Annotated in this window: 19 protein-coding genes and 3 pseudogenes; 8 read left to right on the top strand and 14 right to left on the bottom strand. The window is 62.7% G+C overall.

All coding sequences use genetic code 11. From position 1 onward, the window contains the following. The 4 genes from T3A99_RS13765 to T3A99_RS13750 form a co-directional block, all read left to right on the top strand. Positions 1 to 2,181: condensation domain-containing protein (locus tag T3A99_RS13765; RefSeq protein WP_322834469.1), on the top strand; the 2,181-nt coding region annotated here is incomplete at its 5' end. Between the two features lie 93 nt (positions 2,182 to 2,274). Further along, positions 2,275 to 12,480 carry a non-ribosomal peptide synthetase gene (locus T3A99_RS13760; RefSeq protein WP_322834468.1) on the top strand — a complete coding sequence of 3,402 codons (10,206 nt, stop codon included), beginning with the start codon at positions 2,275 to 2,277 and terminating at the stop codon, positions 12,478 to 12,480. Then, a complete protein-coding gene (locus T3A99_RS13755; RefSeq protein WP_139049747.1) occupies positions 12,477 to 16,313 on the top strand; it encodes a non-ribosomal peptide synthetase in 3,837 nt (1,278 codons plus the stop codon). Before T3A99_RS13760 ends, T3A99_RS13755 begins: the two co-directional genes overlap by 4 nt. A gap of 1 nt (position 16,314) precedes the next feature. Further along, on the top strand, positions 16,315 to 17,964 hold the full coding sequence (locus T3A99_RS13750) for a cyclic peptide export ABC transporter (RefSeq protein ID WP_173406832.1): 1,650 nt from the start codon (positions 16,315 to 16,317) through the stop codon (positions 17,962 to 17,964). Between the two features lie 178 nt (positions 17,965 to 18,142). On the opposite strand, the gene fhuF is transcribed toward T3A99_RS13750, so the two are convergent. Further along, entirely contained in the window at positions 18,143 to 18,826 is a 684-nt protein-coding gene (gene fhuF, locus T3A99_RS13745; RefSeq protein WP_107322731.1) for a siderophore-iron reductase FhuF, read from the bottom strand. Between the two features lie 199 nt (positions 18,827 to 19,025). On the opposite strand from fhuF, the gene T3A99_RS13740 reads away from it, so the two are divergent. Then, a complete protein-coding gene (locus T3A99_RS13740; RefSeq protein WP_107322730.1) occupies positions 19,026 to 20,729 on the top strand; it encodes an ABC transporter ATP-binding protein/permease in 1,704 nt (567 codons plus the stop codon). Positions 20,730 to 20,740: 11 nt separating this feature from the next. On the opposite strand, the gene fabF is transcribed toward T3A99_RS13740, so the two are convergent. The 3 genes from fabF to T3A99_RS13725 are packed head-to-tail and all read right to left on the bottom strand — an operon-like array spanning position 20,741 to position 26,273. Next, entirely contained in the window at positions 20,741 to 22,030 is a 1,290-nt protein-coding gene (fabF, locus tag T3A99_RS13735; RefSeq protein WP_322834467.1) for a beta-ketoacyl-ACP synthase II, read from the bottom strand. Between the two features lie 56 nt (positions 22,031 to 22,086). Further along, complete coding sequence (locus T3A99_RS13730) at positions 22,087 to 25,167, bottom strand: efflux RND transporter permease subunit (protein WP_322834466.1); 3,081 nt, start codon at positions 25,165 to 25,167, stop codon at positions 22,087 to 22,089. Next, a complete protein-coding gene (locus T3A99_RS13725) occupies positions 25,164 to 26,273 on the bottom strand; it encodes an efflux RND transporter periplasmic adaptor subunit (RefSeq protein WP_047230131.1) in 1,110 nt (369 codons plus the stop codon). Before T3A99_RS13725 ends, T3A99_RS13730 begins: the two co-directional genes overlap by 4 nt. Positions 26,274 to 26,494: 221 nt before the next feature. Here T3A99_RS13725 and T3A99_RS13720 point away from each other — a divergent pair, with 221 nt between their 5' ends. Both T3A99_RS13720 and T3A99_RS13715 read left to right on the top strand, forming a co-directional pair. After that, a complete protein-coding gene (locus T3A99_RS13720) occupies positions 26,495 to 27,955 on the top strand; it encodes an efflux transporter outer membrane subunit (protein ID WP_274090202.1) in 1,461 nt (486 codons plus the stop codon). Between the two features lie 69 nt (positions 27,956 to 28,024). Beyond that, positions 28,025 to 28,810 carry an SDR family NAD(P)-dependent oxidoreductase gene (locus tag T3A99_RS13715; protein WP_274090203.1) on the top strand — a complete coding sequence of 262 codons (786 nt, stop codon included), beginning with the start codon at positions 28,025 to 28,027 and terminating at the stop codon, positions 28,808 to 28,810. A gap of 102 nt (positions 28,811 to 28,912) precedes the next feature. Here T3A99_RS13715 and T3A99_RS13710 read toward each other — a convergent pair whose 3' ends face one another. From T3A99_RS13710 to T3A99_RS13675, 10 genes and pseudogenes are all read right to left on the bottom strand, one after another. Then, positions 28,913 to 30,184: an OmpP1/FadL family transporter gene (locus T3A99_RS13710; RefSeq protein WP_322834465.1), complete on the bottom strand. Its 1,272-nt coding sequence runs from the start codon at positions 30,182 to 30,184 to the stop codon at positions 28,913 to 28,915. 50 nt (positions 30,185 to 30,234) lie between these two features. Continuing rightward, entirely contained in the window at positions 30,235 to 31,119 is an 885-nt protein-coding gene (locus tag T3A99_RS13705; protein WP_322834464.1) for a thioesterase family protein, read from the bottom strand. Positions 31,120 to 31,274: 155 nt separating this feature from the next. Beyond that, positions 31,275 to 31,889, bottom strand: a complete 615-nt coding sequence (locus T3A99_RS13700) for a TetR/AcrR family transcriptional regulator (protein WP_047230136.1) — start codon at positions 31,887 to 31,889, stop codon at positions 31,275 to 31,277. A 184-nt stretch (positions 31,890 to 32,073) separates the two neighbouring features. Continuing rightward, positions 32,074 to 32,412 (bottom strand): annotated as a pseudogene (locus T3A99_RS27890) (ATP-binding protein); the annotation flags it as partial. Positions 32,413 to 32,931: 519 nt separating this feature from the next. Continuing rightward, a pseudogene (locus tag T3A99_RS27885) lies at positions 32,932 to 33,267 on the bottom strand (response regulator transcription factor); the annotation flags it as partial. Between the two features lie 213 nt (positions 33,268 to 33,480). Continuing rightward, a pseudogene (locus tag T3A99_RS27880) lies at positions 33,481 to 34,530 on the bottom strand (sensor histidine kinase); the annotation flags it as partial. A 1,288-nt stretch (positions 34,531 to 35,818) separates the two neighbouring features. After that, positions 35,819 to 36,919, bottom strand: a complete 1,101-nt coding sequence (locus T3A99_RS13690) for an ABC transporter substrate-binding protein (RefSeq protein WP_223194380.1) — start codon at positions 36,917 to 36,919, stop codon at positions 35,819 to 35,821. Positions 36,920 to 37,331: 412 nt separating this feature from the next. Continuing rightward, entirely contained in the window at positions 37,332 to 37,709 is a 378-nt protein-coding gene (locus T3A99_RS13685) for a MerR family transcriptional regulator (RefSeq protein ID WP_274090206.1), read from the bottom strand. Between the two features lie 46 nt (positions 37,710 to 37,755). After that, positions 37,756 to 38,229: a carboxymuconolactone decarboxylase family protein gene (locus T3A99_RS13680; RefSeq protein ID WP_076384108.1), complete on the bottom strand. Its 474-nt coding sequence runs from the start codon at positions 38,227 to 38,229 to the stop codon at positions 37,756 to 37,758. A 150-nt stretch (positions 38,230 to 38,379) separates the two neighbouring features. After that, positions 38,380 to 39,546: an MFS transporter gene (locus T3A99_RS13675; protein ID WP_274090207.1), complete on the bottom strand. Its 1,167-nt coding sequence runs from the start codon at positions 39,544 to 39,546 to the stop codon at positions 38,380 to 38,382. Between the two features lie 94 nt (positions 39,547 to 39,640). Between T3A99_RS13675 and T3A99_RS13670 the strand changes: the two genes are divergently transcribed. Beyond that, complete coding sequence (locus tag T3A99_RS13670) at positions 39,641 to 40,534, top strand: LysR family transcriptional regulator (protein ID WP_047230141.1); 894 nt, start codon at positions 39,641 to 39,643, stop codon at positions 40,532 to 40,534. The last annotated feature ends 43 nt before the right edge of the window (positions 40,535 to 40,577 follow it).

Raw genomic sequence — 40,577 nt, 5'->3', positions numbered from 1 at the left:
CCGACCGAAGCGGCCATCGACGTCTCGGTCTGGCGTTGCTCGGCCAACGACGTGATCGTGCCGATCGGCAAGCCCATTGCCAACCTGCGTTTGTACATCCTCGACGAGGCCATGCAACCGTTGCCGATTGGCAGCATCGGCGAGCTGTACATCGGTGGCGTTGGCGTGGCCCGGGGTTATCTGAAACGCCCGGACCTGACCGAGGAACGCTTCCTCACCAGTCCATTCGTGGCCGGTGATCGCCTGTACCGCACCGGTGACCGTTGCCGCTTCCTGGCTGATGGCAACATCGAGTACCTGGGGCGTCTCGACCATCAGGTGAAATTGCGCGGCCAGCGCATCGAGCTGGGGGAAATCGACTCAGCGCTGCTTAACCTGCCGGCCATCACCGGCGCCTGCACCCTGGTCATCGACAACCGCCTGGTGGCGTTCTACAGCAGTAGCACCGCGCAGTCGGACCTCGACACCCAGCTTGCGGCCGAACTGCCGGCGTACATGGTGCCGGCGGTGTGGGTGCAAATCCCGGCCCTGCCCCTGAGCACCAACGGCAAGATCGACCGCAAGGCCCTGGCTGCCCTGCCCCTGCCAAGCACCCAGAAAGACTACGCGGCACCGCGCAACGAGCTGGAACGCCTGCTCTGCCAGTTGTTCGGCGAACTGCTCGGCGACACCTTGACCGGCGGCCGTGAAGTCGGCACCTCGGACAGTTTCTTTGCCCTGGGTGGTGACTCGATCCTCGGCCTGAAACTGATCTCGCGCCTGCGTGAACAGGGCTATTCGCTCACGCCACGGGACCTGTTCCGTTCGCCGACCCCGGCGGCGCTGGCCCACGTGACCACGACTCTGTTGACCCAGGCCGAGCAAGGCGACGTGACCGGGCCAATGCCGCTGATGCCGTTGCACCAGTGGTTCTTCGACCAGCAGCAGGTCCAGGCCGCCCACTGGAACCAATCGGTTCTGGCCGACAGCGACCGTCGCCTGGAACCGGCCATCGTGCAAGCCACGCTGGACCGGCTGGTGGCCCACCACGACGCCCTGCGCTTGCGTTTCAGCAACATCGACGGGCAATGGCAGGCGCACATCGCGCCGGTGGCCCCGGCCAAACTGACCCGCTGCGAGCGCCCGGAACAACTGCTGCACGTCGCGCAGAGCCTGGACCTGCAACACGGCCCGTTGTTTGCCGCAGCCCTGTTGGAGGGCACGCCGCAGCGCCTGTACCTGGTGGCCCATCACCTGGTGGTCGATGCGGTGTCCTGGACGCCGCTGCTGGAAGACTTCCAACAGCTGTACCCCGCCCTGGAACGTGGCGAAAGCGCGGCGTTGCCGGCAAAAACCACCTCGTATCGTCAATGGGCCGAACACCTGCAAGCCCATGCCGCGAAGGCTGCTACCGAGCATCGCTACTGGAGTGCCCAGGTCGGCACGAACCGGCCGCCAATGGCCACGGTCGCCGAGCGCCAGACACTGGCGGCCCGCTGGGATGCCAGCCGCACGCAGCAATGGCTGACCGAGTCCCACGCGGCGTACCGCACGCAACCGGAAGAACTGCTGATCGCCGCCCTCGCCGCGACCCTGGCCGAGGTCGAACAGCGCAGCGATATCGTGGTGGACCTTGAGCGCCACGGACGTGACGCACCGTTTGCCGGGCTGGACGTCGGCCGCACCGTCGGCTGGTTCACCACGCTGTACCCACTGCGGGTGAACGCCCGCGGTGCCGCGGGCGAGCAGGTGCGCAACGCCAAGCAAGCCTTGCGTGACGTACCCGGCCAAGGCCTTGGCTACGGCTTGCTGCGTCAGCGCGGCGAGTTGCCGGCCAGCCACGGTGATGTGCTGTTCAACTACCTGGGGCATGAGCAAACGCCAGAGGGCTGGTTACGCGCCAGCAGCCTGACCCCGCCGCCGGAGGTGGCCCCGGTGAACCGAGTGACCCATGCCCGTGAAGTAGTGGCCTGGCTGGAGGACGGCGTGTTGCGTGTCGAATGGCACAGCGTCACGCCGAACGCCGACAGCCGTTTGCCCGCTCGTCTGCTGGAACACTTGCAGGCGCTGGTCGAGCACTGCCTCGACCCGCAGGCCGGTTCGCTGATGCCAGCGGATTTCCCGCTGGCCAAGGCGCTGAACCAGAAGTCCCTGGACAAGCTGCTGGGCAAACTCAAGACCAAACCCAATTCCCAAAGCTAGCGAGCGACGCCGCGCCCGCGCAGGTCTCGGACCGGCGCGGCGCCCTGATCGACTCACTTGAGTTTTCAAGACTTTGAAATGGACCAAACAAGCATGAACAACATCGAAGACATCTACTCCCTTTCGCCGACCCAGCACGGCCTGTTGTTCCACAGCGTCTACGAACCGGATTCGCGGGTGTATTACCAGCAGTTGAGCCTGGACATGAACGGCCCGCTGCAATTGAGCGCTTTTCGTGGTGCCTGGCAGGCGCTGATGCAGCGTCACGCGGTGCTGCGCAGTGCTTTTCTCTGGGAGGAACTGGACGATGCCTATCAGGTGGTGCAACAGGACGTTGAGTTGCCCTTGACTGAACTGGACTGGCAGGACCGCGCCGAGCCGCAGGCCGCGCTGGAACAGTTGGCACTGGAACAACGGGCACAACCCCTGGAGCTGAATGACTCGCCGCTGATGCGCGTGTGCCTGGTGCGCCTGGCCCCCGAGCGCTGGCATCTGATCTGGACCTTCCATCACATCCTCATGGACGGCTGGAGCGTCGGCATCGCCGTGCAGGAGTGGCTGGCGCTGTACTACGAACAAGCCCATGGCCGCCCCGCCCACTTGGCGCCGACCCGCCCTTATCGAGACTACATCGCCTGGCTGGCGGAACAGGACATGGCCGCCACCGAAAGCTTCTGGCGCGAACAGTTGCAGGACGTCAGCGAGCCGACCCCACTGCCCAGCTTCGCCGTACGCCAGCCAGCGCCTGCGGGGGCACCGTTCGCCGAACGGGAAAGCCTGCTGGCCGCCAGCGAAACCGAGCAACTGGCGCACTTCGCCCGTCAGCATGACCTGACCATCAACACGCTGATCCAGGGCGCCTGGGCACTGCTGCTGGGCCAACACGCCGGGCGTGACGACGTGGTCTATGGCGTCACAGTCGCCGGGCGTCCGGAGAACCTGGCGGCGGTAGACAGCACCGTCGGGCTGTTCATCAATACCTTGCCGCTGCGCGTGCAATGGGCCGACGAGCCGACCCTGGTGGACTGGCTGCAACACTTGCAGCAAGCCAACAGCGATCTGCGCCACCACGCCTACCTGCCACTGGGCAAACTCAAGTCGATGACGCGCATCGCCGCTGAACAAGCGCTGTTCGACTCGATCCTGGTGTTCGAGAACTTCCCGGTCACCGACGCACTTAACCAGGACACCGGTGGCTTGAGTTTCAGTGCCCCGAGCAGCGACCAGCAGGTCGATGGCATTACCCACACCCAAGGCCGCAACCACTTCCCGTTGTCGCTGATCGTGGTGCCGGACAAACAACTGCACTACCTGATCAGCTACGACCGCAGTCGCTTCAGCGATGCCGAAGTCGCGGTGTTGTCGGCCCAATTGCGCGCGATCCTGTTGGCGATGACGGCGCACGCGCAGTGCCGGGTCAGCGAGCTTGAATGGCTGAGCCCTGAAGAACGCCAGCAATTGCTCGTGCAGGGCCGTGGTGTACAACTGCCGGTAGCCGCTACGTGCCTGCACCAGCGCTTCGAACAACAGGTGGCCGCCCACCCGCAACAGCTGGCGGTGCGCGACCGCCAGAGCGCCCTGACTTACCGTGAACTGGATCAGCAGGCCAACCGCCTCAGCCAGTATTTGCGTGCCCAGGGCATCGGCCACGACAGCGTGGTGGCACTGGCCCTGGAACGCAGCGCCGAGTTCGTGATCGCCCTGCTGGCCACCCTCAAGGCCGGCGCCGCCTATCTGCCGCTGGACCTCAAGCAGCCTGCCGGGCGCCTGGCCGACGTGCTGGTGGACAGCCGCGCCGCACTGCTGATCGGTGCCGCCGCTTCACCCCTGCTCAAAGACCTGGCCGAGCACACGCCGACGCTGTGGTTGGCGGAACAGACCGACGCCATCGCCTCCCAGCCAGACACGCCACCGGTCGTGGTCCACAGCCCGACCGATGCTGCCTACGTGATCTACACCTCGGGCTCCACCGGCACCCCCAAGGGCGTGGTGGTCGAGCACCAGTCCATCGTCGATTACCTGACGGCGGTGCACGCAGTGCTCAACCCGCCACCGGCGGCTCGCTACGGCTTGCTGTCCAGCATCGCCGCCGACCTGGGCCACACCCAACTGTTCGGCGCCCTGTGCAGCGGCGCCAGCTTGTTGCTGGTGGATGAAGACAGCGGTTTCAGCCCCCTGGCACTGGCCGAACTCTTCGACCAACACCCGGTGGATGTGCTGAAGATCACCCCAAGTCATCTGGCCGGCCTGTTGCAGGCGTTGCCCGATGCCCGCCTGCTGCCCCGCGCCCTGCTGGTCTTCGGCGGCGACGCCCTCAGCCCGGCGCTGCTGGAACAGGTCAACCGCCTGGCGCCAGGGCTCAGGGTTTTCAACCACTATGGGCCGAGCGAAGCGACAGTCGGGGCGATTGCCACCGAGTTGCCGGCGGGCCTGCGCAGCATCGCCCTCGGCCGGCCACTGCCGAACCGTCAACTGCAAGTGGTCGATGCCAACGGCCGCCTGGTGCCCACCGGGGTATCCGGCGAACTGCTGATCAACGGCGCCCTGGCCCGGGGTTACCTGCACCGCCCGGACCTGACCGCCGAACGCTTCCATCTCGACGCCGATCAGCAACGCTGGTATCGCACTGGCGACCGCGTGCGCTGGCAAGTGGACGGCCAACTGGCGTTCCTCGGTCGGGTCGACAGTCAGGTCAAGATCCGCGGCAACCGCCTGGAGCTGGGCGAAGTCGAAGCGCAGCTCAAGCGCCTGTCGCCGCTGATCGAACAGGCGCTGGTCCGTGCCGTGGAACTGGACGGCAGTTTGCGCCTGGTGGCCTACCTGGTCGCCAGCCAGTCGCTGTCCGCCACGAAACTGCGTAACGACCTGGGTGCGCGGGTGCCGGACTACATGGTGCCGGCGCACTTCATCACCCTCGACGAACTGCCTCTGACCCGCAACGGCAAGGTCGATGTCCAGCGCTTGCCGCTCCCGCAAAAACCCACGGACGACAGCGCCACCCATGTCGCGCCGCGCAATGAAGTCGAAGCGCATCTGGCCGCCATCTGGCAGGAAGTCCTGAAGCTGGAACGTGTCGGCGTGCACGACAACTTCTTCGCCCTGGGCGGCGATTCGATCATCAACTTGCAGATCATCGCCCGCGCCAACCAGCAAGGGCTGAAACTCACGCCCCGCCAGCTCTTCGAGAACCGCACCATCGCCGATATCGCCCGGGTGCTGGGCGCCGATGCCAGCCATGGCGTGGCACACGAGATTGCCGATGGCTATGACCTGCCGCTGGCCGCCGGGCAACTGGCGCGCCTGCAACAAGGGCCGTTGCACGCCACCTGGCGTTGCGTGGCGCTGAGCCAGACGCTCGATAGCGAGCTGCTGACCCAGGCCATCTGCGCCTTGCAGCAACACCACCAGGCCTTGCGCCTGGCGCTCAAGGCCCTGCCGGAGGGCCAGTGGCAGCAACGGGTACTGGTCGCGGCCAAGGCCCCGGTCATCGCCACCGAGAAACTGGAGACCTGCACGCCGGGGCAACTGCAAGCCCTGGCCCAGGCCGGTGTCGACGCGCTGGCACTGGACGCCGGCCAAACCCTGCATGCCCGCCTGCTGGAGGTGGACGGCAAACACGCCCTGCTGCTGGCCGCTCATCCGCTGTGTCTGGACGAGGCATCCTGGTCGCTGCTGCTGACTGACCTCAACCTGGCCCTGGCGCAACTGCGCTATCAGCGGCCGGTGCGCCTGTCCTACACCGGTGGCGATTTCACTCAGTGGACGCGGCACCAGCAGGCCCATGCACAGGGCGATGCCCTGGACGACGCCTGGGAACACTGGCTGCAATACGCCGGCACGGAAACGCTGCAACTGCCGAACAGCCAGCAGCCGGCCAGCGTGGTCGAGCAGACCCTGCCGGCCGCCACCTCAGGTGAGCTCAAGCGTTTGGGCGAAGTGCTGCAACTGGACTGGAACAGCCTGTTGGCCGCTGCCGTGGTCGAACAGTGCCGTGAACTGTGCGGCAATGGCCTGGTTGCGCTGAGCGTGCACGATGCCCGTCCAAGCGCCGAGCGCCTGCCGGTAAATGCGCCGATTGCCGTGGCCGACCTCGACCCGGCACGCATCATGGGACCATTGGCCCTGGCTGTGCCGTACTTCCTCCAGCCCGAAGGCGACAGCCTGCTGCAACGCTTGCATGCCCTGACCGCGCAAATGCGCGCCTACCCGCAGCACGGCGTCGACTATGGCGCCCTGCGTTTCCTGTCGGACAACACCTACCTGCAAGAACCGCTGCGTGATCTGCCGGCGGCATCGGTGGCCATTCGCTGGCTCGGCAACCTCGACAGCCATCGCGAAGAGCGTGGCATCCTGGCCCAGGTCGAAGCCGCAAGCCCCGCGACAGCTTCGACTTGCCCGCTGACCCTGGACGCCTGGTGGCAGGATGACTGCCTGCACCTGCGCAGCCACGGCGCCCTCGCCGCCGACTGGGCACCGCGCCTTGCACAACGCTTGAGCGAACTCGCCGGATTGGCCAGCGCAGCCGACCTGCGCCCCGCCAGCCAGGCATTTGCGTTGTGCCACAAGCAAGCGGCGACCCTGGCATCCGAACCGCTGGACTGGTCGAACATCGAAGACGTCTACCCGCTGTCGTCCATGCAACAGGGCATGCTGTTGCACACCCTGTTGCAACCCCACAGCGGCATCTACCTGATGCAGCAACGCTACAGCTGGGACGGGGTACTGCAGCGCCCGGCGATGGAAGCGGCCTGGCAGTTGTTCCTTGAGCGCCATCCCATGATGCGCACTGCCTTCTGGTGGCAGGACGATCATGAGCCGCTGCAATGCGTATACCGCCAAACTCATCGGGCGTTCGACTGGCAGGACCTGCGCCACCTCGATGAAGAACAGCAGCGCCTGGCGATGGACCAGGCCCTCGAAGCACAGCGCCTGCAAGGTTTCGACATGGCCTGTGCGCCGCTGACCCACCTGCGGGTGTTCCAACTCGATGAGCGGCGCTTCGCCGTGGTGCGCAGCTTCCACCACATCCTGACCGACGCCTGGTGCTTCGGCCTGCTGATGGAAGACCTGCTGGCGATCTATCAGGCCATCGTGCGCCAGGAGCCGGTGGCCCGTCCACGCCTGCGCTCCTTCCGCGGCTACATGAGCTGGCTGGAACGCCATGACATGGCCGCCGCCCATGCGTTCTGGCAGGCCGAAATGGCCGGTTTCAGCGAACCGACGCCACTGCATGTGGACACCCCCGTGGCACGCCCGGAGCAGGCACCGGAACAGGTCGGCGACTTCGACCAGACCCTGAGCATCGCCCAGACCCAGCGGCTGCAGCAGCTGTGCCAGCAATACCAACTGACCCCCAACACCTGGATCCAGGGCGCCTGGGCGCTGTTGCTGTCGCGCTACAGCGGCAACCGCGATGTGCTGTTCGGCGTGACCGTCGCCGGCCGCCCGACTGACCTTGTCGGCGTAGAAGAAATGGTCGGGCTGTTCATCAACAGCCTGCCACTGCGCATCGATGTCGACCCCGAGGTGCCAGTGGCCGACTGGTTGCAGGCGCTGCTGTCCCACAACGCGCAATTGCGCGAACACGAAAGCGCTTCGCTGGTGGACATCCAGCGTTGCAGCCAAGTGCCGCGCGGCCAGCAGTTGTTCGACAGCCTGGTGGTGTTCGAGAACGCGCCGCTGGATATCAGCAGCGTGAAACTGGATGCCTTCAGCATCGACATCTATGAAGACCGGGTGCACACCAACTTCCCGATGACGGTGGTGCTGTACCCCGGCGACCGCCTGGGCATTCGCCTGTCCTACGACAGCATGCGTTTCAGCACTGACACCGTGCAGCGCATGCTCGGCCATCTGGTGCAGCTGCTTTCGGGCATGCTGGAGACGCCGCAAGCGCCACTGGGCAGCCTGCACATGCTGCCCGAGGCGGAACGCCGGCAGTTGCAGATCGACTGCAACCGCAGCGACGTCGACTTCCCGCTGGAGCGCGGCTATGCGGCGCTGTTCGCCGAACAAGTGCGCAACCGTCCACAACACCTCGCTGCCGTATGCCAGGGGCAATCGCTGACCTACGCCGAACTGGACCGCCGCGCCAACAGCATCGCCCATGCGCTGCAAGCGGCCGGTGCCGGCCCGGAAACCCTGGTGGCGCTGTTCGCTGAGCGAGGCCTGGCCTTGCTGACGATGATGATCGCCACGCTCAAGGTCGGCGCGGCGTTCCAGGCCCTGGACATCCAACAGCCCCATGCACGTCTGGCGGAGCTGCTGGACCTGGGCGAAGCACCGCTGTTGCTGGTCTGCGAGCACGCAAGCTCGACGCTGGACAACGTCCTGCCGCAGATGCGCCAGCAACCCACCTGCCTGATCGCCCAGGCGCTCTGGCAAGGCCGCGAACAGCCGCCGGTCACCTATGCGCACAACCCGGATCAATTGGCCTACGTGATCTTCACCTCGGGTTCCACCGGCACGCCAAAAGGCGTGATGGTTGAACAACGCGGGATGCTCAACAACATGTTCGGCAAGGTCCCGAGCCTGGGCTTGGGTGAGCACGACCGGATTGCCCAGACGGCTTCAGCGGCGTTCGATATCAGCGTGTGGCAGTTCCTCGCCGCGCCACTGTTCGGCGCCACCGTGCACATTCTTCCCGATGCCCAGGCCCATGACCCTGTGGCTCTGCTCGATGCGGTTCAAGAGCAGCAACTGACACTGCTGGAAACCGTGCCGGCGCTGATTCGCGGCATGCTCCAGGAAAGCCAGACGCACCACACCTTGGCGAGCCTGCGCTGGCTCCTGCCCACCGGTGAGGCATTGCCGCCGGCCCTGGCGCGGGACTGGTTCGCCCGCTTCCCGGCGATCCCGTTGATGAACGCCTACGGTCCCGCCGAATGCTCGGACGACGTTGCCTTCTACCCCATCACCGAAGCGCCCGCCGACGACTGCCTGCACATGCCCATCGGCAAGCCGACTGCCAATAACCAGGTGTTCGTTCTCGACTCGGCGCTGCGCCTGGTCCCTGTCGGTGTACCCGGCGAATTGTGCATCGGTGGTGTCGGCGTCGGTCGCGGTTACCTGCGCGACCCGCAACGCACCCGCGAAGCCTTTGTTCCGCACCCGTTCCAAGCCGATGCGCGGCTGTATCGCAGCGGTGATATCGGCCGGATGCGCGCCGATGGCGTGATCGAATACCTCGGGCGGCGCGACCAGCAAGTGAAGATTCGTGGCCACCGCATCGAACTGGGCGAGATCGAAAACCGCCTGATGCAACACCCAGCGGTGGACAGCGCGGCGGTGCTGGCACTGCCCGACGCGCGCGGGGCGTTACAACTGGTGGCCTGGTATGTGCTCGACGACACGGCCAACCTGGGCGGCGAGTCCGCGCAACAGGTCTTGAGCGCTTACCTGGGCCAGCAGCTGGCAAGCTACATGGTTCCAGCCCGTTGGCTGGCCCTTGCGCAATTGCCGCTGAACGCCAATGGCAAGGTCGACCGTCGCGCCCTCGCCGCCCTGGGTGTGCCCCAGGACGAAACGGCGCAGGCGCAGTGCTTGGCACCGCGCACGCCGACCGAGCAGGTCCTGGCCGAGCTGTGGCAGGAAATTCTCGGCCTGGACACCGTCGGTGTGCACGACGACTTCTTCGCCATCGGCGGTCACTCGCTGCTGGCCACCCAGGTGTTGTCGAGGATTCGCCGACGGTTGAACGTGAACCTGCCGTTGCGCACGCTGTTCGAGCGTGGCACCCTGGAACAATTGGCCGAAGCGGTCGATCAGCAACGCGACGCCCAGACCGAGGCCGACGGCAACAGCGAGATTGCCCTGGCGCCACGCAACCAGCCATTGCCGCTGTCCTACAGCCAACAACGGTTGTGGTTCCTGGATCGCTTCGAAGGCCCCAGCGCCGCCTACAACATGACCACCGCCATCAGGCTGCGTGGTGCGCTGGACGTCGCAGCGCTGCAAGCGGCGTTGCAGGCCGTGTTCGAACGCCATGAGTCCTTGCGCACGGCGTTCCATCTCCACGGCGACCAGCCTTGCCAGGTCATCAGCCCGGCACCGCGGGTTGACCTGACGCCGACCGAGCTGAGTCACCTCGACCACGAGGAACAAGCGCAAACCCTGCAACGCTTGATTGATGAACAGGCGGCACGCCCGTTCGATCTGCAACAGGCGCCGATGTTGCGCGCCAGTCTGCTGCGCCTGGGCGCCGACGATCATGTGCTGCAATTGGTGCTGCATCATATCGCCACCGATGCGTGGTCCATGGGCATCCTCATGCAGGAGCTGATCGTCGGGTACCAGGCTCGTACCAGCGGTTCGACACCGGTGCTGCCGGTGTTGCCGATCCAGTTCGCCGACTATGCCTACTGGCAACGCAGCGAAACCCAACAGCGCCTGCTGGCACGGGCCATCGACTACTGGCGCCGCCAACTCGACGGCGCGCCAACGCTGATCCCGCTACCGCTTGACCAGCCACGCCCGGCGCGTCCCGACTATCAGGGGGCGGCCCTGGAACAACGCTTCACACCGGCCCAGGCCCAGGTGCTCAAGGCCTATGCTCAACAGCAGCGGGCGACGCTGTTCATGGTCCTGCTCAATGCCTTCAACAGCCTGTTGCAACGGGCCACCGGGACCAACGACTTTATCGTCGGCACCGACCTGGCCAACCGCGAACATCCGGCCCTGGAGCATCTCATCGGGTTCTTCGTCAACGTGCTGCCGATCCGTGCCCGCCTGAGCGAGGGCGAAAGCTTTGACGCCCGTCTGCAACGCTTGCGCGAGGATTGCCTGTCGGCGTTCCAGCACCAGCAGGTGCCGTTCGACAAACTGGTCGAGGAACTGCAACCGCCGCGTACACCAGGGGTCAATCCCCTGGTCCAGGTGCTGTTCGTCATGCAAAACACCCCCAGCGGCAATGCCAGCCTGCCTGAGCTTGAGGTGGAACACCTGGTATCACGCCAGGAAAGCAGCAAGTTCGACCTCGCCGTGTTTGTCGAAGAGGACGAAGATCAAGGCCTGAACGTGCGCTGGGTGTATCGCACCAGCGTGTTGCAGGAGCCGACCATCCAGCGCCTCGAACAAGGCTTCGAGAGCCTGTTGGAGCAGATCGTCTCGGCCCCGGGACAAGCGCTGGACAATTGGTCGTGGCGCCTTGAGGGTGGCAACGCCAGCGCAGCGTCCCTGGCGGATTCGTCGCTCGACGAAGCCACGGCCCGCAGCGCCCGCAAGCAGTCCAAATTGAGCAAGCTCAAGCAGACCCGTGCAACCGCTGTGAGCCAGGTGGCCCATGAGCAGGTCCGTACCCGCACCCTCAGCGCCGGGCAAGCCTTGCCGTTGGTGATCGAGCCGTTGCTCGGCGACCTGGATCCGGTGCACTGGGCGCTGCAAGCGCGGGAATGGATCAATGCACAGCTGCTGACCCACGGCGGCCTGCTGTTCCGGGGTTTCAACCTGCCGGATGCCAGCGCTTTCGAACAGTTCGCCCAGGCCATCGAACCCGACCTCTACGGGACCTACGGTGACCTGCCGAAAAACAAGTCCGGCAAGAACATCTACCACTCCACGCCGTACCCGGAACAGCACATGATTCTCTTCCACAACGAGAGCTCCCATCTGCCGCAGTGGCCACGCAAGCAGTGGTTCTATTGCGAAACGCCGGCGCCGCGTGGCGGTTGCACGCCCATCGTCGATTGCCGGCAGGTGCTGGCGCGCTTGCCCGAGGACATCGTCGCTCGCTTCAAGGCCCTGGGGCTGCTGTACGTGCGGCACTTCACCGACAAGCTGGATGTGCGCTGGCAGGACTTCTTCAAGACCGAACAGCGCGAGGAAGTCGAGCGCCAATGCCTGGCGTCGGGCATGCGCTGGGAATGGCTGGGGGCCGACAACCTGCGGATCGCCCAGCACTGCCCGGCCATCGTCGAGCATCCCGAGACCTTGGAACTGTCGTTCTTCAACCAGGTGCAACTGCACCACACCGCCTGCCTGGAGCCGGAAGTGCGCAGCAACCTGATCAGCCTGTTCGGCCCCGGACATTTGCCACGCAACGTGTACTACGGCGATGGCAGCGTGATTGAAGACGCAGTGATGCAAGTGATCGGCGAGGCTTATGAAGACTGCGCGGTACGTTTCAGTTGGCAAAAGGGTGACATGGTGATGCTGGACAATATGTTGGTGGCCCACGCTCGGGATCCCTTCGAGGGTGAGCGCAAGATCTGTGTCGCCATGGGCCAGATGATGCGTCGCGAACAATTGACCGGTTGCGTGCCCGAAGCACAGCCGCCGCTGGCTGCGGAGGTGCAGGCATGAGCGCCTTTGAAACTCGCGAAGAAGCCTTCGCCCTCTCGCCCCAACAACGCAGCCAGTGGTTGGCGGGGTTGCCGGCGGCGCGCCTGGAACTGGAAATAAAAGGCCCATTGGCCCTGGAGCGTCTGCACCAACGACTCGCCGCCCTGAGCGTGTGCCACGAGGCCCTGCGCCTGCGGGTACGGCCAGAGCCAGGCTTGCTGATGCCCTTGCAAGTGGTTGAATCCACGGTCACGGCCACGGACGCCATCAGCGTCGAGGTGCAAGCGCTCGACGGCGATCGGCAGCGGGTCACGCTGCAACTGCCGGCGCTGAGCGCGGATCGCGGGACCTTGCTGCGCCTGGCGCAGGCATTGGGCTCGATAGAGGCGCCATCGGTGGATGACGAGGCCATGACCTATACCCAGTACAGCGCCTGGCTCTACGAGTTGCAGGCCGATGAAGACGCCGAGCCTGGCCGGCGTTTCTGGGCCAGCCAGGCCTTGGACGAAGCGGTCGCCAGCGAGTTGCTCTACCGTGAGGTTCGCAGCGACCGCTCCGACGCCCCGGTGACCACTCGCTTGAGCGCCAACCCACAGTTGAGCATGGCCCTGGACAGCTTTTGCCAACGTCACGACGCATCGCCCGAACAAGTGCTGATGACGGCCTGGGGCGTGCTGTTGCAGCGCCTGAGTAGCGGCGACAGCCCGGCACTGACCTTGAACTGGGTCCACGATTGCCGCGACGACTATGAAGAACTCGCCGATTGCTGGGGATTGTTCGCCAAGCCCCTGCCCCTGCGCTGGCAAGCGGCGGCGGACAGCCAGTTTGCCCAGGCGCTGGCGAACCTGCAGGTGCTCTGCGAGCAAGCCACCGAATGGCAGGAATACTGCGGCGTCAGCGCTGCACTGCCGGCCGACACTTTGCAGTACGGCTTCCAGTGGGGTGGGCAGTTGCCCGATCGACTCGACACCTTGGGCAGCATGGCGTCGACGCTCACGGTGCTGGACGCACAGGCCATCCCCGCGGGCATGGAGCTGCTGTTGGTGGCCGAAACGACCGCTGGCGGCTATCGCCTGAACCTCTGCCACCTGCCGGGCCGCTACAGCGAACAGGCCGCCCTGGTCCTGCTGGAGCAATTCCAATCGCTGCTGCTCGATGCCCTCGCCAATCCAAGCAAGCCCCTGGCCGAACTGTCAGTGCAGGCGCCGAGTTTTACCGCAACGCTGACCGCCCTGCAGGCGCCATCCGACGCTACGGCACTGCCGTTTACCAGCGTGCCGGCGAGTTTCGATGAATGTGCCGCGCAGTTTCCCGAATATTTGGCCCTGCGCGACCCCAATGGGCAGTTGAGCTATGCCCAACTGCAGGCCCGCAGTAACCAACTGGCGCATTTCCTGCGCGCCCAGGGCGTGGGTCGCGAAGATCGCGTGGCGCTGTACCTGGATCGCTCGGCACAGATGGTCCTGGCCATGCTCGCCGTGCTCAAGAGCGGCGCGGCGTTCGTTCCCCTGGATGTGCATCAGCCGGCACAACGCTCGCTGGCGATCCTGCAACAAGCCCAGCCGACCTTCATACTCAGCGGCTCGGCCGGCAGCGCCCCTGCGTTGCCGGGCATCGGCAGCCTCGACCTGCGCGAGGAAGCGGCCTGGCAGCAAGCGCCAACGACTGCAACCAACGTCGAGATCCAAGGACAGGACGCGGCCTACGTGCTGTTCACTTCCGGCAGCACCGGTACACCCAAAGGCGTCATCGTCGAGCACCGACAGCTGGCCAGTTATGTCGCCAGCGTATCCCGGCGCTTGCAACTGGCCGCAGGCGAACGCAGTGCAGTGGTCACCTCACTGGCGGCCGACCTGGGCTACACGTTGCTGTTCCCGGCCCTGCTCAGCGGCGGCGAATTGCACCTGCTGGACAAGGAAACGGCCATGGACGCCCAGGCTTGGGCAGCCTGGCAGGCGCAGTACCCAATCGATCACCTGAAGATCGTGCCGTCGTTGCTCGACGCCTGGTTGATTCATGCCCAAAGCGCTGCCGTGTTGCCGCGCAAACAATTGATACTCGGTGGCGAAAGCTGCTCGCGGCGCCTGCTGCAAAGCATTCGCAGCCTTGCTCCGGCGCTAACGGTCTTCAACCATTACGGCCCGACCGAAACCACCGTTGGGGTGGTGATGCACAAAGCCGATCCGAGCGTGGATTATCGTCGCCTGCCCCTCAGCGACCGCCTCGACGGCATGCGCCTGTACCTGCTCGACGAGCAGCAAGCGTTGGCCGCCCCAGGGCAAAGCGCCGAGCTGTATATCGCCGGCCCGCAACTGGCCCGCGGGTACCTGGACACGCAACAAAGCGCCGGACGTTTTATCGAGCTGGCACATCGGCCGGGCGAACGCCTCTATCGCACCGGCGACATGGCCCGCTATCGCCATGACGGCAGCCTGGAGATCACCGGGCGGGCCGACCGCCAGGTGAAAATTCGTGGGTTCCGCGTGGAACTCGACGAGATCCAGGCGCAGCTGACCAACCTTCCCGGTGTGGCCCAGGCCGCGGTGGAATGCATCCCTCGCGGCGAGCTCGGCCAGCAACTGTTCGCCTTCATGACCCTGGCGCCCGGGCATTCGACCACAGTCGCCAGGCTGCATGGCCAGGCCCAGGATTGCTTGCCGGACTACATGCTGCCCACCCTGCGGATCGTCGAAGCCTTGCCCCTGATGGGCAACGGCAAGCTCGACCGCAAGACCTTGCAGCAATGGGCTGACAAAGTCCTCGACACGGTCGGCAGTGCCTTGCCACGCACGCCGCTGGAAGCCTTGCTCGCCGAGGTCTGGGCACAGGTGCTGGGCCTGGAGCGAGTGGGCATCGACGATGATTTCTTCGAGCTGGGCGGCCATTCCCTGGCGGCGGTGACGCTTGCCAGTCGCCTGCAGACCGCGCTGTCGGCACCGGTGACGGTCAATGCGGTGTTCAACGCCCCGAGCGTCTCGGCATTTGCAGCATTGGTGCAGGCCGAACTCAAACTCTCGCCACTGGTGCGGTTGTCGGCGCCAAACGCTGTCGAAGCCGCCAACCTGTTCTGCTTCCACCCCTCCACCGGCCACGTGCAGGATTACCGCACGCTGCTGGCGCCGCTGTCGGCCTGGCAGCTGTGGGGCTTGCAGGCGGCGTACCTGAGCGATGACAGCACAACGCTGGGCGGCGATATCGAGAGCCTCGCCGCGCTCTATGTCGAGCACCTGCGCCAACAGCAACCCCAGGGGCCGTACCACCTGCTGGGCTTCTCCCTCGGTGGTCTGCTGGCGATTGCCGCGGCCGCGCGCCTGGAAAGCCAGGGCCAAGCAGTGGCGTTTCTCGGTATCATCGACTCGCAGTACCAGCATCAAGCGCCAGAAGACAGTGTCGAGGCGCTGCTGGAGTCAGCCTCCCAAGCGCTGACACCGGACAGCCAGAGCGTGATGCGCCGGTTGCCGCCACCGATCATGGCCGCATTGCTGGAGCAACTGGACGCCCTGCCCCCAGCGGCACGCCTGCCGGAGCTGGTGCAGTGGGCACGCCAGCAAGGCCTGCAACTCGATGGCGACAGTTGGGAGCATTTGCAAACGCGGCTGCGCTACCAGCAGCACACGCAGCATCTGCTGGCGACCTTCAAGCCTGCCCGGCTAAGCTGCCCGGTGCATGTCTGGTGGGCCAGCGACACCCTGGCCCAGGCCGACTTCGCCGACCCGCATTGGGAAGACCTGAGCAGCGGGCCGTTGACCCGCGAGGTCATCACGGCGCAACACCTGACCATCCTTGAGCAACGCGCCTTGCACGAACAATTGGCGGCGCGTCTCACGGCCATTGCTACACACGGAGCGGTTTGAAATGGATCTGTTGTTACTCATGGCTAAACGCTCCTGGCGCGCACTGCTGGTGGCGACCCTGACGGGGTTGATCTGCGGCCTCGCGGCTGCCGGCCTGATCGCCAACATCAACCACAGCCTGGAGGTGTTCGACAAGCTGCGCCCGGTGGATGGCCTGCTCTTCGCTGGCCTGGTGGTGTTGGTCGCGGTGTCGCGGATCATCTCCGACATCAGCCTGTTGCGCCTGGGCCAGGCTGCGGTCAACGACATGCGCCTGCACCTGAGCGCCAAGCTGATCGACACGCCCTACGCGCAATTGCAGCGCCTGGGCAAGCATCGCCTGCTGGCGATGCTCACCGACGATACGCAGACCATCAGCCAGGCGGTGGAGTTGGTGCCGATCCTGCTGGTCAACGTCGGGATCATCGCCGCGTGCCTCGGCTACCTGGGTTGGCTCAGCATGCCATTGCTCGGCCTGACGCTGCTGCTGATCGTCCTGGGCAGCCTGAGCTTTCACTGGCCGCAACGTCGGGCGCTGACCTCGATCTCCCGTGCTCGCGAGCTCAAGGACCAGTTGTTCAATCAGTACCGCCTGCTCACCGATGGCAGCAAGGAACTGCAACTCAACCATCCGCGCCGGCAGCACTTCTTCACCCGCCTGCTGATACCGGTGAGCCAGCAATACCGCCGCGATTTTGTACGGGGCATGAGCATCTACGCCCTGGTCCTGAACTGGGGCAATGCGGTGTTCTACATGCTGATCGGTGTGGTGCTGTTCGCCGCGCCGCATTTCATCGACCTGAGCGCGAGCCTGGTCACCGGCTATATCCTGGCGATCCTCTACATGATCACGCCGTTGTCGGAGTTGATGCACGCCTTGCCGACCCTCGGTCGGGCCAGCGTGGCCCTGAACAAGATCCGCGCCCTGGAAGGCGAGATGCAAACCGCCGACGAAACCGTCGAGACGATCTCGCCGACCCAGGTTCGCAGCCTGGTGTGCCGCCAGGTCACCCACACTTACTACCGCGAGCGCGAGGACGGTCACTTCACCCTGGGCCCCATCGACCTCACCCTCAATGCCGGCGAAGTGGTGTTCATCACCGGCGGCAACGGCAGCGGCAAGACCACCCTGGCGCTGTTGCTGACCGGGCTGTACCGGCCGGAAAGCGGCGACGTCATGCTCGACGAACAAGTGTCCTCGAGCAATGACAATCACCATTACCGACAGCACTTCTCAGCGATCTTCACCGACTTCTGCCTGTTCGAAAACCTGTTCGATGGCGACGATCCGCACCTGGTGAAACAGGCACAGGACTACCTGGTGCACCTGCAGCTGGACCACAAGGTGCAAATCGAGAACGGCAAGCTGACGACGCTGGCGTTGTCCACCGGGCAACGCAAGCGCCTGGCGCTGCTCAGTGCGTACCTGGATGATCGCCCCTGCTACCTGTTCGACGAATGGGCGGCCGACCAGGACCCGGTGTTCAAGCACTTCTTCTACACCCGGATCCTGCCGGACCTGCGCGAACGCGGCAAACTACTGATCGTCATCTCCCACGACGATGCCTACTTCGGCCTGGCCGACCGGCTGATCCGCATCGAACATGGCAAGCTCAGTGAAGTCGCTCCCCAGGCTGACGCCGTGCCCCTGGCGCAAATGCTGTCCACTTGAGAATGCGCCCACAACTCCAGGGCAACCCCCAACCCAAATGTGTGTGAGCTTGCTCGCGATGAAGTCGACTATTCAGCATTGATGCAAGCTGACCCGCCGCTATCGCGAGCAGGCTCGCTCCCACAAGGACTTGCTGTGCCAGAAACCAGTGGGGTAAGGATTGAACGCGCGCCCAACCCTACTCATAGATGTAATGCAAATAGCTCACCTGCTCCGCCAGCGGCAGACGGTGCAGCTTGGGGCAGGATTCGCAGAGCACCGGCGGTTGGCCTTCGACCGGCTCGTGCAGTTGGTAATGCAGGCAACAATGCCGGCGCAATGGCAAGCACGGGCAAATCTGCGGTGCCGGTGATTCGACCATGCGTTGCAGGCCTCGCAGCTTCAAGCGTCCGTTGTTCACCGTGACCTGTTCCAGCCACTGGTGCGCCTCGGCAAAACCGTCTTTGGACAGGTCAGGGTCCATCCTGGCAAAGGCACCGTCCCAGATAGCAACGAAGTTGCCCCACAATATTTTCGGGGCCAGGCCACCGGCGGTGGCCAATGTGCTAAACAGCGGCGCCAGGTGCTCGTGGATCAACCGCGACCAGTACACCGCACGGCCATCCGCGTCCAAGGCTGACAGTCCGGCGGCCAGGCCCAGCGCCGCAGGTTGGCCGTCGTCGTGCAACAGCAATGCGTCCTCGCCCCAGAACTCGATCGCGCAGCGACGCGTCAGCACACAGGCCAGGGTGGCCGGCAGGACGATACTCATGTAGTTCATCGACCACTGCGAAACCACGGCGGCGCGGTTCACCCCTGGGTAACGCAAGGCAAACCGGGTCAGCAAGGGTTGCAGTACGCCAGGGTCGGCAAGCTGGCTCAACGCGATGGCAGGCTGATCACCAGGTTCCTGCCGAATGACCCGCTGTATCGGCGGCCAGGCCTGGTTAAGCCATTCTGGAAATTCGATAACGGGGCTCCCGTGGCTTTCCCTAATTAATGCAAACGATTAGCATTGGCTGATCCTATCCTCCCTCCCCTGCAAACTCAACGTCGTTAGCGACCAGGCTCACCAAGACCACATGCACACACTCCGCAATTTCTGGCGTCTCGCGCGGCCTTTCTGGGCATCCGAGGAAAAGTACCCGGCCCTGTTGCTGCTGTTGGCCACCGTGCTGATGACCCTGTGCCTGGTCGGGGTCAACATCCTCACCAACTTCTGGAACCTGCATTTCTATAATGCCTTGCAGGCCCTGGACTACCACGGTTTCCTGATCGGCAGCCTGCAGTTCATCCTGCTGCAGATCGGCACGGCCGCCTTCACCGTGGGCGCGTTCCACTTCCAGCAGAAGCTGACCATCCGCTGGCGGCGCTGGGCGACCCGCAACATGCTTGATCAATGGCTGGACAGCCAGCGCTACCAGAAGCTGAAGCTGACAGAAACCGAGGTCGACAACCCCGATCAGCGGATCGCCGAAGACATCGACCTGTTCATCGTCAAGTCGCTCAAATTGAGCCTGGGCCTGTTGACTTCGGTGGTGTCGCTGTTTTCCTTCCTGCATATCCTCTGGCAGGCCTCAAGCCTGGTCAGCGTGCCGTTCAACGACCAGTCCATCATCATTCCGGGACTGCTGGTGTGGATCGCCCTGGTGTATGCGCTCCTGGGCACCGGCCTGGCCTTCTGGCTGGGACGCGCGCTGCCCAGCCTGAATTTCATGCAGCAGCGACGTGAAGCGGATTTTCGTTTCTCGCTCATCCGCCTGCGGGAGAACGCTGACTCGGTAGCGCAATACCGCGGCGAAGTCGTAGAGAACGAACGCTTCAACCACCGCCTGGAGGCGGCGCTGGAGAACTTCTGGGCGCTGGTGAAAAAACAGAAGCTGATCATGGGCTACTCGACCTTCTACTTGCGCAGCGCAACGGTCATCCCGATGTTCATCATGGCGCCACAGTTCTTTGCCGGCGCCTTTCCCCTCGGCCGCCTGACACAGATAAGCGCGGCCTTCGGCGAAGTGCACGCCGCCATCGCCTACCTAGTGAGCGTGTTCCCGGAGCTGTCGGAATGGAAGTCGGTGATTGACCGCTTGATCGGCTTCCAGGAGCGCCTGGATAACGTTGAGGTCAAGTCCCAGGTCAGGCTCGAACAACAGGCCCACGGTCTCGATATCAAGGACCTGGACATCTGGCTGCCGAACGGCCGGCCGTTGTTCAAAGACTTCAATCTGTCGCTCAAGCCCGGTGACAGCCTGATGATCCGCGCGCCGTCCGGCTACGGCAAATCAACGCTGATCCGCACGATTACCGGGCTTTGGCATCACGCTCGCGGCTCAAGCTGTTACGACCGTGAGCGTGCCCTGACGCTTGCGCAGAAACCCTACCTGCCGTTGGGCAGTCTGCGTGAAGCGCTGTGGTACCCCAACCCACCCCGTCGCGAAGAAGATGCCGCGCTGCGCCAGGCCATGGAGCAAGTTGGCCTGCAGCACCTGAGCGATCTGTTGGAGCAAGAGCGGGACTGGGCGCAGACCCTCAGCGTCGGCGAACAGCAACGCTGTGCGTTCGTCAGGGCCCTGCTGGCCCGCCCGACGGTGCTGTTCCTCGACGAGAGCAGTTCGGCACTGGATTCAACCAACGAGGCGCGCTGCTATCAACTGCTCAAAGAGACGCTGCCAGAAACGATCCTGATCAGCGTCGGCCACAATGCTTCGCTTGAGCGCTTCCATTGGCAGGTCCTGGAGCTGCAAAGCGAAGCACGATGGGTGCATCGGAAGGTGAAGCAACCGGTGTGAGTTCGCCGTCTCTATTTAGCATCCCAACGACGAAACAGGACGCTGGCGTTAACGCCGCCGAACCCGAATCCATTTGAGAGCGCATGGGTGATCGACATCTTCCGGGCATTCAGGGCGACCAGATCGAGCCCTTCTGCGGCTTCATCGGGATGAAGCAGGTTCAGCGTCGGCGGTACGACCTGATCACGCAGCGCGAGCACGGTGAAGATCGCTTCAATGCCCCCCGCCGCCCCCAGAAGGTGCCCGGTGGCGGACTTGGTCGAGGTGATAGCCACGCCAGAGTCAGCCCCGAACACCGAGCGAATCGCTGCCAACTCCCCGTTATCGCCCACCTGTGTGGAGGTCGCGTGGGCATTGATATGCTGCACGTCCGCAGGGCTGACCCCCGCCTGGCGCAGAGCCTGCTGCATGGCGCGCCGTGCGCCGCTGCCGTCTTCCGGGCCTGCGGTCAGGTGATAGGCATCGGCGCTGGTGCCATAGCCGACCAGTTCGGCCAGGGGCTTGGCACCACGGGCCAGGGCATGCTCCAGCGACTCGATCACCAGCAGCCCGGCCCCTTCGGCCATGACGAAACCGTCACGGTCGCGATCAAAGGGACGCGAGGCCTCCTGAGGGTGCTCGGCAAAGCCCGTGGACAGTGCGCGGGCGGCGGCAAAACAGCCCAGGGTCACACGGTCTATCGCCGCTTCGGTACCGCCACATATAGCGATATCCGCCTCACCGCTTCTGATGAGCCTGGCCGCATCTCCAATGGCTTGCACCCCGGCGGCACAAGCCGTTACAGGCGCACCGAGAGGCCCCTTGAGTGCATGCCGGATAGAAACGTGCCCGGCCGCCATGTTGGCGAGAAAGGCCGGCGCGGTGAATGGCGACAAGCGGCGCGGCCCACGCCCATCGGTGGTGCGTACAGCGTCGGCAATTGCGCCAAAGCCACCGACGCCCGATGAAATGATCGTCGCGGTGCGTTCCTGGTCTGAGGCTTGCGTCGGATGCCAGCCTGCCTGCGCCAGGGCTTCATCGGCGGCGACCAGGGCAAACTCGATGAAACGGTCCATCTTCTTGCGATCCTTGACCGAGATGAAGCGCTCGGGGTCATACCCCGCAACGGCATCCTCTTGCAGAGACGGCACCTGGCCGCCCACCGCAACGCCGGTACCCTCGGTGATATCGCCAGACAGGTTACGGATACCGGAGCGTCCTGCCAGCAACCTCTGCCAGACTTCTTCCACTGCACAACCCAGGGGGCTGACAATGCCCATGCCTGTGACGACGATTCGCTTTTGACCTTCGGCAGTCATCATAAAAACCTCTTCATTTCTCAGTCGACATCCACTGACAACAGCATGCGTCTGCTGACTTACGCCAGCCTCGCTGTTTCAGTTTGGACCTGTTTGTCAGGATGGATCTTGAACCAGATGGAATACATCGCCGGCAGAAACACCAGCGTCATGATGGTGCCGACGAAGGTCCCTCCGATCAGCGTGTAGGCCAGCGTCCCCCAGAACACGGAGTGTGTCAGGGGGATGAATGCCAGGATGGCCGCCAGCGCCGTCAGCAGCACCGGCCGGGCCCGTTGCACGGTGGCCTCGATCACCGCGTGGAACGGGTCCAGCCCTTCTTGCGCGTTGTGGTGGATTTGCCCAATCAAAATCAGCGTATTGCGCATCAAAATACCCGAGAGCGCGATCAGGCCGACCAGGGCGTTGATTCCAAACGGCTGCTGGAAGATCAGCAAGGTCGGCACCACGCCAATCAATCCCAGCGGCGCGGTGAAGAACACCATGACCATCGCCGAGATTGAGCGTACCTGGAGGATGATGATCAGCAGCGTCAGGGCAACCATGATCGGCAGCAGCGGCACGATCGCCTGGCCGGCCTTGCCCGACTCCTCGATGGCCCCCGCCTGCTCGATCCGGTACCCGTCAGGAAGGGTGTCCATGATCGGCTGCAGTTGTTTGAGGATTGCGCTCGATACGTCCGGTGGCTGCAAGCCTTCGGCAATGTCGCCGCGCACGGTAATGGTCGGCGTGCGATCACGCCGCCGCAGGATTGGGTCCTCCATGCGCACATCCACCTCGCCGACCTGGGACAGCGGAATACGCTGTCCCGCCGTGCCCACCAGGGTAAAACCTTCGATCTTGGCGGGATCGAGTCGAATATCACCTGCGGCGCGACCAACCACTTGCACCGAACGGATGTCCTCGCGAACCGCCGTAATCGGCACCCCCGTGAGCAGGAACTGCAACTGCTGGGCGACGGCATTCGAGGTCAGGCCCACCGCCTGCAAACGATCTTGATCAAGACTGAAATGCAGCGTCGGCGTCAGTGGCCCCCAGTCGGTATTGACGGTCCGCATCATCGGGCTCGCTTGCATGACGTCCTGTACCCGACCGGCGATCTCGCGCAACGTTGACGGATCGGGGCCCATGACCCGGTAAGCCACGGGGAATGGCGAATACGGACCAAACACCAGTTGAGTCACCCGCACCCGCGCCTGCGGGGCAAGCCCTTCGGCGACCGCTTCGCGAAGACGGAACTTGAGGGTTTCACGGGCCTCCTGGCTGCTCGTCAGCACCACAATCTTGGCGAAGGACGGGTCAGGAAGCTCCGGCGCCATCGCCAGGTAGAAGCGTGGCGCACCTTGACCGATATAGGCGGTGACGATTTTCGCCTCATCCTGCTTTTGCAACCAGGCCTCGACCTTGGCCGTGGCGGCGCTGGTCTGCTCGATGGAGGTTCCATAGGGCATCTGCACCTCGACCATCACCTCGGGACGGTCTGAGGTCGGGAAGAATTGCTTCTTGACCAGGCCCATGCCGAGAATCGCCACGACAAATGTCGCGACCACGGTGCCGGCCACCCACCATTTGCGCGCGATGACGCGGGTCAGGAGCTGGCGAAAGCGATTGTAATGACGCGTGTTGTAGATAGCCGCGTGACCGCCCTCGACCGGCTTGATATCCGGCAATAGCTTCACCCCAAGATAAGGGGTAAAAGCCACCGCGACGACCCAGGAGGCGATCAGGGCGATGCCGACGATCCAGAACATGTTGCTGGTGTATTCGCCGGCGGTCGATTGCGCAAAGCCGTTGGGCATGAAGCCAATCGCCGTCACCAGGGTACCGGACAGCATCGGCGCGGCGGTGTGGCTCCAGGCATACGCGGACGCTTTGATCCGGTCGTAGCCCTCCTCCATCTTTACCACCATCATTTCGATCGCGATGATCGCGTCGTCCACCAACAGCCCAAGCGCCAGGATCAGCGAACCCAGGGTAATCCGGTCGAAGTTCTTTCCGGTGGCCGCCATCACCACAAACACTATCGCCAGCGTCAACGGTACGGCGGCTGCGACCACAACGCCTACACGCCAGCCCATGCTGAGAAAGCAAACGAGCATGACAACCAGCAGCGCGACAAAAAACTTGACCATGAACTCACCGACGGCCGAGTCGATGTTCACGGCTTGATCGGTGACCTTGGTCAGCGTCATGCCCAGTGGCATGCCTTCATTGATCTTGGTCGTCTCGGCGTCCAGTGCCTTGCCCAGGTCCAGGCCGTTCCAGCCCTCGCGCATTATGATCCCCAGCAGCAGCGCCTCTTCGCCGTTATTGCGAACCAGGAAAGTGGCCGGATCTTCATATCCGCGCTCGACTGTCGCGACATCCGAGAGCTTCAGCGTGCGCCCCTGGATCGCAAGCGGTGTGTCGCGAATTTTCGCCAATTTATCGAAGGCACCGTCCACCCGCAGGACGACTTGCGGCCCTTTGGTTTCGATCGAGCCAGCAGGCGTGAGCAGATTCTGGCTGTTCAGCGCGGCGAAGATATCCTGGGGCGAGACGCCCAAGGTCGCCAGTCGATCATGGGAGAACGACACAAAGATTCGCTCGGGCTGCTCACCGATGATGTTGACCTTCTTCACGCCCGCCACATGCAACAGGCGCTGGCGCAACGCTTCGGCATCTCGCACCAGCAGGCGCTGCGGTTCGCCTTTGGCCTTCAGGGCGAACAGCGCGAAGGTAACGTCCGAATACTCGTCATTGACCATCGGCCCAATGACGCCCGCCGGCAGCCGAGTGGCCTCATCGTCGAGTTTCTTGCGCGCCTGATAGAACTCCTCCTGCACTTGCGAGGGTGGCGTGCGATCGACCAGCGAGACCATGGTGAAAGCCAGACCTGGACGGGTGTAGGTTTCCGTGCGGTCGTACCATTTCAGTTCTTGCAGGCGCTTTTCCAGCGGCTCGGCGACTTGGTCCTGCATCTCCTGGGCAGTCGCGCCCGGCCATGCAGTGATGACGGTCAACTGCTTGACCGTAAACGGCGGGTCCTCGGCACGCCCCAACTGGAAGAACGCCAAGGTACCCGCGACGGCAATCAGAAAGATCAGGAACACGGTAATGGAGCGCTCGCGAACGGCGAGTGCCGATAAATTGAGACTCATTGACGGCCCCCGGCAACCTTCACGTCACCCTGTGGGCTCAGTCGCACTTCCTCGCCATCGCGCAGTAGATGCGCGCCCAGCGCGACAATGCGCTCGCCAACCTTGAGCTCACCTGCAACTCGGGCAGCGTCGTCACTCAAGCCCAGGACCTGAACAGGCCGCCAGCTGACTTTCGCCGGTTCGCCGGCAATGACCCACACACCGGTTCCATTGCCTGGGTCATAGAGGGCAGCGATCGGAACTTGCAGGACCGGCCCTTGCGCGGCGTCTTCGGCGATCCGAAGGGTGACGGTCGAACCCAGCGGCGCATTGGCCAGCCCGCCCGCCAATACATACCGCGCCTCAAAGGTGCGTGTCACAGGGTCAGCCGAATCCGACAGCAGCCTCAGCTTGGCAGTGACAGCAGCCGAGGTGTTGCCGTAAAGCGTCGCCTGAGCGGTGGACCCTGCGGCCGGACGCAAGGTTTCTGGCAATTGCACGATGGCTTCGCGCTGACCGGCCCGTGCCAGTCGAACCACCGGCTGCCCAGGGCTGACCACCTGCCCGGGTTCGGCGAGCGTCTCCATGACAACGCCATCGGCGTCTGCCAGCAGTACGGCATAGCCCGACGCATTCCGGGCCACGTCAGCCTGAGCTTGCGCGGCGCTGAGTTGTGCCTTCGCGGTATCGGCTGCGGCTTTGATCTGATCGTAGCCAGATGCGGAAATGGCGCCTGCGGCCACCAGCTCACGATAACGAGCCTCGTCATCTGCGGTCTGTTTGGCTCGGGCTTTGGCGGCAGTGACCGCTTCTTGCTGCGCTCGTGCTTGCAAGCCTAAGTCGATGGGATCCAGACGCATGAGCGGCTGACCACGCTTGACGGTCTGCCCGGTATCGACCAGACGCTCAAGCACTTTGCCCGACACTCGGAAACCCAAGTCACTCTGGACGCGAGCCGCCACGACTCCGGTGAATGAACGCCAGAGGCCGGACGAATCCTGAACTTCAGAGACCCTCACCAAAGGAGCGAGCGTGCGCGGATCTTGGACGGTGGAAGAGTCGCCACACGCCGTCAGGACGAGAGGCAACAAGCAAGCGGCAAGGGTGACAGGTCGAAGCCGGCGCATAGATTCCCTACTTAAAGAATAGAAACAGGTGTCACATTCTCTGGCGCGTGACCAATACTGTCAATGGTCACAACTATTGCGGCCAGAGACTAAATTACAATTATCTCAACACTTATTGCGACCATAGCCCCCAGCGAGAGCCCCCACCATGAGGAGCTCATTGACAGAAAGTGACCAATATATAATATGGTCACAAATCAATCTCCACTTCAGGAATCTCCATGTCGCCACTCCACCCCGCTGCTCTGATACTGAGTGCCAGCTTGATGGCAGGCTGCGCCGTTGGTCCGGACTATCACCGTCCGGACACTGCGCTATCGGACCGTTTCCTCGGTCAGCCCTCTGTCGAACAGCGGCCCGCGACGATGCCGGCCAGTCTCGTAGCTTGGTGGGAAGGCTTTGATGACCCAGCGCTGACCGAATTCGTCGCCAAGGCACTTGAGCAGAACCTGGACCTGGCGCAGGCCTCGGCGCGCGTCGCGCAGGCGCGGGCCGGCCTGGGTGCGGCCAATGCTGCTTTGCTGCCCTCGGGCAATATCAGCGGCCAGGCCGCGCGCGCCTATCAGTCAGTCGAAACCCCACTCGGCCAGGTGCTGAATTCAACGCCTGGCTATGATCGGTATGGAAGCGCTTACGAACTCAACCTCGGGGCCAGTTGGGAGGTCGATTTGTTTGGCAGCCTGCGCCGGTCACGCGAGGCCGCCCTGGCCGAATACCAGGCGTCCGCAGCGGGCGCCACGGCCACCCGCCTGGCCGTCGCTGCGCAGACCGCCGACATCTACATCACTGTCCGCGGATTGCAGACCCGTTTGGGCATTGCGAACCAACAGGTCAAAACGCAACAGGAACTGCTGGAGAAGGTCCAACTGCTCTACAGCAAGGGCCTCGCCGCCAGCTATCAGGTTCGCCAGACCGAGGGCGCCTTGGCACAGGTCCAAGCGACAGTGCCGGTCCTGCAAATTGGCCTGGATGCTGCGATGAACGCACTGGACATCATGCTCGGCACGCCGCCCGGCACGCATCGCACACAACTGGCCAATGCGCGGAGCATTCCTCTGGCACCCCAGATAACCGCCATGGGAACGCCTGCCGATCTGCTGCGCCGCCGGCCCGATCTCATCGTGGCCGAGCGCCGTCTAGCGGCCTCCAATGCACGCATCGCAGAGGCCGTTGCTGAGTACTATCCAAAATTCTCCCTCAGCGCGCTGCTCGGTAGCGCCACCGCCGTATCCGCCGGCAACCTTTTTACCGGCGGCGCCAGCCAGTCGGCGGGTGTATTGGGACTGCGCTGGAGGCTCTTCGACTTTGGCCGTATCAACGCACAGATCGATCAAGCCAAGGGGCAGGAAGCCGAGGCCCTGGCCGCTTATCGCCAGTCCGCGCTGCGCGCCAGCGAGGATGTCGAGAACGCGTTCTCCTCGTTGGTCAATCGCGAAGCCCAGGCAACCACCCTCACCGCAGCAGAGACGGCCCTGACTCAGGCTCGTCAATCCTCGTTCATTGCCTATGAGAAAGGCACCGCCAGTCTCATCGACGTCCTGCAAGCCGACGAAACACTGCTGCGAGCTTCCGATGCCCGAGCGCAAGCGCGAACCGAATCGGCACGAGCGGCGGTCGCCGCGTTCAGGGCACTGGGTGGTGGCTGGCAGCCTTCTCACGCCGAGCCTGTGGCAAGTCGATGACGTAACCAGGTGACGTGGCACCACCTGCGCGCCCTCCTCCTTCAGCTAAAACCAGCAGAGAACAGCAATATGAAAACGAACGATAACTCTTGGGTGCTCATCACGGGCGCGTCGAGCGGATTTGGCGAGGAGTTTGCCCGGCAGTACGCAGCACAAGGGAAATCGCTGGTCCTGGTAGCACGCCGCTTGGATAAACTTCAAGCCCTGTCGGCGCAGTTGCGCGAACGCTTCGACGTTGAGGTGCTCGTCGAGCAAGTCGACCTGTCCTCGATTTCGGCGATCATCGAACTGTATCAGCGACTGAGCGAGCGCGGTGTCGTGATCGATGTGCTCATCAACAATGCCGGTCATGGCTTGCAAGGGCCCTTTCTGGATCAATCCGTAGAACAATCCCTGGCCATGATCGATTTGGACATCGCCAGCCTTACAGCCCTGACGCGCCTCTTCGCGACTGACATGCGGGCCCGAAAACGCGGACATATCCTGATGGTTGCCAGCCTGCTGGCCTTCCAGGGGGTGAAGAATTTCGCCGTTTACTCTGCCGCAAAGGCCTATGTGCTTCGCTTCTCTGACGCGCTTCATCGTGAACTCAAAACCGACGGCGTCGTCGTGACCGCACTTTGCCCCGGGATGTCGGACACCGGATTTGCACAAAGCGCCAGGCAAAAACTCACACCGGCCCTGAAAATGGTGATGATGCAGCCCCAGCCCGTTGTCGCTGCGGGAATCCGTGCGCTGCAAGCCGGACGCATGAGTGTCGTGCCAGGCTTTGGCAACAAAGCGATTACGGTCTTGACCTGGGCCACGCCTCGCCGGTTTCACCAAGGCATCATGGCGCACGTCATGGGCGTCTGAGTGGGCGATGTGAAGGCCTTCCCGAAGGGAAAGGAATGCCTACAAAAAGGCCGGAGGCAACCTGTGCCCCCGGCCTTTTCGTTATCGTAAAGCGGCAATCAATCAGAAGCGATAGCTGACAGAGGCACCGAGGCCGCTGGCACTGTTCTTATACGTGGAGCTGTAGGCGCCCCGGGTCGCTGAGGTGTGATTGACCTGCACGCTCTCTTCCCACAGATAAGAATAGGCAACGTCGATCGTGACATCGTCCACCGGCGTCCAGCCTGCACCGAAGCTGATCACCGTCCGGTCGCCCGTAGGAATACGTGGCCCGCGGTCGGTGTTGTTGACGGGCGACTGGTCGACCGACAAGCCTGCGCGAAGCACCCACTGGTTGTTCAATCGGTACGCCGTACCGATGGCGTGGGCCCACGTGTCATGCCAGTTCTGCTCTTCGGCAACGGTGCCCAGCGAGCCACTGAGCAAAGGAGGCAAACCCGAGTTCTGGATGACCAACTCCTTGAAGCGACTCCAGCGTGTCCAGGTGGTCCCCGCATAAAGCGTCCAGTCATCGTTGAGCTGATGAGTCACCGAGAAGTCCACCGACTCCGGTGTATCCACATCCAGCGAAGCGTCATAGCTCTGGCCGCTGACGCCCAGCAAGCTGAAGACTCCACCAGTAACCTTAGTCTTGGCGTCCAAGTGGTAACTGACTTTGGAGTGGTACGTCAGACCTAAGCGGGTTCGGTCAGTAGCCTGCACCAGGATCCCCGCGTTGAAACCCAGGGCCGTGTCGTCGCCGGTACTTTTGAGTTTTCCATCATTGCGCCCAGGGCTGAGTGGATTGGGCACCATCCCGGACAACTCACCGCTGATACGGTTGATGGTAGGACCGAACCCGATCGACACTTTGTCGTTAAAGGCATAGCTGATAGTGGGCTGGAACGTGAGGGTCGTGACCTCGCTTTTGTTGGCGTAATAACGCCCGGCGAAACCGCTGCCATAGTCGGTAATCAGGCCGAAAGGAACATAAAAACCAATACCGAACGCCCAGTGCTCATCAATGGGTTTGACGTAGTAACCCATCGGCACCGTGGTCGCTGGCACCATATCGCCGTCCTGCTGGCCACCGAAGGTGCTGCGAGTCTGGCTGATGTCGGACTTGGCGAAAAGCGTCGCCGCCCCCAGACTGACCTGCTCCCTCTTCAAGCGAGACATGCCCGCCGGATTGCCAAAAACGGTGCTCGCATCTTCAGCAGAAGACGAGCGACCGGCAAACCCGGATCCCATCCCACTGATACTTTGCTCATTAAGCGCGAAACCGCTCGCCAGCACATGAGAAGTGGCGAGCGCAATAGCGAGACCTAGCGGGGTCTTGAGCCATATTTTTTTCATTATTAGAACTCTTACAGCAGTAGCTGAGGTGAATGAAGCGGGTGGTTGTGTTATGTGAAAATTGCCACGGTCTGACGCGCCCAAAGCACTCGTCGACCGCTTTCGTCCCAGATTTCCATATCTTGCAATGAGTAACCTTCCAGAGCCTGCTGGCTGAAAGAACTGATGAGAAACCATTCACCAGCAACGGCCGGCTGCGGTAGATCAATCATCCAGGACGCAGAGCTGATGGCGGCGGGCTCGGTGAAGCAGGTCATGGCGGCCGGCGGCAAGCTGTCAGCGAGCGCAACCAAGGCGACGGCCGGGTCCACGCCCTGTGCATCCAGGTGGCGCACCCACATCAACAGTTCGGGATTTTCTGCGCCAGATACTGGCAATGAACCGCCCGCCGCGCGCATCTCGAAGTTATGGGCGCAAGCCGGTGCGACGTTGCTATCCAGAACCAGCGTGGAGTATTTGGATGGCCCCTCTACAAGCGGTCTTCCCCAGGAGTTGTGGCTGATTTTGCTTTCGCGCGGCTGAGCGAATAACAGCGTGGTGCGCAGCGCCAGGTCATCGCCCGACATACAGTCGACCGCTACCGAGGTGACTGACCGCCCTTGACGCAACACGCTGGTTTCGAATGTCTGGGCCTGTGTGACAGGACCAATGAACGACACCTGGGCTGACCTGAACGGCGGTAAATCTGTCGGACACTCACGCAAAACCGCTTGCAGCGACAGCGCCGCAGACAGGCCCCCAAAGACAGTGCGCCCCTGTAGCCAGTTGGGTGGTGCAATAAAAGGTGAGTCTGGATCGAATTGCTGCAGCATCTGGGCAAAGCTGGTCATATCAACGCTCCCCTGAACTGACCGGTCGTGATCCCCACCAAGCAGCACGCAGGCGTCGCCCTCTCCCAATCGAAACGGGTGGATGGAATGGCGGCGCTGGATCATGGCGATCTCTTGAGAACAGATGCGCCATACTTATTCATGTGACCATTTGTGTCAACAGTCACAATTCAGACAAATAGATACCTTCACTCAGAAGGTAAAATCGCAGGGACCACGCGGGAATAGGTTGCAACGGCAATGCAACCCTCAGCCGAAGCTCAGGGCATGAGGCTACGCAGGATGAGATTGGAGGTGAGCGTCGGGGCATCCTCGATGCGATCGAGGTTGTACTGCAATAGCAAAGGATTGACGAAAGGCTGGAGCGCCAGATGTATCGCGTCTACCGTCTCGTCCAGTGGCGTCCTGCGCTCGAACTCACCGAGCTCTCGCCCCTCTCGTACGATCTGCAGAACAAAGTCTTTGATCCGGGCATTATAAACCTGCGAGCTTGGCCAACGCTCCGAGGCCGAGAACGCGGCGATGTCGTAAAGCTTGCGGTCGTTGAAGAACAGGTCCGCGCCCGTGACCATCAGTGTTTTGACCATGCGTCTAAAGCGCTCCGTAGGTGAGAGGCCTTCCACGTTGATGGCCTGCTCCACGGCGGCAACGATTTGCGCCAGACAATTTTTGCAAATGGCTTCGCCGATTGCCTGCTTGGAATCAAAGAACTTGTAGATGTAAGCCTTGGAAAACCCGATGGCCTTGGCCAGGTCGGACACCGTGGTCTTGCCGTAACCGTATTGACTGAAATGCTCATTGGCCGCCGCGACAATCTGGTCTCGGATGTCATGGTCGACTGGGCCACGGACGCTGGGGGATATTGGCTGGTTCATGCGGTCAGCTTACTCACCTCAAAGGCGGTTGACAACTTGTGACCACATTGTAATTAAGTCACATATCTGGCGATTTGGCTGGATAGCCGTTTGCATGTCAGGAGCTGCCATCGGCGCAACTGCCCTGCTGTACTGGGTCTATCTGGGACTCGCTTCCAAATGATTTCCTGACATCTGGTGCTCATCACTGCGTCTGCGGACCATCGAGCGGAACATCAAGGATGAAGGTTGCGCCCTGTCCAGCCCCGTCGCTGTGCACGGTCAAGCTGCCCCCCATTTCCTGCGCGGCCAGCGCGCAGCTGTGCAGGCCGAAACCGTGACCGTCTTTGCGAGTAGTGAAGCCATGGGAAAAGAGCCGCGCCAGATGCTCTGGTGCAATCCCATTGCCGTTGTCGGTCACGGTGATACGCAATGCTGGCCCGTCAGCCAGCAAGGCGCTGAACGTGATGCACGGGCTGCGATCGATCACGCCGTTCATTGCTTGTTTGGCATTGCGGATCAGGTTCACCAGAATCAGCAGCATCCGGTGCCGGTCCAGCGGCAGCAAGGGCAAGTCGGCAATGTCCTTGACCACCGTCACCTCCTGGCGCGCCAGTGATCCAGCACTCATGCGCAAGGCATCATCGATCAACTCCGGGACCGGTACTGTCTCGACGATACTGACAGCAACGGCATAGGACTGCTGGGCAGCGACAATGGTTTTGATGTGGTCAATGCCCTTGGTGAGTTGCCCGAGCTCTTCGATAATGCCCTGTTGCTCTATCGCCACCACCTCCGCCAGCTTGAGCAGGTAGCCGGGCAGCATCTTTCCTTTGTGGTCTGTGGTGAGAAAATCGCTCAAGTCATGGACGTGTTCGTTCATCATCTGAGCCACCTTGCCCAGCCCCTGGGCTTTGGAGGTGCGCATCAGGCTGCTGACCAGTTCTGCCGATACGTTCACACTGTTAAGGACGTTGCCGACGTTGTGCAGCACAGTCGTAGCGATTTCGGCCATGCCCGCCTGACGGGATTTTGCATGCAGTTCGGTTTGCACGTGACTCATGCGGAGCGCCGCGCGCACGCGAGCCATGAGCTCCAGCGGCGAGAAGGGTTTGGCGATATAGTCATCGGCGCCACTCTCCAGCCCGGAGACGCAGGCCTCGCTACCGCCACGGGCGGTCACCAGGATCACCGGTAAATGGGCAAAACCGGCGCTGGCTTTGATTCTGGCTGTCAGGCCAAAGCCATCGAGTTTCGGCATCATCACATCCGAAACGACCACATCGATGGGTCGACGCTGCAGGAGTGCCCAGGCCTGCTCGCCATCAACTGCGGTGGCGACGATGTAATCGTTTTGCAAAAGTTCTCTGAGATAGCTGAGCATTTCCGGGCTGTCGTCGACCACCAGCACTCTGGATCGCAAGGCGTGTTCCGGGTGCTGCTCGTCACCTGCGCCTTGCGTCACGACTTGGTCGTTGCGACTGCCTTGGTGGCCGTCGTCGAAACGCAAGTGGCGCTGCTCAATAGTGCTTGTTGTGCTCGATGACGATCGCTCCTGCATATTGCTGGCTTCGCTCGGCACGGTGTTTTGCTCGGCCCCCAGCGGAAGTCGAACAAAGAAGCACGAACCCCGTCCAGGCTCGCTGTTCACGCCCACTTCGCCCCCCATCAGTTCGGCCAGATCCTTGACCAGGGCCAGACCGATGCCTGTGCCGCTGTAGTGGCGCGTGGCGGAGTTTTCGATCTGGGAAAAACGCTGGAACAGCAACGGCAGTTTGTCAGGCGCAATGCCGATCCCCGAGTCTTGCACCGCGAGTTCAAAACGCTCGCCATCAATCAGCGTCACTGCCAGGTGCACGGTGCCGCCAGCGGACGTAAACTTGATGGCATTGCTCACCAGGTTGAGAAGAATCTTCTCGAAGTGTCGGGGGTCCAGGAACACCGTGCCGAGCGCAGGATCGATGCTGCTGGTCAGGGTGCAGCCTTTGCCCTCGGCCACCATGGCGGCATCCTCGGCCAGCACACCCACCATCTTGTTCAAGTCAATTGGCGCCGGACACACCTCAAACTTGCCCGCTTCGGCTTTGGAGAAATCGAGAATGTCATTCACCCGGTTCATCAAGCGCAGTGCGTTGCGTTGGGCGCGGTCGATTTGCACATGCCAGTCCGCCGGCGGGATGGACGCCGCCGAGAGCTGCTCCAGGGGGGCGAGAATGAGGGTCAGGGGGGTGCGCAGTTCGTGGCTGACCGTGGCGACGAAATCGCTCTTTGCCTGGTTGGCCGTCTCGGCTTGATTGCGCGCCTGAATGAGCTCGACGGCCTGCGCCTCCAGCACCTCGGTCTGTTGATGCAGCGTGTCGGTCCGTTCGGCGACCATTCTCTCCAAGGAGGCCTGCACTTGCTGTCGTTCGGCTTCAGCCTCAGCCTCCAGCACCCGGATGCGCAGGGCATTCTCCTGGAACACCCGTACGGCGCGGGTCATGATTCCAATCTCGTCACCGCGTCCGGCACTGGCGATCTCGGCGTTCAGGTCGCCGGCCGCAAGCCTGCGCATGACCGAGGCCAGGGCCACGATGGGCTGTGCGATAAATCGCGACGTGCTCCAGGCGATGGCGCCGGCTAGCAGGATGGCGACGGTACCTGCAATTATCGTCGCAAGCATGCCGCGATCATTGTGGACCAAGGCGTCGGAACGCGCTTGACCCGCGAAGCGCGCAACCAACTGGCCGGCGCTGCGAGCCTCGTCGCGAACCTGATCGCGTGCATCGCTCAAAGCGTTGCTCGCCTGATGGAACCTGGCGAACGCCGCCCGGTAGCCGGCAATCTGATCGCTGACCGTCAGGGGCGTAGCCTTGGCTTGTAGCCCCACGGACGAAGGCAGAACGCGCGCGAGACGGGAAAGTTCATCAAGGATGTGGCCGACAGAGCTGGCGACCTCCGCTGACGGTGACAGGCGAAACGACAGGGTCTGCGCCTCCAGGGTGGCAACACGCTCGGCGAAACGCTTGGACAACGCGGCGGCATTGTGCAGCAAGCCGGTGGCTGCCTGAATGTCGCTTGCATCATGAGCAACGCGCCCATCCACCTCACTCAACATTGCCTCGAGGTGCTCGACCACATCCCCGACGACGGCGAGCTGCCGCAACGCCTCGCCTCCCCGCAACTTGGGCGCCTCGCCAAGGTGCTCTACCGTCACGCAGGTAGCAACGACCGCTGTTGCCAACTGGTCCAGGGGCTCTCTCTCCTGCGGCTCCCCCATCACCTCGCGCAATTGCTCGACCACCGGCGGGAGTGCCGCGCAAGCGCTGTGCGCCGCGGCCGCCCCATCACCGGTCACCAGCATCTTGGCCACATTGGCGATGATGATCCGTTCGCCGTTGCGCAGGATATCCAGGATGCGATGGGCGCTTTCAATGTTGCTCACCTGCGCCTGGTGCTCAGCGGTGCGGGCGTCAAGCCCCTTCAGCCCATCGGCGATGCCCTGTTCGACCAGGATCGTCGCCTCTCGCATCCGGCCGTAGTGGGCTGTCATGTTCTCCGTTTCGCCATCCATGGTCAGGGTCGCCGCCCGCAAAGCGGCGATCGCCGCGGCGAGCCTGTCCAGACCGCCCTTGAGCGATTGCGCCTCTGCCACCGCAATGGCGGTAAGGCCGGCAATAGCGGTCGCCACCATGCCTTCGGCTTGGGAGAGGCTTTCCTGGTCGCGGGTGGCGATGAAGTTTTCCACCCGCTCGGTGGCCCCGTTGACCGAGGCCAGAATTTCTGCGGAATGGCTGGCCGAATCCACCGAACGAACCATGCCTCGCAGGCCATAGAGGTTGACTAGCGACACCGCCAGCATCAGAAACACCAGTGCGGCGACTGCCAGCCCGATCCTGACGGCAATGGGCCTGTCTGTGGTGGGCCTGAATGTCAGCACCGCGCCTCGCCTCCTCGCTCCCCGCCCACCACTACTGCTTCGTCACCTCCGGCAAAGGCGTCGGCGGCGCCGTATGGTTGACGGCCGCGTCGATCATCGCCGCAACGGAAGCCTGGCTGTAGAAAGGATTGGCGGCGCCGCCCACAGGCATAGTGGCGAGCCAGGCGTCCAGGTCCTTCGCATCGATGCGTACCAGCGGCACCTCGACGAACTTCGGCACTTGCTTGCCCGCCAGAATCTGCTGGGCCACCCAGAACCCCACCTGGGAGACGCTTGGGGAGGCGGAGACCGAGACGGTCTCGTAGCCATTGGCATCGCGCTCCTGCTTCCACAGGGCAAGTTCGTCCTGACGGTTCCCCATCACAATAATCGGCAAAGGGCGCCCCGCCGCCTTGAACGCCATGGCCGCGCCGTAGCCGTCGCCCCCCTGAGTCGCGACGGCATCAATGCTGGGAAGCGACGGCAGTGCCAGCGCCACCTCCTTGCGTGCGACGGACGCCGTCCAGTTCCCGTACACGGTCTTGGCGAACTTCAGGCCCGGGTAGTCGCTGGCGGCTTTGCGAATGCCGTCACTGATGTTTTTATCGGTGGCATCGCCGGCAATGCCGCGGATCTCCAGCAGTGTTCCGTTCCCCTTGAGACGCTCGGCGATATAATCCATTTCCACGCGGCCCATGGCGGACCAGTTGTAGTCCACGGTATAGACGCAGCTTTCGGTGACCAGACTGGCCATGACGACCACCACGATGCCAGCGTTGCATGCATCGCGAATCACCCCGTTGAGGGCCGTGTCGGACGCGGCCAGGATGACGATGGCGTTCACGCCTTTGACGATCATGTCCTGGATATGGGCCGCCTGTTCCGCTGCGGAGTTATTGGCGCTGACCACCGGAGCCTCGCGGATCAAGCCATCCTTTTGGGCTTGGGCCGCCACCTCCTGCCAGTTGCGCACCATCACTTTGCGGAAATCACTGCCCGCGTAGGAGTTGCTGAAGGCAATGCTATAGCTTGAGGTAGGGCCGCCGGCGATGCCGCCATCGGCAGCTTGGGCTGGATTGGCGACAACCATCGCCAGCCCGGTCACGCAGCCGGCGAGGCGCCATAAGATTTTGTGGAGTGGTTTAGTGTTCATGCGGCTCTCCATGTCCTTGGGATTTACCAAAAGTAATCCACCTGCATTTGCCGACAGTCTGGATCGACTGCTCGACCTGGTTGGAGAAGTCGGCCTTCAGATTGGAGATCGTCGACCCTGTGAATGAAGCGCCCAAACGCTCACGAACTGAGGAGATATTGCCCATTGATCAAGCTGCGCCCATGGGCACCGGTTACCGGATTGCTCATTCGGTCATTCCAATCATAGAACCGGGCACGAAGAACCAGAGACATACAGACTCCTTTCCTTGGCGGCTGAAAACCGAAATCAGTACATTGCCTGCAGTGACACTGAGCATAGTCTCAAGGTGCCCACTTCGCTCGCGGCCATGAAGGATTTCAGCGAGACTCTGCTTGTCGTGATGGGCGGGAGTCGACCAACAGAGCAGATCCTAACCTTCCTCCTTGGCCTCAAGCGCACGGTAGTGGTCAATCTTGACTTGCAGTGCAGCAACGGCCTTTTGCATGGCAGCAACTTCGGCCTGTACATCCTGTAAATGGCTCTCCAGCATCTGGCGGCGTTCGGTAATCGTTGAGTCCCCAGCGCTGCGCAGCTTGGCGAATGTTTGCATTTTGCCGATGGTCATGTGAGTGGTGCGTAAACGCAGCAAAAACTCCAGCCACGCCATATCAGTCTGCGCATAAAGCCGTTGCCCGCCGGCCGCACGGGCGACCGGCGCCAACAGGCCGATGCGTTCGTAGTAGCGCAGGGTATAGGCCGTAAGGCCAGTGCGCTTGGCGACCTGGTCAATCGTCTGGTAGGCGTTCATAAGCACAATCCTTGGCCATCGGTGTTCGGTAATGCACCCGTCCCGCTCACTCGGGAGGTGCGGCAACAATTTTGATGCCTCGTTTGGCAAACACTTCCCGCGCTGCGCTGATGCCATTCAACGCGCTTGGAAAACCAGCATACACCGCCATCTGGATGATGATTTCAACGATCTCCTCAGGTTTACAACCCACATTCAGCGCCCCCTCTATATGCACCTTGAGTTGAGGTTGCGCGTTCCCCAATGCGGTGAGGGCCGCGATGGTTGCCAGCTCGCGTGTGCACAGAGCAACACCAGGCCTGGAAAACACATCACCATAGGCGAAATCGACTATCCATTCACCCAGCTCGGGCGAGATATCGCTAAGCGACTTGACCACGTTGTTGCCGGTGGTCCCGGTGATTCTTTCCAGGGTCTCGACCCCTTTCACTCGTCGACTATCCGGTTCAGTTGCCGACGCCGGAATTGCGATTGCTGAAAGCACGAGCCCGGTTACAGCGCTCAGTTTTTTTAATGTCATGACCTGTCTCCTTGTTTAAGCCGCGCAACGGACCTGGCCGTTTTGGCGGTGCAACAAGGAGGCTATTGGTTAGAGCGCGCTCTAAGTCAAGCGCCAGTTGCTTTCAGCTAAAAGGGCCCGCAGCTAAAGGGAGCCCCCCTCACATCATCGTCACACCACCGCAGTTGCAACCGTTCTGGAACGCCAGGCAAAAGCCAACACCATCAACAGCCCCAGACCCGCCATTGCCGCTCCAGCCAGGGAAATCGCCGGATAACCCAGCCCGGTATTGATCACCGCTCCGCCCAGCGCCGCACCCATCGCGTTACCCAAGTTGAAGGCGCCGATGTTCACCGCCGAGGCCAGATTGGGTGCGTCCTTGGCGGCTTCCATGACGCGCATCTGTAGCGGCGGCACCAGGGCGAAGCTGGCGATCCCCCATATCAGGATGGCAACGGCGGCCGGCAGCGGCCAACGCATCAATACGGTGAATGCCAACAAGACGAGAATCAGCACGCTCAGTGAAACGATCAGGGTGCGATCTATCGAGCGGTCGGCGGCCTTGCCGCCCCACATGTTGCCCAGCGTCAACCCCACACCGAACAGCATCAGCATGGCGGTGATGTAGGCGGTTGATGCATGGGTTTCGCTGCTGAGGATCGGCGCGATGTAGGTGAAGACGGTAAACATTGCACCCGAGCCGACTACGGTCAGGGCCAATGCACCCAGCACCGGTCCACGACCCAGCACCCGAATTTCGGCCATTACACCGACGCTTTGTGGCGCCTGCAGGTTCGGTAGCGCGAACCACAACGCGGCCATGGTTACCACGCCGAGTCCGGTAATACCCCAGAATGCGGTGCGCCAGCCGAACAGTTCGCCAAACCAGGCGGCCAGCGGCACACCGCCGATGGTGGCCAGGGTCAGGCCCAAGAACATGGCCGCAACCGCCCCGGCGCGTTTCTCCGGGGCGACCACGCTAGCGGCGACGATGGAGCCGACGCCAAAGAACGCACCGTGGTTCAGTGAGGTCACCACTCTGGCAACCATCAGGCTGTAGTAATCGGTAGCCAGGGCTGACATCAGATTACCCAGGGTAAAAATCGCCATGAGTCCGATCAGCAGATAGCGCCGGGGAATCCTGCCGGTGGTCAGGGTCATCAGCGGCGCGCCGAGCAATACGCCCAAGGCGTAGGCACTGACCAACAAACCTGCGGCGGGAATGGATACGCCGAGATCCGCAGCGATGCCCGGCAACATGCCCATGGGGGCGAACTCGGTAACGCCGATGCCAAAGGCACCAATGGCGAGTGCGACAAGCGGTGGATTGATACGCATGGAAGGCTCCTTATCTATGCCGCCAATGCTACGATCCAACTTTTTCAGGCGGTAGATAGCATTTCTGGCAATCACCTTTGCGTACGGAGCACAAATGGACTTCAACGGCAGATCAGGTGAAATGAGCGTGTTCGCCACCGTGGCGCAGGAAGGCAGCCTGTCAGCCGCCGCGCGTGCATTGGGGCTGACCCCCTCGGCGGTCAGTCGGATCATCGCGCGTACTGAACAACGTCTTGGCACTCGCCTGTTGTTGCGCACCACCCGAGCGATCACCTTCACCGCCGAGGGCGAGGCTTACCTGCGCGGCGCCCGCCGTATCCTGGCCGACATGGCCGAGGTCGAAGAAGCCATCGCCGACCAGGGCGTGCCCCGGGGCCGTTTACGGGTCAGTGCCGCCCTCGGCCATGGGCGCCAGACCATCGTTCCCTTGGTGGCAGCATTCAGCGCCCGCTACCCGAACATCGTCGTCGACCTCACCCTCGGCGACGAAGTGGTCGACATTCTCGGCGGCCAGGCCGACGTGGCGGTACGCTTTGGCCATCTGCCCGACAGCCCCCTGACCGCACGAAGGATCGGCGACACCGGCCAGGTCGTGGTGGCATCGCCCGAGTATCTGCAGCGCCACGGCATCCCCCGGGAACCGGAAGACCTGCTACGGCACAACTGCCTGCGCTTCAACTTCCGGCGTGCCGAACCCAACTGGCCGTTCATCCGCGACGCAAATGAGTTTTCCCTGAAGGTCAGCGGCAACATCGAATGCAGCAGTGGTGAAGCGCTGGCACAACTCGCACGGGTAGGCGCTGGCATCGCGCGTATCGGCTATTTCACCGTAGCCGAGGACCTGCGGCGCGGCGATCTGGTACCGCTGCTGGAAGCCTGGAACCCCGGAGACCGGGAGCCGATTCATGCGGTGTTCGTAGGTGGTTCGGCAATGCCGGCGCGGGTGCGGTTATTCGTGGACTTCTTGCTGGAACATCACCGGATGTAAACGGGTAACGTCACCTGCCCCTTTCGGATGCTCGTAATGCTGT

The sequence above is a fragment of the Pseudomonas sp. N-137 genome (assembly GCF_034555295.1).
Lineage (GTDB): Bacteria > Pseudomonadota > Gammaproteobacteria > Pseudomonadales > Pseudomonadaceae > Aquipseudomonas > Aquipseudomonas rhizophila.
Note: the sequence above shows the minus strand (reverse complement) of the source record. Positions and strands in the feature narration are given on the sequence as shown.

Coding starts and splice junctions, on each gene's coding strand:
- T3A99_RS13700 (WP_047230136.1), bottom strand. CDS start 31,889: ATGAACCAGCCAATATCCCCCAGCGTCCGTGGCCCAGTCGACCATGAC.
- T3A99_RS13740 (WP_107322730.1), top strand. CDS start 19,026: ATGCACACACTCCGCAATTTCTGGCGTCTCGCGCGGCCTTTCTGGGCA.
- T3A99_RS13760 (WP_322834468.1), top strand. CDS start 2,275: ATGAACAACATCGAAGACATCTACTCCCTTTCGCCGACCCAGCACGGC.
- T3A99_RS13730 (WP_322834466.1), bottom strand. CDS start 25,167: ATGAGTCTCAATTTATCGGCACTCGCCGTTCGCGAGCGCTCCATTACC.
- T3A99_RS13670 (WP_047230141.1), top strand. CDS start 39,641: ATGGACTTCAACGGCAGATCAGGTGAAATGAGCGTGTTCGCCACCGTG.
- T3A99_RS13725 (WP_047230131.1), bottom strand. CDS start 26,273: ATGCGCCGGCTTCGACCTGTCACCCTTGCCGCTTGCTTGTTGCCTCTC.
- T3A99_RS13755 (WP_139049747.1), top strand. CDS start 12,477: ATGAGCGCCTTTGAAACTCGCGAAGAAGCCTTCGCCCTCTCGCCCCAA.
- T3A99_RS13680 (WP_076384108.1), bottom strand. CDS start 38,229: ATGACATTAAAAAAACTGAGCGCTGTAACCGGGCTCGTGCTTTCAGCA.
- T3A99_RS13720 (WP_274090202.1), top strand. CDS start 26,495: ATGTCGCCACTCCACCCCGCTGCTCTGATACTGAGTGCCAGCTTGATG.
- T3A99_RS13705 (WP_322834464.1), bottom strand. CDS start 31,119: ATGATCCAGCGCCGCCATTCCATCCACCCGTTTCGATTGGGAGAGGGC.
- T3A99_RS13750 (WP_173406832.1), top strand. CDS start 16,315: ATGGATCTGTTGTTACTCATGGCTAAACGCTCCTGGCGCGCACTGCTG.
- fabF (WP_322834467.1), bottom strand. CDS start 22,030: ATGATGACTGCCGAAGGTCAAAAGCGAATCGTCGTCACAGGCATGGGC.
- T3A99_RS13690 (WP_223194380.1), bottom strand. CDS start 36,919: ATGAACACTAAACCACTCCACAAAATCTTATGGCGCCTCGCCGGCTGC.
- T3A99_RS13675 (WP_274090207.1), bottom strand. CDS start 39,546: ATGCGTATCAATCCACCGCTTGTCGCACTCGCCATTGGTGCCTTTGGC.
- T3A99_RS13715 (WP_274090203.1), top strand. CDS start 28,025: ATGAAAACGAACGATAACTCTTGGGTGCTCATCACGGGCGCGTCGAGC.
- T3A99_RS13710 (WP_322834465.1), bottom strand. CDS start 30,184: ATGAAAAAAATATGGCTCAAGACCCCGCTAGGTCTCGCTATTGCGCTC.
- T3A99_RS13685 (WP_274090206.1), bottom strand. CDS start 37,709: ATGAACGCCTACCAGACGATTGACCAGGTCGCCAAGCGCACTGGCCTT.